The organism is Gemmiger formicilis, from assembly GCF_016900095.1.
Taxonomy (GTDB): Bacteria; Bacillota; Clostridia; order Oscillospirales; family Ruminococcaceae; genus Gemmiger; species Gemmiger formicilis_A.
In genome coordinates this window covers 1-42457 of the sequence record NZ_JACJJP010000029.1, presented here as the reverse complement: position 1 = coordinate 42457, position 42457 = coordinate 1, and the positions used below count along the sequence as shown (strand labels likewise).

Sequence of the window (42457 nt, the reverse complement as noted above, 5' to 3'; positions counted from 1 at the left end):
GGGGGAACCGCTGGGGGGCCCGGTCGTTGGTCAGGGAGAGGGTCATTCGCTCTCCGTCGGAGAATTCCACCGTGGCACAGGTCCAGTAGTTGTCGTGGGGATAATCCCCCCGCAGGGTCAGGCGCAGCTCATCCAGCACCACCGGACGGCCGAAATCCAGGTGCAGCTCGGCGTTGGGGTCCCGGTTGATGCCCCAGCTCTGGTAGGGATATTCCCCGTGGGAGCTGTTCTCAAAGATGCCGTCAATGGCGTTGCGGGCGGCAAAGACCGCCTCGCCCCGGGTCTCCACGTTGGCGCTGGCATGGGGGAAGAAGCCGGTGTCCCCGTGCTCGTCGTAGGGGTTGAAGGCCAGGTTGCGGCGGGTGGCAATCTCCCAGGGTTCGGCCAGCCGGGCCCGGATCACATGGCGGTCCCCGGTAAAGCTCTTGGGGCTGTAGGTGATGGCCTGCTCCGCAAAGGGAATGTGGAAATTGATCTCCCGCTTCTGGATGTAGACCAGGGCTTCGGGCATGCTGTCCTCAAACTGCACCCAGCAGTACCGGCCGGGGGTGTTGATCTCCAGGGCAATGCGGTCGCCGGGGCAGTAGGCGGCGGTGTATACCAGGCTCACCCGGGGGGCGGCGTCACAGGTCATCAGGGTATGGCCGGCGGCGTTCAGAACCTTGAATTTGATGGTCTCGATTTGGTTGGACATCACAATCAACTCCTTGTTTATGTATGGCGGAAAATACAGAACTCCGGCGTCCGGTCACTGCAGGAACAGTTCCAGGCGTCCGGTGAAGTAGAGGCGGGTGCGGTAGACGGCGTCCGGCCAGGCCCCCCGCAGACGGGGGTCGGTCACCGGCACCTTTTCGATCACGGCCCGAACATCGGCGGGCAGGGGAGTGTACCCCAAGGTACCGAAGCAGAGATTGCCTTCCTGCAAGGCGGGTTCCTCCACGCTCATCAGGGTCATGGCCACCGTGCCGGCATAGTCGGTCTCGTCGGTCAGGTGCAGCCCCTCCCCGGTCAGGGCCAGGCTGCGGCGGTAGTATCCCAGCCCCGGTACCGGGCCGTAGGCGGGGGCCAGGTCCATGCACAGCCCGCCCTCGGGGGCGTGCACCTCCCGGGCGGCGTATTCCGCCCCGGGCAGCTGCTGGCAGGCGGCACCGTCGGGGTCAAACTCCGGCAGGTTGTGCCAGCTGGACTGCATGGTCCAGATCTCGTACCGCTGGGGGCTGAAGGTCTTTTGGGTGTAGCTCTCCACCCCCAGGTCAATGAGGTAGGGACGACCGTCCTTGTACAGGGTCACACTGCCGGTGTCGTTGTGGTTGTGGCTGTCGGCGTTGTTGCCCGCTTTCATCCCCGCCACAAAGGCCCCACGGCGGCAGATGCGCAGCCCCACGCTGGGGTACCAGGCGTCCCCGGGCTGGGGGGCGCCCTCGTGGGCCGCGGCCCGGGCAAAGGTGCGGATGTCCGCCTCCGCAAAGGCGGCCTGCACCAGGTAGAACAGGTTGATGCCCGCGGCGGAATCGGTGGTGGGTTCCCCGTCCGGCCAGCGCACAAAGTCGGCGGCGGCCAGGGCCATCAGGGGACGGCTGTCCACCCGGCGGCCGAAGAGGAATTCCCGGGCGCCCCGGGCTCCGGCCAGGGGGCTGCAGTCCGCAAAGTTCAGGTAGTAGGGCCCGGCCACATGGACGTTGGCAATGTACTCGCCCATGGCCCGCAGTTTGGGGTCGGACCAGGCGGCGTCAAAGACGCCGGGGGCCATGGCGCACAGGATGTCCAGGGCGTTGTACAGACACAGGGCCGCGTGGGAGTAATACTGGGCGCCCTCGCTGCAGGCGCCGTCCTCGCCGTAGTCCTTGAGGAAGCAGTCCAGGCTGTAAGCTGCCCGGCGCACCGCTGCCCGGTTGGCAGCGGCGCTGTGGGGATGCAGCAGCGCCTGGGCAATCAGGCAGTTCTGGGTGCACCAGGGGGTCCAGTTGCACATGGGTTCGTCGCCGTTGCCCATCCACCAGAAATGCTCGGCGCGCCAGGGGCGCAGCACCCGGGCTTCCACCTCCCGGGCTATGCGGGCGGCAAGGCCGGGGGCGTAGTCGTCCAGGGCGGGGCCCAGCAGATAGTGCACCATGGCCAGCAGGGCACCGGTCTCGGCGGCAAACAGGTCCACCACCGGGCGGGACGTGTCGGGCAGGGGCAGCTGGGGGGTGTCCCGGATGTAGCTGTTGTGGGCGGGCAGCTGCCAGGCGCTCTCCTCGCAGATGGCCCACACATAATCGGCGATCTGGGGCAGAAACTGTCCCGCATCGCTCAGCGCTTCGGCCAGGGCCAGCCGGGCCAGGGTGCGGCGGCGGGCAAAGTAGGCGGCCTCGTATTTCACCCGCTCGCCCTTGCGGATAAACCGCAGCCACAGGGACAGGGGCAGGGCGGGAATCCGGCGGCCCTCGCGGGCGGCGGCGTTGCCCGCCGCCAGCAGCCGGTCAAAGCCGGGCAGGGTGTCCCAGGCATCCCGGTCGGTGGTGGGCGGACAGGGCACCCACCGTCCCGGGGCAAAATCGGGATTCTGGTCCAGCAGTTCAGTCAACATCGGCGGAATCTCCCTTCTCCGGCGGGGTGCCCCGCAGCTTTTGCAGATAAGCGCGGGGGCTGACCCCTTCCAGTTTCTTGAATACTTTGGAAAAATAGAAGGCACTTTCAAAACCCAGCCGCTCGCTGATCTCGTAGATCTTCAGATCGGTGGAGGCCATCAGGTCCTTGGCGGCGGCAATGCGGGTCTCGGTGACAAACTCGGTAAAGCTGGTCTCCCCGTTCTGGGTGAACAGCTGGCTCAGGTACCCGGGACTGAAATTGAAGACGGCGGCCACATCATTCAGCGAAAGCTTGCTGTCCAGATGGTGGCGGATGTACTCCTGCACTTCGGCCACAATGCGGGCCCGGTGGTCCAGGCTGCTCTTGGCCTCGGTGCGGCAGAACAGCACGGTCTGCTTTTCGTTGAGCAGGGGCAGGGCCGAAAAGGCGGTGCGCCGGCTGGCACAGACCTCATGCAGGGTCTGCACCGGGCGCCCGATGGCCCACCACAGGCCCACACTGAAATACTTGTACAGAATGTTGGTGACTTTTTTAAGCACCTCGCCGAATTCCTCTTCCAGCTTGTCGGGGTCCTGCAGGGGAATCAGCACCGAAAAATGCCGCAGGTCCATGGTGGACACATAGCAGGGCTGGTATTTGGGCAGCACGTCGGCGGCCATGCGGGTGACGCCGGCGCTCAGGGTGGCCTGCTGTTCCGGGTCCAGTTCCCGGTTGCGGATGTCCGCAATGGCCACCGCATACCAGGGGGCGTTCAGGTCCAGGCCCAGCTCCCGGGCAGCCTTGGCAATCTCGGCGTCGGTGTGGAACGCCCCGCTGTACAGCTGGATGAAAAACCGGTCCCGGTACACTTCCAGGCCGGCGGCGGACGGGGTGGCGGGGGCCCGCAGGGCCTTCTCCTTCTGCACGGCGTCCCGGGCGCGGTCCAGGGCGGCGCACAGGTTTTCCGGGGTCAGGTCCAGCTTGACCAGGTAATCCACCGCCCCCATGCCGATGCTCCGGCGCACGTAGTCGAATTCCTCGTAGCTGGTGAGCATGATGAAGGCGGGCAGGGCCGCATCCTTTTCCCGGCAGCGGGCGGCCAGGGTCAGCCCGTCCATCACCGGCATACGGATGTCGGAAATGACGATGTCCGGGTGCAGCTCCTCGATCTTTTCCAGGGCTTCGCCGCCGTTGCGGGCGGTGCCGGCCAGCTCGAATCCTTTGGCGGCCCAGTCAATCATGCTCTGCATGCCGATGAGCACCAGGGGTTCGTCATCCACCAGTAAAACGCGGGTCATGAGTTGCCTCCTTTTTGGGATTCGGTGGGGGGCAGGCGCACGGTCACCACCGTGCCCTTGCCCGGCTCGGAGCGGATGGACAGGCCGTATCCCTCTCCGAAACTGTACTGCAGGCGGCGGTGGACGTTCCACATGCCCACATGGCGGAATTTGGCGGAGGCCTCCTCCGGCCCGGGTTCGGACAGGGCCTTGGCGGCCTGCTCGGGGCTCATGCCCACCCCGTCGTCCTTCAGGTCGATGAGCACGTCGCCGGTGGCGTCCCGCAGCACCAGAATTTCAATGTTGCCCGCACAGCCCTTGGGCTCAATGCCGTGGAAGATGGCATTTTCCACCAGGGGCTGCAGGGTGAAACGGGGAATCATGCAGTCCCGGCACAGGCGTTCGTCCTCGATGTAGGTCACATCCATGGTGATGGTGCCGCCGTAGCGGTACTGCTGGATGGTGAAATAGTCGTTGAGCAGCGCAAATTCTTCCTGCAGGGGCACCAGTCGTTCGTTGCCCTTGGAAACGCTCTTCAACAGGCGGGACAAGGCCATGGTCATCTCGGCAATGCCGGGGGCGTGCTGGATGGTGGCCATCCACTTGATGCTGTTCAGGGTGTTGTAGATGAAATGGGGGTTGATCTGGTTTTGCAGCATGCGGTATTCCAGGTCTTTTTTCTGGCGTTCGTCCTCCAGCCGGTGTTCCATCAGGCCGGTGACCGACCGGGAAAGCCCGTTGATGCCCCGGCCGATGTCGCCCATCTCGTTGTCCCACTCGATGGCGGGGTTGGGGGTGAAATCCCCCTGGCCGATGCGCCGGAGCTGGTCCTGCAGGGCCTGTACCGGCACCGAGATCATCTGCCGCAGCAGCAGCCCCAGCAAAAGCCCCAGCAGTAGGATCATGCAGAAGGCGGCGGTCAGGGGCAGCATCATGGCGGGCAGCTGGCTGGTGACCATGGCTTTGGGCAGGGTCTGGGCCACATACAGCCCGCTGCTGCCCAGGGGGTAAGCCAGGGCGTTCTCCCCGTTCACCTGGAACGCCACGGTGCGGTTGTCCAGCAGGTCATACTGCTTTTCCAGCGCTGCGTCGGGAAAATCCGTCAGCTCCACGTCGGCGGAGATCATGGCGCCCCCGTCGATGCGGTAGGGCCGGCCGTCCATGATGAAGTACAGGGCGGCATCTTCGGGCAGGGTGTAATCCTGTACGGCGTCGGTGATCAGAGCCGAGGACACCGCAATGTAGACCCGGGCCGTCTGGTTGGTGGTAAAGTTTTTGGTGTTGCGGATCACCGGAATGACCGAGGCGGACCCCACGGTGATCAGGGGGTCTTCGGCCAGGATGGTCCAGGAATCGCTGTCCTGGGCGTCCTCAAAGCCGGGCAGTTCGTTCAGATTTTCCACCGACAAGGCCATGGACTGGGACACGGCGGTGCCCTGCTGCATCAGGCCGGTTTCGCAGTTGGTGATGATGAACCGGCGGATGTAGCGGGCGGTGTGCTGGGAGGAATATTTGCTCAGGATGGTGTTGTAGATATCCAGGATCTGGGTGCGCTGGTAGCTGGAAAACAGATAATTGCGCACCGTGCTGTTTACGGTGGCCCAGTCGGCCAGGCTGTCGATCTCCTCCACATCCTGGCGCAGACGTCCGGCGGCGATCTGCAGGTTATATTCGGCGCTCTGAGCGGTGGAACGCACGGTGCTCTTGTACAGGGCAGCCACGCTGGCGCCGCAGACGGCCAGGGCGATGAGGGCGGTAAAGGCCATGACCAGCAGAATGACCCGCGCCTGGATGGAATGGCGCAATTTGTGCATGCGAAACTCCTTATTAATAAGGTATGGCGAAGAACGGCAGCGGCCGAAAGGGCAGACAACCGCATTCGTAGTTTTATTATACAAAATCATGCACGGCAAAGCAAAGGAATTGTTCAAGAGAATGAAAAAATACATGTTTTTTAAGAAAATGCATCTTTTTTGTGTCCAAAAGATGAAAGACTCTGGCTTTTTTGCAGGAGTTGCCGCAAAAATTCCATCTGTTTTTCAAAAAATATCCGCTATAATATAGACACTGAAAGGCGAGGGACCCCACCCCGCCACTACATAAGGAGGAGAAAACACTATGAAGAAGCTCTTGGCTTTGACCATGGCCGGCGCCATGGCGCTGTCTCTGGCCGCTTGCGGCGCCAGCAGCGAATCTACCGCTACCAGCGATAGCACCGCCACCGACGCCACTTCCACCACCACCGAAAGCGCTGAGGGTGAACAGGTTACCCTGAACTGGGCTGTTTGGGACCTGGAATCCACCGCTTACTGGCAGGCAATGGCCGACGGCTACATGGCCGCCAACCCCAACGTCACCATCGAGATGACCGACCTGGGCTCCACCGACTACATGACCCAGCTGGCCACCCAGCTGGCCGGCGGCAACGGTGAGCTGGACGTCCTGACCATCAAGGACATCCCCGGCTACTCCAACCTGATCAACCTGGAAATGCTCGTTCCCATGAACGACATCCTGGAGCGCGACACCGCTGACTTCGGCGGCGTTATCGAGCAGCTGACCGCCTCCGACGGCAACTTCTACGCTGTTCCGTTCCGTTCCGACTTCTGGGTTCTGTTCTACAACAAGGACATGTTCGATCAGGCCGGTATCGAGTATCCGTCCAACGACATGACCTTCAGCGAATTCGACACCCTGATCCGTGAAGTGGCCGAAAAGACCGGCGCTTACGGCAACATCTACCACACCTGGCGTTCCGACGTCACCCTGTTCGGCATCCTGGATGGCCAGAACACCATCATCGACGGCAGCTACGACTTCCTGAAGCCGTATTACGAGACCGTCCTGGCCGAGCAGACCGACGGTGTCGTGCCTGACTACGGCGAACTGAAGACTAGCGGCCTGCATTACTCCGCTGCCTTCGAAAACGGCCAGGCCGCCATGTGCAACATGGGCAGCTGGTTCATCGCCACCCTGCAGACCTACAACAGCGAAGCGGAAGCCAACGGTGTCACCCCCGTCAACTTCGGCATCGTCAAGTATCCTCATCCGGACGGAGTCGAGGCCGGCACCACTCTGGGCACTGTGACCAGCCTGGGCATCAACCCCTACTCCGAGAACCAGGAAGCCGCTGCTGACTTCATCAACTGGTGTGTCTCCGACGAGGGCGCTGCCGCCATCGCCGCCACCGGCACCTTCCCGGCCGTCTCCAACAGCGAGATCAACGACATCATCGCCGCCACCGAAGGCTTCCCCTCTGACGAAGCTTCCAAGGAGGCTCTGACCACCACCGCCGTCTACCTCGAAATGCCTCTGTCCGACAAGGCTTCCGAGATCGAGACCGTCCTGAACGAGGAGCATGACGCCATCATGACCTACTCCGAGAGCGTGGACGAAGGCATCGCCAACATGAACTCCCGCGTGCAGGAAATCCTGAACGGCTGAGTTTGACCGCAAACCAATAAACCGCAACCGTACGAGGGCGGGCGATAAGCGCCCGCCCCTTTCTTGTGCGGTGTCACCCCGAAAATCCTGAGATTAGGAGGGATCTGTTATGCCCGGAACCGCCCAAGCGGCCCCCGCTGCCCAGAAAAAGGGCATGGGCAAAAACATGCGCGACAGCCTGATCGCCTACAGCTTCATCGCACCCAACTTCATTGGTTTCTGCGTCTTTACCCTGGTACCGATGATCTTCGCCATTGCCCTGGCTTTCTGTGACTGGGACGGCGTGCACGCTGTGGAATTCGTCGGCCTGAAAAACTTCATCGACCTGATGGACGATGAAACCTTCAAGGCATCCTTTGTCAACACCATCGTCTACACCGTGGGTACTGTGCCCCTGACCCTGGTGTGCAGCCTGGGCCTGGCCGTTCTGCTCAACCAGAAGGTCAAGTGCCGCAACTTCTTCCGCACCGTCTCCTTCTTCCCTTACGTTGCCTCTCTGGTGGCCGTGGCCGCTGTGTGGAACATGATCTTCAGCCCCTCCATGGGCCCCGTGAACCAGCTGCTGGCCTCTCTGGGCGTGGAAAACCTGCCCCGCTGGGCCGCCGGCAAGGAAACGGCCATGATCACCGTCATCCTGTTCAGCGTCTGGAAGAACATGGGCTACTACATGGTCATCTACCTGGCCGGCCTGCAGGGCACCAACCTGGAACTGAACGAAGCCGCCGAGCTGGACGGCGCCAACAAGTGGCAGATCTTCTGGCATGTGGTTCTGCCTCAGCTGCGCCCCACCACCTTCTTCGTCATCATCATGCTGACCATCTCCTCCTTCAAGGTGTATGACCAGATGTACATGATCACCCAGGGCGGCCCCGGCAATGCCACCATGACTCTGGTGTACGATATCTACAACGTCGCCTTCGTCAACACCCCGCGTTACGGCTACGCCAGTGCCATCTCCATGGTCCTGTTCGTGCTGGTTCTCATCGTCACCATCGTCCAGTTCCGCGGCTCGTCCGCCAACGACTAAAAAAGGAGGCAGTTGAATCATGGCACAAACTCTCGCGGTCAAATCCCGCTCTGCCAAACGTCAGCACCAGATCACCATGGTTGCGGTGTACGTGCTGCTGATCGTCATCGCCTTCTTGATGCTGATCCCCTTCGTTTGGATGCTCTCCGCGTCCTTCAAGATGAACAAGGACGTCTTCGCCTTCCCCATTGAGTGGATCCCCTCCAACCCCCGTCCCCGCAACTACGTGGACATCTGGACCAAGATCCCCCTGCTCACCTTCATCGCCAACACGGCCAAGCTGACCATCATCGTCACCCTGCTGCAGCTGTTCACCTCCAGCTTCGCGGCCTATGCCTTCGCAAAGCTGAACTTCAAGGGCAAGAAGGTCCTGTTCCTGGGCTACATCGCCACCATCGCGGTGCCCTGGCAGGCCTACATGGTGCCCCAGTTCATGATGATGCGCTCCTGGGGTCTGAACAACACCCATCTGGCCATCATCTGCCTGCAGGCATTCAGTGCCTTTGGCGTCTTCCTGATGAAGCAGTTCTATGAAGGTGTTCCCACCGAACTGTGCGAGGCCGCCCGTATCGACGGTCTGTCCGAATACGGTATCTGGTGGCGGATCATGCTGCCGCTGTCCAAGCCGGCTCTGTCCACTCTGACCATCTTCACCTTCGTTTCCACCTGGAACGACTTCCTCGGACCCTTGATCTACCTGACCAAGACCGAACTGAAGACCATCCAGATCGGCCTGCGTATGTTCATCAGCCAGTACTCCGCTGAGTACGGCCTGATCATGGCCGCTTCGGTCATCGCGCTGATCCCCGTTCTGATCGTCTTCCTGGCTCTGCAGAAATACTTCGTGCAGGGCGTTGCATCTGCCGGCCTGAAGGGCTAAAATCGAATTAAGGCAAATGAACCCCGCGGGGCGCCGAGCGACTTTGCCCGGCGCCCCTTTTGCGTGGGTTTCCCCAAAAACCAACCATAAGGAGATTTGTATATGAAGACCTTTGACCTCCCGGTTTTGGACAACACCGCCGCCGCGGCCGCCCTGGACGAAGCCTGTGACCAGGTGCGCATCAACCTGCCCCTGTACACCGACCGGTGCCAGAATCACTCCAGCGTGAACAACCTCTATCCCGCCTGCGACAACAACCAGTGGACCTGCGGCTTCTGGCCCGGGGAAGTCTGGCTGGCCTACGAGCGCACCGGGGAGGAATCCTTCAAACAGTCCGCCCTGACCCTGGTGGACAGCTTTGCCTACCGCATCGACCACAAGATCGAGGTGGACCACCACGACATGGGCTTTCTGTACAGCCCCTCCTGTGTGGCGGCCTACAAGCTGGTGGGCAGCGAGAAAGCCCGGGACGCCGCCATCAAGGCCGCGGACCAGCTGATCTCCCGCTTCCAGGAAAAGGGCCAGTTCATCCAGGCCTGGGGCGAGATGGGCGCGCCGGAAAACTACCGCTACATCATCGACTGCCTGCTGAACCTGCCCCTGCTGTACTGGGCCACCGAGACCACCGGCGACAACAAGTACGCCGACATCGCCCACCGGCATATCACCACCTGCCTGGCCAACTCCTTCCGGCCGGACGGTTCCACCTACCACACCTTCTTCATGAACCCGGATGGCACCCCCAGCCACGGCGCCACCTGCCAGGGCTACAAGGATGACAGCTTCTGGGCCCGGGGCCAGGCCTGGGGCGTGTACGGCAGCGTGCTGAGCTACCGCTACACCAAGAACCCCGAATACCTGGACACCTTCCGCAAGGCGCTGAACTTCTACCTCACCCGTCTGCCCGACGACCTGGTGCCCTACTGGGATATGATCTTCACCACCGGCACCGAGGAACCCCGGGATTCCTCCAGCGCGGCCATCGTGGCCTGCGGCCTGCTGGAAGCGGCCAAGTACCTGCCCGCCGATGAAGCCGCCGCCTGCGACAAGCTGGCCCGCCAGATGATGGGCAGCCTGGTCAAGAACTACGCTGTGCACGACCACAAGCCCGGCGCGGGGCAGATCCTCCACGGCACCTACAGCAAGAAGAGCCCCTACAACACCTGCACCCCCGAAGGCGTGGATGAATGCACCAGCTGGGGCGACTATTTCTACATGGAAGCGCTGACCCGCCTGACCAAGGACTGGCAGCTGTACTGGTAAGCAACGCCTTGCCGGAAAGGAAGAGTAACCTATGTTGTATCCGCAACAGAACGCCGCGCGGCTGTGCGTGGCCCAGAACGGGCTGTGGAATTTCTGCCTCAGCCATGACCTGAACGCCGGGGATATCAATCCCGCCGCCCCCCTGCCCAATCCCCGGCCCATGGCGGTGCCCGCCAGCTACAACGACCAGGGGGAGGACAAGGAACTGCGGGACCACTACGGCTGGGCCTTCTACCAGCGGCAGATCACCCTGCCCGCCCTGTGCGCCGGCCAGCGGGCGGTGCTGCGCTTCGGCGCCGTGACCCACAAGGCCAAAGTCTGGCTCAACGGCACCCTCATCGCCGAGCACAAAGGCGGTTTTCTGCCCTTTGAGGCGGATGTCACCGCCCTGCTCACCCCCGGCACCCCCGCCCTGCTCACCGTGGCCTGCGACAACCGGGTGGACCATTCCACCCTGCCCATCGGCAACGAGCCGGGGCAGATCGCTTTCTTCGGGTCGGACAACGCGGGCATCCCCTCGGTGGAGCACGCCAAGGCCAGCGCCGCGCCCCAGAACCGCCCCAACTTCGACTTCTTCAACTTTGCGGGCATCCATCGCCCGGTGTGGCTGTACACCACCCCCGCCGCCTACATCCGGGACATCACCCTGGTGCCCCACAACGACGGCAAGGTGGAATACACCATCGACACGGTGGGGGAGGGGGAACCCAGCCTGACCGTGCTGGCCCCCGACGGCACCCCCGTGACCACGGCCAAAGGAGCCAAGGGCACCCTGACGGTGGAGAACCCGCAGCTGTGGGAACCCTGGCCCGGCACCCCCAACCTGTACACGGTGCAGGTCAGCTTCGGCGCCGACCGGTACGACCAGACCTTCGGCTTCCGGGAAATCCGGGTGGACGGGGTGCAGGTGCTGCTCAACGACAAGCCGGTCTACTTCAAGGGCTTTGGCAAGCATGAGGACTCCGCCTTCCATGGCCGCGGCCTGGACGAGTGCCTGAACGTGAAGGACGTGAACCTGCTGCACTGGCTGGGTGCCAACGCGGTGCGCACCAGCCATTATCCCTACAGCGAGGAATTCTACGCCCTGTGCGACCGGGAAGGCATCCTGGTCATCGACGAGACCCCCGCCGTGGGCATCGGCGCCGGGGCGGCCCAGGACCCCTACAAGACCTTCCCCATCGCCGAACATCACCGGGATGTGCTGCGGGACATGATCGACCGGGACAAGAACCATCCCTGCGTCATTATGTGGAGCCTGGGCAACGAGCCCGACCTGGAACACTTCCCCCAGTCCGCCTACGACTACTGGAAGCCGCTGTACGACCTGGCCTATGAACTGGACCCCCAGAACCGCCCGGTCACCCTGGTGTGCTGCCAGAACGACTACACCAAGGACATCACCACCCGCACCATGGACGTGGTCTGCCTGAACCGGTACTACGGCTGGTACAACCTGTCCGGTGACCTGGACGCCGCCTGCGCCGCCTGGAACGAGGAACTGGACTTCTGGGCCCAGCAGGGCAAGCCGGTCATGTTCACCGAGTACGGCGCCGACACGGTGGAAGGGCTGCACGACACCCGGGCCGGCATGTTCAGCGAGGAATACCAGGCCGAGTATTTCGAGCGCATCAACGCTGAAATCGACAAGCGCCCCTTCTTTGTGGGCGAACTGCTGTGGAACTTTGCGGACTTTGCCACCATCCAGGGTCCCATGCGGGTGGGCGGCAACCGCAAAGGGGTGCTCACCCGGGACCGCCGTCCCAAGCTGGCCGCGCACCTGCTGCGCCGCCGCTGGAACGCCATTCCCAACTTTGGCTACAAGGGCTGAATGAGCCGGGAAGGAAGAAACCACCATGAAACTGAACACCAAACAGGATTTTACCGACCTGATGCACCGCATCCTGGACCCGCTGCTGCCCTGCTACTCGGCGGGGGGCGCACGGCTGCACCTGGGCGAGACCGGCGCCAGCTATGACCGGAACGCCATCGAGCTGGAAGCCTTCTCCCGCCCGCTGTGGGCTCTGGCTCCCTTCTGGCTGGGGGGCGGCAGCGCACCGGAATTTGAGCGCATCTACCAGGCGGGCCTGGACCACGGCACCGACCCTGCCCATCCCGAATACTGGGGCGACACCAAGGACTACGACCAGTGCTTTGTGGAGATGGCGGCCATCGCCTGCGCCATTCTGGAAGTGCCCGAAAAGGCCTGGAAACCCCTGAGCCCCGAAGCCCGCACCCACCTGGCCGCCTGGCTGGGCACCATCAACCACCACGAACTGCCCAACTGCAACTGGCTGTTCTTCCGAGTGCTGGTCAACCTGGCCCTGCGCTCGGTGGACATGCCCTGGGACCCGGCCCTGCTGGAACAGGACCTGCAGAACGCCGAAAGCTGGTACATCGGCGACGGCTGGTACAGCGACGGCAGCCCGGAGGTGAAGCCCCAGCGGGACTACTACATCCCCTGGGCCCTGCAGTATTACGGGGTGCTGTACAGCGTGTTTGCCGCCAAGGAGGACCCCGAGCGGGCCGCCCGGTTCCGGCAGCGGGCCATGGAGTTCGGCAGCCAGTTCATGACCTGGTTCGACGCCGACGGCGCCGCTTTGCCCTACGGCCGCAGCCTGACCTACCGGTTCGGCCAGTGCGCCTTCTACTCCGCCTGCATCTGGGCCGGGCTGGAACCCCTGCCCCTGCCGGTGATGAAGGGCATCATTGTGCGCAACCTGCAGTGGTGGATGTCCAAGCCCATCTTTGACCGCAGCGGGGTGCTCACGGTGGGGTACTGCTATCCCCAGTTCTTCATGAGCGAGCGCTACAACGCCCCCGGCAGCCCCTACTGGGGCCTGAAGACCTTCATCGTGCTGGGCCTGCCCGACAACCATCCCTTCTGGACCGCCGAGGCCGCGCCCCTGCCGGTGCAGCCCGGCGTGACCGAACTGCCCGCCGCCCACCTGCTGATGCAGCGCACCCCCGACGGCCAGGTCAATGCCTACGCCCCCGCGGAGGTGGAGCAGAACGAGCACGGCCAGTTTGCCGAAAAATACGGCAAGTTTGTCTACAGCACCCGGTTCGGCTTCTCGGCCAGCCGCAGCTATGCGGAACTGGCCCAGGCCGCCCCGGACAGCATGCTGGCCTTCCTCATCGGCGGGCAGATCTTTGTGCGCCGCCACAGCCAGAGCTTTGCTGTGCAGGACGGCAAGATGGTCTCCACCTGGTCCCCCTTTGAGGGCATCACCGTCACCACCGAGGTGGAACCCACCGAACAGGGCCACATCCGCCGCCACACCGTGGTCAGCGACCGGGCCTGCACCGCCTGGGACTGCGGCTTTGCGGTGGCCAAGTTCGCCCCCGGCTTTGCCGCCCGGGCCGAGGACCGCACCGCCCTGGTGGCCAACGACCGCCAGCGCTGCGAAGTGCGGGGCGAAGCCGGCGCCGCCGAGATCGTGGACGCCTGGCCCAACACCAGCCTGTATGTGACCAACACCGCCATTCCTGCGGTGAAGTATGACATCCCCGTGGGCACCACCACCCTGGTGACCGAGGTCACCGCCTTTGCCCGGCCGGATGCCAGCACCGAACAGTAAGCAAACCCCAACCGCTACGCCCCCGGGTTGACAAAAACCCAGGGGCGTGGTATGCTTTTGCCAACGAATTAGCCAAAACTAACCGATAAAAAGAGCGGTATGCGGCAAAAAAGGCCCCGCGGGGCAGGGAGGCGAAGAGCAAGATGCAGGGAATTCTGTGGGCGGCCGGGGGAACCGGCTTCACCTTTTTGATGACCGCCCTGGGGGCGGCAACGGTGTTTTTCTTCCGCGGGTCGGTACAGGCCGGGCTGCAGCGGGTGTTTCTGGGCTTTGCGGCGGGGGTCATGGTGGCGGCGTCGGTGTTCAGCCTGCTGCTGCCCGCCATGGAGGAGGCCGAGGCCGCCGGCGTGCCCGGCTGGCAGCCCGCCGCCGGGGGCTTTGTGCTGGGCATCGCCTTCATGCTGGCCCTGGACCGGCTGCTGCCCCACCTGCACCTGAACGCCGACGAGCCGGAAGGCATGCCCTCCGGCTGGCGGCGCACCACCCTGCTGGTGCTGGCGGTGACCCTGCACAACATCCCCGAAGGCATGGCCGTGGGCCTGGCCTTCGCCCTGGCCGCCCAGCACGGGGATCCGGGGGTCTTGTCCGCCGCCTGGGCCCTGGCCCTGGGCATGGGCATCCAGAACTTCCCCGAAGGCGCCGCAATCTCCCTGCCCCTGCGCCAGGCCGGATTCGGCCGGTGGCGGGCTTTCCGCAGCGGGGCGGTCTCCGGGGTGGTGGAACCCGTCTTCGGCATCCTGGTGGCGGCGTCGGCGGGGAGCATCCAGCCCCTCATGCCCTGGCTGCTGGCCTTTGCCGCCGGCGCCATGCTGTATGTGGTGGTGGAGGAACTCATCCCCGAAGCGAACCTGGGCCAGCATTCCCACAGCGGCACCCTGGGGGTCATGGCGGGGTTCCTGGTCATGATGGTGCTGGACACCGCCCTGGGCTGACCCCCTTGCCAAGGAATGCTCCAGCCTGGTATACTGAAGAAAAACCAGGAAAGAAGGAACTGTTATGGAACGCATCGCCATCCACACCCCCAACGCTCCCGCCGCCATCGGCCCCTATTCCCAGGCCATCAAGGCGGGGGATACCGTCTACGTCTCCGGCCAGATTCCCATCGACCCTGCCACCGGTGCCTTTGCCGGGGAGGACATCCGCACCCAGACCCGCCAGTGCCTGAAAAACCTGGGCAACATCCTGAAGGAGGCGGGCACCGACCTGTCCCATGTGGTCAAGACCACCGTCATGCTGCAGGACATCGGGGACTTCGCCGCCATGAATGAAGTCTACGCCGAGGCCTTCACCGAACCCTTCCCGGCCCGGGCGGCCTTCCAGGTGGGGGCCCTGCCCAAGGGCGCCCTGGTGGAGATCGAGTGCGTGGCCGTGCTCTGATTCCCCGGGAAAACACAACAGAAAGAGCCGCCCGCCGGTGCCTGTACAGGCTTGCCGGCGGGCGGCTTGTTTGTGTGGGTTACTTGTTTTTGGGGGCGGGGAAGGTCACCCGGATGGTGGTGCCGGTGCCCACGGTGGACCGCAGGTCGATGCGGGCGCCGTGGAGCACGGCGATGTGCTTGACGATGGCCAGGCCCAGACCGGTGCCGCCGGTGGCCTTGGACCGGCTCTTGTCCACCCGGTAGAATCGCTCGAACACCCGGCTCTGGGCGTCCTGGGGGATGCCGATGCCGTTGTCCTCCACGCTCACATAGGGGGCGCCGGTGCCGTCGGTGCCGCTGCGCAGGGTCACATGGCCGCCGGGGCGGTTGTAGCGGATGGCGTTGTCGCACAGGTTGGTGACAAGCTCGGTGAGCAGATCCCGGCTGCCCAGCACGGTGGCGGGGCCGGGGTCACACTGCAGGGTCACGTAAGCCTTGCGGGCGTTCATGGTCATGTTGCCGTTGACCTCTTTCAGCAGCGAAGCCAGGTCCACCGGCAGCGGCTCGGACAGGGTAGAGCCCTCGCTGTGCATGCCGTCCAGCTCGCTGAGCTGCAGAATGTCCGACACCAGCCGGATCATCCGCCCGGCCTCCTTGTGAATGCGCTGGCCGAACACCGGCACATCCTCCGGCTTGGCCATGCCGGTCTCGATTAGCTCCGCATAGCCGGAAATGCTGGTCAGGGGGGTCTTGAGCTCGTGGCTCACGTTGGCGGTGAACTCCCGGCGCATGGTCTCGTTGTTCTCCCGCAGGCGGCGGTCGGACTGGATGGTGTGGGCCAGGGGAATGAGCTCCTCATAGGGCACATTGGCCTCGATGGTGTCCAGATGGTCGGCCATGCGGGTGATGGGCCGCACCAGACAGCGGGTCATGGCGGCGGCCAGCAGGGCCGACACCAGCACCACCAGCACGCAGCCCGCCCCCAGCAGGGGCAGAACCTGGTTGTACAGGCTCCACATGGTGCTGGTCTCCTCGGCCAGGCGCAGCACCTGGCCGCTTTGCAGCAGCAGGGCGTAGTAGTGCACCTCCCGTCCCAGGGTGGTACTCTGGCGCACGCTGGACCCCTCCCCGGACTGCCGGGCAGCGGCGATCTCCGGTCGGCTGGCGTGGTTCTCCATCCGGTCGGCGGGCTCCACCGTGTCATACAGCACGGTGCCGTCGGTGTCCACCAGGGTCAGGCGCAGGGTGCTGCCGGATACCGCCTCTTCCAGCACGCTGTACCCGGGGTCCGCCTCATACCCGGCGGCCAGGGCCCGGGCAGTGCGGGCCAGGTCCCGGTCCACCTGGGCGGCAAAAGCCCGGTGGAACAAAAAGGCCGCCCCCACCGAGGTGAGCACCACCGCCACCAGCCCCACCAGGATCAGGGCCAGGCGCAGCAGGTGGGACATGCTGCGGGGGGCCGTGCGGGATTCCTCAGGTTTCATCGCTGTTCTCCGTGCCCCGGGCGCTGAGCTTGTAGCCGACCTTGCGCACCGTGCGGATGGCTTCGCCCGCATCGCCCAGTTTCTGGCGCAGGGTCCGCACATGCATGTCGATGGTGCGGGATTCCAGCAGGTCGTCGGTGTCCCACACCGCCTTCATGATCCGTTCCCGGGCCAGCACCTCCTCCGGATGTTCCAGGAAGAAGTGCAGCAGGGCGTACTCCTTGAAGGTCAGTTCCACCGGCTCGCCCTCCACCGTCACCGTGCGGGTCAGGTCGTCCAGGGCGATGGTGCCGAACCGCAGGGAGGACGGCGGGGTGACCGCGGTGCTCTGGGCCCGGCGCAGCACCGCCTTCACCCGGCTGATGAACTCCATGATGCCAAAGGGCTTGCACAGATAGTCGTCGGCGCCCTTGTCCAGCCCCTTCACCACGTCGATCTCGCTGGTCTTGGCGGTGACCATGATCACCGGCACGTTTCGGGTGGCGGCGTTCTCCCGCAGCTTGCCCAGGATCTGGTAGCCGTCCTCGTCGGGCAGCATCACGTCCAGAATCACCAGGTCGGGCACTGCCTCGTACACGGCAGCCCAGAAACTGGCCCCGTCCGCAAAGCCCTTGGCGGTGTAGGAATTGGTCTGCAGGGCGTACTGCTCCAGTTCCCGGATGCTGGCGTCATCCTCCACAATGTAAATCATGCATAACACTCCTTGCGTCAAGAAGCCCGCCGAAACCGGCGGGCTTCTGGTTTATCCGTTGGATGCGGCTTCGGACGGGAAGGTGTAGCGGTCGCGGTACTTTTCGTACCGCTCCTCAAACTTCACGCTGGAGCCGTTTTTGATGTTGTTCAGGTACTCGTGGGTGTCGAACTTGTCCTCCGCCACCTCGATCATGGCCACCGCAATGTTGGAGCAGTGGTCGGCAATGCGCTCGTAGTCGGTGAGCAGGTCATCCAGCACAAAACCGTACTCGATGGTGCAGGTGCCGGCCTGCAGGCGGGCGATGTGGCGGGTCTTGACCTCCCGCACCAGCCCGTCCACCACCTCTTCCAGGGGTTCGATCTTGCCGGCGGCGTACAGGTCATTCTGCTGGTAGGCGTCCACCGTGCGGTTCACGATGTCCTGCAAAGCGGATTCCAGCACCGAAAGGTCGCTCAGGGCTTCCTTGCTGAACCGGATGTCCTTCTCCTTGATCTCCTTGGCGGCTTCCAGCAGGTTCACCGCATGGTCGGAGATACGCTCAAAGTCGCCGATGGTCTGCAAAAGCTTGTTGACGGTGCGGTTATCCTCCCGGGACAGATGCTTGTTGCCCAGCTTGACCAGGTAGGTGCCCAGCACATCCTCGTAGTGGTCCACGGCGTCTTCCTTGTGCAGGATCTCTTCCGCCAGGGCGTCGTCCCACTTGTGGGTGATGGACATGGCCTGCAGAAGGGAAACCCGGCAGATTTCGGCCATATCGCCGCCGGTGAGCATGGCGCGGTTCACCGCCACCGAGGGGGTGGACAGCAGGCGCTCGTCCAGCAGGGAATGCTGTTCGGGGGTGTCGGACTTGCTGTCCGGCACGGTCATGATGGCCAGGCGTTCCAGCACCCGGTTGAAGGGCAGCAGGATGGCGGTGGTCACCACGTTGAAGACGGTGTGCACGATGGCAATGCCGAAGGTGTTGATCTGGTCATTGAAGAAGGGGAACTGCAGCAGCGCGTGCAGGCCGTAGAACCCGCACAGGAAGATGACGGCGCCGATGACGTTGAAATACAGGTGCACAAAGGCGGTGCGCTTGGCGTTCTTGTTGGCACCGGCGGAGGAGATCAGGGCGGTGACGGTGGTGCCGATGTTCTGGCCCATGATGATGGGCACGGCGGCGCTGTAGGTTACCGCGCCGGTGGAGGACAGTGCCTGCAGGATGCCCACCGCGGCGGAGGAGGACTGCAGGATGGCGGTGAGCACCGCGCCGGCCACCACGCCGAACAGCGGGTTGGAGAAGGCCAGGAACATGTCCATGAACCATTCCTCCCCGGCCAGGGGGCTCATGGAGGTGGACATGGTGTTCATGCCGGCCATCAGGATGGCAAAGCCCATCATGATCTTGCCCACGCCGCGCTTGCGGTCCTTGCCCAGCATGTACATCCAGATGCCGATGAAGCCCAGGATGGGGCTCCAGGCATTGGGGTTGAGCATCTGGGTGACGAAGTTGTCCCCTTCCAGACCGGACAGGGACAGAAGCCATCCGGTGACGGTGGTGCCGATGTTGGCGCCCATGATGACGCCGATGGCCTGGTGCAGCTGCATCAGGCCGGAGTTGACAAAGCCCACGGCCATGACGGTGGTGGCGCCGCTGGACTGGATCACCGCGGTGACCACCAGGCCCAGCAGCAGGCCTTTGATGGGGGAGGAGGTCATCTTGCTCAGGATGCCCTGCAGTTTGTTGCCGGCGGTCTGTTCAAGGGCCTTGCCCATCATGTCCATGCCGTACAGGAACATGGCAATGCCGCCCATCAGACTGAACACATTGAAAATGCTCATACTGGGAAAACCTTCCGTTCTCTTATTTTTCTTTTCTGCGGAGCCTTTGGGCTCCGTGCTGCCCTAAGCAGCGCTATACCATTTCTTATTATAACGGTGCTGCGTACAGATGCGGTAGCAAGAGACGGTAAAGTGTTTGTAAAATTTGTGTAAAACCGGCCTGCAAAGGCACTTTTTGGGCATTTTTGGTGAAAATCTTGCCCGTTTTTTTACGAATTTTACAATTCCTTTTCATTTCGCCGCCCCATTTGACCGAAATTTTACGCCGATTGTACGGCGTCATGGTCGAAACCCGGGCCCCGGTTTTGCTACAATACCCTTGCGCCCGGAAGGACGGGCACGCCGCAGCGGGACGGTTGGAAAGAAACCCGCAGCGGATACTTTGCTACATGAAAATTGAGCAAAAAGGGAGAAGAAAGACAGTTATGAAACGTAAGATTGCTTTGGTTTGCGCCGCCGCCATGGCCCTGAGCCTGGCCGCCTGCGGCAACACCGCTTCCACCACTTCCGAGAGCACCGCCTCCGAGAGCACCGCTTCCGAGAGCACCGCTTCCGAGAGCAGCTCCGCTACCTCCGAAGCCGCCGGTGAAGAAGCCGCTGCCAGCGATTTCGACAATACCCAGGCCATCACCGTTATCACCCGTGAGGAAGGTTCCGGCACCCGCGGCGCCTTCATCGAGCTGACCGGCGTGGAAGAGAAGAACGATGCCGGCGAAAAGGTGGACAACACCACCCCCGGCGCCGCCACTCAGAACTCCACCAACGGTGTCATGACCACCGTGGCCAACGATGAAACCGCCATCGGCTACATCAGCCTGGGCAGCCTGAACGACACCGTCAAGGCTGTCACCGTGGGCGGCGTGGCCGCTTCCGCCGACACCGTCAAGGACGGCACCTACACCCTGGCCCGTCCCTTCAACATCGTCACCAACGGCGATGCCACCGACCCCGTGGCCGTTGACTTCATCAACTTCTGCATGAGCGCCGACGGTCAGGCCATTGCCACCGAGGATGGCTATATCGGCGCCGACGGCGCCGCCGCTTTCGAAGGCACCCAGCCTTCCGGCAGCATCACCGTGGGCGGTTCTTCCTCCGTCAGCCCCCTGATGGAAAAGCTCATCGAAGCCTATGAGGGCGTGAACCCCAACGCCAGCCTGGAACTGCTGACCACCGACTCCACCGTCGGCGTCTCCGGCGCTCTGGACGGCACCTACACCATCGGCATGGCTTCCCGTGAACTGAAGGATTCCGAAGTGGAATCCGGCGCCAAGGCCACCGTGTTGGCCCTGGACGGCATCGCGGTGGTTGTCAACCCCGCCAACCCCATCGAGGACCTGACCACCGACCAGATCAAGAGCATCTACACCGGTGAGACCACCACCTGGGACGCCATCCAGTAACCAAAACCTTGTAAAAGCGAATGGCCGTTGCCGCCCATCAAGCAGCGGCCATTCTTTTGGTAGAAACGTGAACCCTTTGACGGGCCCTTGAGGGTCCGCCCCCAAACAGGATTGGAGTATAGGAAAATGAGTACGAGAGTAGCCAACACAAAAGAAGTGGTGATGAAGTGGGTGTTCACCGCCTGCGCCTGCATTTCGATTTTGGCGGTGGGACTCATCTGCGTCTTTCTGTTTGCCAACGGCCTGCCCACCCTCTTCAAGATCGGACCCTTGAAGTTCCTTCTGGGCACCACCTGGAAGCCGGGCAACGACATCTACGGCATCCTGCCCATGATCCTGGGCAGCATCTACGTCACCGCCGGGGCCATCATCGTGGGCGTGCCCATCGGCCTGCTCACCGCCATCTACATGAGCCGGTTCGCCTCCAAGCGCATCAACAAGGTGCTGCTGCCCGCCGTTCAGCTGCTGGCCGGCATCCCCTCGGTGGTGTACGGCTTCTTCGGCATGGTGGTGCTGGTACCGGGCATTCAGGCAGTGCTGAAAACCGACTTCGTCCGCAAGACCCTGCACATCACCAACGGCAAGGGCATGAGCCTGTTCACCGCCAGCCTGCTGCTGGGCATCATGATCCTGCCCACCATCATCACGGTGAGCAAGACCAGCCTGGATGCCGTGCCCCAGAGCTACTACGAAGGAAGCCTGGCCCTGGGCGCCACCCATGAACGCAGCGTCTTCTTCACCGTGCTGCCCGCCGCCAAGAGCGGCGTGCTGTCGGCGGTGATCCTGGGCATCGGCCGCGCCATCGGCGAAACCATGGCCGTGGTCATGGTGGCCGGCAACCAGACCTGGATGCCCCAGGGGCTGTTCCAGGGCCTGCGCACCATGACGAGTAACATCGTCATCGAGATGGGCTATGCCGCCGACCTGCACCGGGAAGCCCTGATTGCCACCGGCGTTGTGTTGTTCGTATTCATTCTGCTCATCAACGTGAGCTTCAGTCTTGTGAAGGAGAGGGAGAAAAATGCCTGAGTCCACCATTACGACCGGCGCCAATCCCGGCGAATACAGCGCGTCCCGCGCCCAGCTGGTACCCCCGGCCAAAAACTGTGAAAACCGCACCGCCGCCCGCGTCTGGGCCCTGGTCATGCGGTGGCTGGTCCGCCTGGCCGCCCTGGTCACCGTGGCCGTTCTGATTTTCCTCATCGGCTATATTCTGGTCATGGGCATTCCCAACCTCAAGCCCAGCCTCTTTGCCTGGGAGTACAACTCCGAAAACGTCTCTCTCACCCCGGCGCTCATCAACACCATCCTGATGACTGCCTTCTCCCTGCTCATCGCCACCCCCCTGGGCATCTTCGCCGCTGTCTGGCTGGTGGAGTACGCCAAGCGCGGCAATAAACTGGTCAAGCTCGTCCGCCTGACCACCGAGACTTTGCAGGGCATTCCCTCCATCGTCTACGGCCTGTTCGGCATGCTGTTCTTTGTCACCCAGCTCAAATGGGGCTACTCCCTCATCGCCGGCGCCTTCACCCTGTCCATCATGGTGCTGCCGGTCATCATGCGCACCACCGAGGAAGCCCTGCTGGCCGTGCCCGATTCCTACCGGGAAGGCAGCTTCGGCCTGGGCGCCGGCAAGCTGCGCACCGTCTTCAGCATCGTGCTGCCCTCCGCCATGCCCGGCATCCTGTCCGGCGTCATCCTGGCCGTGGGCCGTATCGTGGGCGAAACCGCAGCCCTGATCTACACCGCCAGCACCGTGGCAGCCATCCCCACCAGCGTGTTCAGCTCCACCCGTACCCTGGCCGTGCATATGTATATGCTGTCCAACGAAGGCCTGCATGTGGGCGAAACCTACGGCACCGCCGTGGTGCTGCTGGTGCTGGTGCTGGTCATCAACGCCCTGTCCAGCTTTGTGGCAAGCAAACTTGCGAAAGGAAACTGAGTGACGATGAATAAATTTGAAGTCTCCAACATGGATTTGTACTACGGAAACTTCCATGCGCTGAAAAACATCAATATTTCCATCCCCGAAAAAGAGATCACCGCCTTCATCGGCCCTTCCGGCTGCGGCAAGTCCACCTTCCTGAAAAGCCTGAACCGGATGAACGACCTGGTGGAAGGCTGCCGCATCTCCGGTGACATCAAACTGGACGGCGTGGACATCTACAAGGACAAGATGGACGTGAACGTGCTGCGCAAGCGGGTGGGCATGGTCTTCCAGAAGCCCAACCCCTTCCCCATGAGCATCTACGACAACATCGCCTACGGCCCCCGCACCCACGGTGTGCGCAGCAAGGCCCAGCTGGACGAGATCGTGGAAAAGAGCCTGCGGGGCGCTGCCATCTGGGATGAAGTCAAGGACCGCCTGAACAAGAGCGCTCTGGGCATGTCCGGCGGCCAGCAGCAGCGTCTGTGCATCGCCCGCGCCCTGGCCGTGGAGCCCGAAGTGCTGCTGATGGACGAACCCACCAGCGCCCTGGACCCCATCTCCACTTCCAAGGTGGAGGAGCTGGCCATGGACCTGAAAAAGGACTACACCATCATCATCGTCACCCACAACATGCAGCAGGCGGCCCGTATCTCGGACAAGACGGCCTTCTTCCTGCTGGGTGAACTGGTGGAGATGGGCCCCACCGAGCAGGTCTTTGCCACGCCCGTGGACAAGCGCACCGAAGATTACATTTCCGGCCGTTTCGGCTGATACAAGGGGGAAAGATTGCATGCCTACCAGCAGCCGTAAGATTTATGATGAAGAGCTGTTGCAGCTCGATACCATGCTGGCCCGGATGGGCCATGCGGCGGGCGGCGCCATCGAAAGCGCCCTCACCGCCCTCAAAACCGGCGACATTGAACTGGCCCGCAGCGTCATTGCCCGGGACAGCGAGATCGACGCCGCGGAACACGAAGTGGAACACCGCTGCCTGACCCTGTTTTTGCGTCAGCAGCCGGTGGCCAGCGACCTGCGCAAGGTGTCCACCGCCCTGAAAATGGTCACCGACATCGAGCGCATCGCCGACCAGGCCTCGGACATTGCCGAGATCATCCTGCATCTGCATGTGGACACCGCCACCACCGTGGGCGTCATGGAGGACATCTACCGCATGGGCGACCTGGTGCTCCGGATGGTCAAGCAGGCCATCGGCGCCTATGTGCAGGTAGACCTGGCCAGCGCTGCCGAGGTCATTGCCAAGGACGATGTGGCCGACGCTTCCTTCAACCGCATCAGCGGCGAGATCGCCCACTACATTGCCGACCACCCCAACGAGGCACAGACCGCCCTGGACCTGTTCATGATCACCAAGTATCTGGAACGTCTGGGCGACCACGCCGTCAACGTGGCCGAATGGGTCGAGTTCCTCAAGACCGGCGTGCACAAATCCCGCAAGATTGTGTAATACGCCCCTGCCATACCATTCTCTTATTTTTCCTATACCAACCGGAACGGGACTTTGCGCATGCAGGGTCCCGTTTCGGCTTTTGGGGCAAAATGCTTGTGATTTTGGCCGGAGTTGAGTATACTGGAACCAGACAGAACGAAAGGGGGAATCCGGATGGAAGAAAGCAGCCGGCCCAAAACCACCGATCACCGCACCCTGCTCATTGTGGACGACGACGAGTTCAACCGCGCCATTCTGGACAACCTGTTTGCGCCCTATTACACCATACGGGAAGCGGCAAACGGCCGCCTGGGCCTGGAGGCCATCCTGGCCGACCCCGACGCCATCAGCGCCGTGCTGCTGGACGTGGTCATGCCCGAGATGGACGGCCTGCAGGTGCTGCAGCGGCTGAAGGAGGAGGACCTGTTGCAGAAACTGCCGGTGTTCCTCATCACCGCCGAAGCCCGGGACGAAGTCATGCGGGAAGCCTACCGCCTGGGGGTCATGGACGTGATCAGCAAGCCGGTGGTGCCCTATGTGGTGCTGCGGCGGGTGCAGTCGGTGGTGGAACTGTTTGAGGCCCGCCGCCGCCTGAGCAACACGGTGGAGATCCAGCAGTCGGAACTCATGCGCCGGGCCCGGCAGATCGCCGAGCTGAACATGGGCATGCTGGAAGCCCTGTCCACCGCCATCGAATTCCGGGACGGGGAATCCGGCGAGCATGTCCGGCGCATCCACCACATCACCAAGATGCTGCTCAGCGACACCCGCCTGGGCCGGGGCATCAGCGATGCCGAGATTGAGCTCATCGCCACCGCCTCCATCATGCACGATGTGGGCAAGATCGCCATTCCGGACGCCATCCTCAACAAGCCCGGCAAGCTCACCCCCGAAGAATACGAGATCATGAAGACCCACACCATCCGCGGCGCCGAGATGCTGGAGCGCATCCCCCAGCTGCGGGACAACGAAGCCTACCCTTACGCCTACGACATCGCCCGCCACCACCACGAACGGTGGGACGGCCGGGGCTATCCCGACGGGCTCAAGGGGGAGGAAATCTCCGTCTGGGCCCAGGTGGTCTCCCTGGCCGACGTGTATGACGCCCTGAGCTGCAAGCGGGTGTACAAGAAGGCCTTTGACCGGGAAACCGTGCTGGAAATGATCCGCACCGGCCAGTGCGGGGTGTTCAACCCCGACCTGCTGGAAGCGTTTTTTGCGGTGGAGCCCCGGCTGCACCGCCTGTACGAAACCAACAAGGAGGAATGACCATGGACCTTATGCGCAAACAGCGCCTGCAGGACGCGGGCATTGATGTGGACAGCGCCCTGGAACGCTTTATGAACAACGAGGCCCTGCTGGAACGGTTTCTGGGCAAGTTCCCGGCGGACCCCAACCATGACCGGCTGGCCCAGGCCATTGCCGCCGGCGACCGGGAAGGGGCCCTGACCGCCGCCCACACCATGAAGGGGGTGTGCGGCAACCTTTCCATGACCGCCCTGTTTGAGCTGCTCACCCGCCAGGTGGCCGCCTTCCGGGCCGACGACTGGGACGGCGCCGTGGCCATGATGCCGGAGCTGGACCGGATGTACGACGGTCTGTGCGCGGCCATCGCCTCATGAGCGCCCGGCTGATGGCCGCCCCCGGCGAGGTTCCGGCGGAGCTGGCCCGGATGGTGCAGGCGCTGGTGCAGCCGGGCCGCACCGCCCTGGTGGCGGTGGACGGGCGCTGCGGCAGCGGCAAGACCGCCCTTGGCACCGCCCTGGGCCGGATGTTCGGCTGCCCGGTGGTACATACCGACGACTACTACCTGCCCTTTGCCCGCCGTGCCCGGAACTGGAGGGAGGTCCCCGCGGCCAATATGGACTTTGACCGGCTGCGCGCCGAGGTGCTGGACCCCCTGCGGGCCGGCAAAGACGGGGTATACCGGGCCTACGACTGCCACGCCGACTGCTTTGCGGACGAGGAGCCCCTGCCCGCCGGACCGCTGCTGGTGCTGGAAGGCAGCTACAGCCACCACCCCGACCTGGGCGGGTATGACCTGACCGTCTTTGTCACCTGCCCGGCTGCCTGCCGGGAACAGCGGCTGCGCACCCGGGAGGGGGAACACTACGAAATGTTCCGCAGCTGCTGGATTCCCCTGGAAGAGGGCTACTTTGCCCGGTACGGGGTAGAGAACAAGGCCGACTGCGTGGTGGATACCGGCGCCGACGGCCGCTGAACAACCGAAGAAACACCAACACAGGACCCGCCTTCCCCGGCGGGCCTTTTTTATGCCCCGAAAAACCGAAAAACAGAAAAAATATATTGAAAAACAATAAAAAACACTTGCAAAACGATATGACCTGTGGTATGGTAGTGCTAAGCTGAAAACAGAAAGGGGAAGGTTTCATGCCAAAGAAGACCCCCGCCGCAACGCGGGACAAAAGCATTGCCTTAAGCCAGTTCAGCACCCTGTGCATGGGGGTGATCTGCCTGATCATGGTGGGCTGCGGCCCCCAGCTGGTGGGCTGGGCCCTGCGGGACTACACCGGCAGCGCCGCGCTGACCATGCTGCGGGGCGGGCTGCTGGGCCTGGGGTATGTGTGTGCGGTGCTGGCCTTTGCCATGCTGTACAATCTCTACCGGTTCCTGGGCCGTATCCAGAAAGGCACCGTCTTTGTGCGGGCCAATGTGACGGCTTTGTGGCGCATCAGCTGGTGCTGTGCCGGGGCGGCCTTCCTGTGCACTCCCACGGGGCTTTTGCTGCGTCTGCCCTTCGTCTTTTCCCTGGGGCTGTGCGCCGGGTTCATGGCGCTGATCGTCCGGGTCATCATGAATGCCTTCCGCCAGGCGGTGGAGATGCAGGAAGAACTGGACCTGACGGTGTAAAGGAGAACGGGAATGTCCATATATGTGAATCTGGATGTGATGATGGCCCGGCGTCATGTGGGGGCAGGGGAGCTGGCCGAAAAAATCGGCATCACCCCCGCCAACCTCTCCATTCTGAAGAACAACAAGGCCAAGGCGGTGCGGTTCTCCACCTTGGAAGCCCTGTGCCGGGAACTGGACTGCCAGCCCGGCGACCTGCTGGAATACCGGCCCGACGACGGCGCCGACTGATACCGAGATAATACAGAAGGTAATATTATGCAAAAATATAACAAAGAGGGCGCGGCGCGTCCCCTTTATTCAAGTGCGCCAAAAAATCTGCCCGCGGAGCTTCCCGCATCCCCCAGACCCCTGCCCGGCAGCCCCCTTCTGTGGGGCGGGGCGGCGATAATCAGCTATCCCCTGGCCTGGTACTACACCAAGTATGTGCTTATGGGAGCTATGCGGGGACCGGCCTACACCGTCTTCACCTGTCTGTTTCTGCTGGCGGTGGAGCTGTTCAGCCGGGCTCTGGGGCGCAAGGGCAGCCGGGAAACCTGGTTCTGGGGGGCCTGCTGGCTGGCCCAGAGTCTGGCCCTGAGCGTCTACGGCCTCCACGAAGATGTGCTCCAGCTCTGGCAGATGCTGGCCTGGCACCTGTCGGCGGTGTATTTTGTGCTCTGCCGCACCGGCATGCAGGCTGCGGGCAAGGCCAACGCCATGGTGGTCATCGATGTGCTGGCCGGGGTGTTCGTGCTGCCCTGGACCGGATTCTTCCTGCGGCTGCGGGCCCTGTGGACCGGGGCACGCACCTGCCTGAAAGGCCGGGTGCGCTCCCGCCGCCGGATATGGGAAGCCCTGGCCGGGGTGGTGCTGGCCCTGGTGCTGGCGTGGTACGCGGCGGCCCAGCTGGCCGTGGCGGACGAGACCTTCGGCAAGATGGTGGAAGGGCTGCTGCACCCCCTGTGCTGGCAGTGGGACGGGGTGGAACTGCTGTACCTGATCTGTTCCATCCCGGTGGGCATGTGGCTGTTCGGCCTGGTGGGCAGCGGCCTGCGCCGCAGCGCCCCGCCCCTGACCGAAGCCGAATTTTACCGCGGCCTTTCCCGCGTGCCCCGGCTGCCCGCTGTCACCGCCAACCTGGCGGTGGGGGCCCTGTGCGGGGTGTATGCCCTCTTCTTCGGGGTGCAGTGCGGCGAGTTCGCCGCCGCCCTGGGAGCACCTCTGCCCCTGGCCGCGGTGGAAGCCTCCCGCTTTGCGGTGGACGGCTTCTGGGAACTGTGCCGGGTGCTGGTGCTGGACTTCGGGGTGCTGGGCGCCCTGCACTTCCTCAGCCCCGCCCCGGTGGACCGCCCCGGCCGCCGTCGGGGACTCCTCACCCTGTTCTGCGCCTTCGGTCTGGGCTTTGTGGGCCTGGCCGCCGCCAAGCTGGGGGTGTACATCCGGCTGTGGGGGCTTACGCCCCGGCGGGTGATCTCCGCCTGGTGCCTGGCGGTGCTGGGGCTGGCCGCCGTGCTGGCCCTGGTGCGGCTGTGGCGCCGGCTGCCCGCGGTGCGCATCTGGGTGCTGGCGGCGGCGGTGAGTTTCTGCGTGCTCTGCGCCGTTGATGTGGAAAAAATCTGTGTGATGGACCATCTGGCCCGGGTGCAGGCCGGCACCGCGGCGGAGCTGGACTGGAACCTGCTGGATGAATGTCTCAGCGGCCGCCCGGATCTGGTCCACTCGGTGCAGGATATCGCCATGGATCTGACTGCCGAACAGCGGCAGGATCTGGAATCCTATTTCGGAATCTGGTATTGATTGCAACAAAACATCCCCGCCCTCTGTTTGGCAGAGAGCGGGGATGTTCCTGTTTGACAGGGTCAGGCGATGCGGTCAATCTGCACCTGATAGAAACGCAAGGTGGACCCTTCCTCCTGGTAGATGCGGTAGTCCACATCCTCCAGGGGAACGGTCACGTTCAGAGACAGGCTCAATGTTCCCGCGGCGGGATCCAGAGGCGCGGAAGCTAGAATTTCCATCTCATCCTGATACCCCCGGGTGATCTGGAACTGGGCCTGGCAGCCGGGATCGGCGGTGTAGGTGAGGGTCACGGTATACTGCCCGGCCCCCAGATCGTCCCCCGGTCCGGTCATGGCGTACCCCGGGTCGGGGGCTGTCTGCACAAAGGCCCCGGCGGAATCATAGCGGCCGTCCACGCTGAGCTCGTTGCAGCCGGCCACCAGGATGCGGGTGCGGATGTACAGGTTGCGGCCGGCAGGAATATCGATGTAGCGCGGCTTCTCGCCAAGAGATTGCAGCTGCTCTTCCAGCCAGGTCAGGTCGGCGGGATCCTGGGCCGCCATCGACTGCAGGATCAGGTCCCGGTCGGCGGCGCTGGCCATCAGTTTGCGCAGATGCAGGTTGTCGTCCCGGTAATACTCGAAGGCAGACCCCGGGGAGGTGTTGGCCCGGGCCGCAAAGGTGGACTGCAGGGGATGGTACAGAGCGGGCCAGCGGGCTACCACTGCCTCGGTGATGGGGGTGGCATACAGGTAGCTGACGCACTCGGTGGTTTTCAGGCCGCCGTACCAAAGAATCACAGAGCCGGTGTACAGACAGCAGACCACCCCGGCGGCTGCCCCGGCCAGCCGCAGTCCGCGGCGTTGAACCAGCCGGGGCAGGTAAAAGCCCACGGCGGTGCTCATGGCAGCGGCGCCCCAGGCGTTGTACCGGGCAATCCCGGCCATGCCGCAGTTGATGTTGGCCATGAAGGAACAGCCGAACAGCATGCCGGCCATGGCCAGCAGCATCAGCGGATACCGCCAGACATGCCGGCACAACGCCGGAACCAGCAGCAGGACAGCCACAAGCAGCAGAGGCCCGAAGTAGGGCAGAAGACCGAAATTCAGGTCCAGGAAATAGGCGACCAGCTGCCGCAGCACGGTGCCGTCCCAAAAGTCGGCAATCTCGTTGCTGTGAGAGGCCGTCAGGTTGATGCTGCCGCAGATGGAATAGTTGTAGGCAAAAGGCACCAGTCCCGGCAGATAACAGCAGGCATAGAGCAGAATCTCCTTCCAACGGCCCAGGACGGAGCGCAGACGGGCGCCGCCCGGAGCCTGCCGGAACAGACCCGCCAGATATTCGGCAATCATGACCAGACCCAGGGCCAGGGCACAGGGGTTCATGGTCCCGGCCAGGGAGATCATCAGCGCGGCGCGGTGGCGCCGGTTGGTCACCCAGCACCAGCAGGCCAGGGCCACAAAGGCAAACAGAAAGGTTTCGGCGCTGGCCCATTCAAAATAAAACAAAATGGGGTTGATGCCCAGCAGAAGGGTCATCAGCACCCGCTGGGCCAGGTGCAGCCGGGCACGGTCGGTAAAGACCAGGATCAGCACCAGGGCAAACAGCACAAAGTTGGTGTAGCAGAATGTACCGTACAGAGGCAGCTTCAGCAGCTGCAGAATCCACAGGGCGGGCACGCAGCAGGCAGAGTAGGTGGGAAAATACCAGGGCACCACGTCTCCGTTCGCCAGCACATACCCGGACCCGGCAAAGCTCTGGTAGTTGGAGGCCCAATCGGGAAACCATTCCCGGGCCAGGGCCAGTTCCTCGCCGCTGACAAAACCGTTGCCGTCATGGGCCAGGGACACGGTGGTCAGGGAATAGCTGGCCGCCTCGCCGATGAAAAAGGTGCCGGTCTGCACACAGTTCACGAACAGGAACACAAGATAGACCGCCAGCACAACGGCACACAACACCTCTGCCGCCCGCTTTCTTGCGGGGGAAGAACCAATGAAACGTGACATAAGCTCAGTCATCCATCAGCGGTCGAAGGTGGTGTACAGGGTGGTGGACCAGGTCTCGCCCTTGGCCAGGCTGGCGGCACAGGGGCGCTGCTCCCAGTCGATGGGGCCGTTTTCCTCCCCGGGCAGGCTCTGCCAGGGCTCAATGCAGACAAACCGCACCGGCTTGGCCTTGGCGGACCAGATCAATACGTAGGGGTAGCCCTCAATGTTGCAGGAAACCTTGCGCCCGGTGTCCTTCTCCACAATGGCCAGGTTGGCGCTGCGCAGATTCACCATGCAGAAGCTGTCGTTGGCAAACAGGTCGTCGGTCAGGGGAATGGTCTTGGTGTTGCGGGCCAGATAGTAGAAGTCCCGCCCGTTCAGTAGACCGTTGGGCAGGCAGCTGAGACACAGGGGGCTTTCCAGCTCGTCAAAGCGGAACTCGTAATCGGTGGTGGTGTGCTGGTCGTCAAAGGGGATGGCAAAGGCCGGGTGGTACCCGATGCCGAACCGCAGCTGCTCCTCCACGGGATTCTCCACCGTCAGGGTGTGGCAGACCGTCTTGCCGGAAAGGGTGAAGGTGGACCGCAGCACAAAGGCGTAGGGCCATTTCTGCAGGGTCTGGGCGTCGGACACCAGCTCAAAGACCAGAGAATCTGCCGTCTGGTTCACCAGCGTGTGCTCCACATCCCGGGCAAAGCCGTGCTGTCCACCGGCATATTCCACACCCTTGGCCAGCATCTTGCCGTCGGTGAGCTTGCCGGTGTAGGGGAACAGGATGGGCGCATGCCGGTTCCAGACTTCGGGGTCCGCCTGCCACAGCATTTCCGCCCCGGTGTGTTTGTTGATGACGCTGACCGCCTCGGCGCCGTGGGTGTCCACGGTCAGGCGGAGATCGGCGTTTTCAATGGTATACCGCATAATGATTTTACCCCCAAGCATTTTTTTTCAGTATACCCCAAATCCCCGCAAATGGAAAGAGGACCCGGCCGGGATTTTTCCGGCCTTCGCACACCACGGCGGAAAAGGTCATATTCTGTTGGCAGGGAGGTGTTACCTATGCCGACTGGCAGTATATGGATTGCGGCGGCCCTGGCCGAACAGGCCGCGCCGCTGGCGGGAGTGCGGGTGACCGTGCTGGACGAGACGGGCGTGCCTGTTGCCCGCCTGGAAACCGGGGAAGACGGCACCGCCGTGCAGGATAACCTGCCGGCGCCGGATCGTTCCTACAGCCTGGAGGAGAACAATACCACGGTGCGGCCCTATGCGGTGTACGATCTGGTGGCCGAAAAGGACGGCTGGCAGACGGTGCGGCTGACCGGGGTGCAGGTGTTCGACGGCCAGGAGACGGTGGCCCGGATGAACTTTCTGCCTGCGGATGCCGCCGTGGCCACCGCGGGCATCGTGGCGGAAAGCAATGTGGACATTCCGCCCCACCCGCTGTTTTCGGGGCGGGGCGGCAGCGGACCTGCCCCGGCGGGCAACTGTCCGGGGGCACGGGTGCTCACCGAGGTGGTCATCCCCAAAACCATCACGGTGCATCTGGGCCGCCCCACCGAATCCGCCCGCAATGTCACCGTGCCGTTTCAGGCGTATATCGCCAATGTGGCCTCCGGCGAAGTCTATCCCACCTGGGCGGGACAGGCGCAGCCACGCCTAAAAGGTCCAGTGGATTTCCACCGTGCGGGGCGCGTCCTTTCCGGCGGGGGGAAACACCCGCACCTGCGCCACCAGCAGACTGACCAGGGCCCGGTCCAGCTCGGGCAGGGCGGTGGCCTCGGTCAGCCGCTTTCGCACCGCGGCCCGGCGGGTTTCGGCGTCGGGCTGGGCCTCCAGGGCCTGCAGCCGCTGCTCCAGCTGGGCAATCTGCCGGTGGAACCGCCGGTTCATGGACAAGAACTCCTCTTCCGCCAGCAGCCCGCCGCACTTGTCCAGATACAGGTTTTCCAGGGCGGTGCGCCGGTGGTCCAGCTCGCTTTGCAGACGGGTCTTCTCGGCCCGGCGGGCTTTTTCTTCGGGCAAAGGCGGATACAGGGCCGGGTTCTCCGGGTGCAGAAAAGGCCCCAGGTGCTGTCGGATGCGCTCCAGCACCGCTTTTTCCAGTGCCGACGCGGGCAGATAAGGCTGCCCGGGGCAGAGTGTTTTGTCCAGCAGGGCGGTGCGGCACCGGAAATACCGCACCCGTTGCCCGTCCTTCCCCACATGGCCGGAAGCGGTCTGCTCCATGACACGGCCGCAGAGGCCGCACACCACCTTGCCCGCCAACGGATGCACGGTTCCGCCGGTGCCGCTGCGGGCCCGGCTGTGCAGCATGGCCTGGACCCGGTCGTACTCGGCAGGGGAGATGAGAGCCTCGTGGGTGCCGGGGACCACGATCCAGTCCGACCGGGGCAGCCAGACGGTTTTGTCCGACTTGTAGCTCACCCGCCGGTGCCGCCCCTGTTCCAGCTCCCCCGCATAGGTGCGGGTGGTCAGCAGCCGATGGATGGTGGCCTTGGTCCAGCGTTCGTTTCCGGTATCTTCTTTATAATAAGGTAAACGGCCTGCTTCCCGCCGGTAACGGCCCGGCGAGGGCAGGCCCTCTTCGTTCAAAAGGCGGGCGATGCGGGCACAGCCGTACCCCGAAAGATACAGCCCGAATATCCGCCGGACCACCCGGGCGGCAGGTTCGTCCACGATCAGCCGGTTGTGGTCGGCGGGGTCCTTGGCATAGCCGTACAGGGCAAAGGCGGCGATGTACTGCCCGGTCTTGCGTTTGTGGGTCAGCACCGAGCGCACATTGGCGGACAGATCTTCCAGATACCACTCGTTGATCAGCCCGTTGATCTGGCGGCTTTTCTTGCCCGCGGTGTCGGCGGTGTCGGCGTGGTCCACCACCGCAATGAGCCGGATGCCCCACAGGGGAAACAGCCCGTGCAGGTATTTTTCCACCAGTTCCATATCCCGGGTGAACCGGGACAGCGTCTTGACCAGAATCACATCAAACGCGTGCCCCCGGGCGGCCTCAAGCATCCGGTTGAACCCCGGCCGGGTGCGGTCCATGCCGGAATAATCCTCGTCGGTGTAGACTTCCGCCACCTCATACCCGTGCAGCCGGGCGTATTCCAGCAGCATGGCCCGCTGGTTCTGGATGCTTTCGGATTCCTGCGCGCCGCCGGACAGGTTCTCGTCCTCCTTGCTCAGCCGGCAGTAGATGGCGGCTTTCATGCCGAAGCCTGCCTGGCTGCCATGCGCAGCCAGGTATCGGCCAGCTGCTGCAGGGTTTGTGCACGATGGGACAAATCAGCGGAAAAAACTTCCTCAATATGCAGCTCTCGGTTTGCCATAACGCCCTCCTTTGCCGAAAAAAGATGCAATCCCCTGTAATGGGTATGTGCGGCGCGGCGATAACATGCCAAAAGTTGCAAAAAGATTACAATTGTAGAAAAATACTAAAAATTTCAATAAAATAAAGATTTTTTATGCGTTGCGATCAAAATGTGATGATTTTGTGACCGAGTTGTGACCAAGCGAGTATATAATGAGGACATAAAGTCATGGATTGCACCGTTAGGGGCAATAAATGAAGGGTGCATACACCCGGAAAGGAGTATTCCATGGACAAGTTATGGTACAAAGCACGCCGCGTGATCAGCATGGTGCTGGTCTTCGCGATGCTGGCTTCCATTACGCCCATCCAGGTCTTCGCGGAAGGCGAAGATACAGGCGTCCCTGCCACCACAGGGGAAGTCAGTGATGTGACAACGGAAAGTGTGCCGGAGGCTGATCCGGTACCGGAACCCGATCCGGAGCCGGTGGTTGAATCCGAACCCGCTCCGGAGCCCGAACCTGAACCGGAGCCGGATCCGCAGCCGGAGACTATCCCGGAACCCGAGCCGGAACCGGATCCGCAGCCGGAGACTATCCCGGAACCCGAGCCGGAACCGGATCCGCAGCCGGAGACTGCGCCGGCCACCCAGCCGGAGACTGCGCCGGCCACCCAGCCGGATGCCGCTCCGGCTACCCAGCCGGAGACCGCTCCGGCCACCCAGCCGGAGACTGCCCCGGCGACCCAGCCGACAACTGATTCGGTTCCTGCGGCTGATCCGAACAATACACCTGACGCCAACCAGCCCGTTGTGCTGGATGAACCTGTGGTGTATACCGTTACCTTCGAGTACGGCTACGATTATGACAATAATCCGGAGACGGCGGATATTATTGTCGAACAGGAAATTCAGGCAGGAAAAGACGCCATTGCTCCCGAAATTCCCGACCGTCAAGGATATACATTTAAGGGATGGGACCAGGCGTTTACCAATGTGCAGTCCGATCTGACCGTGAAAGCGCAGTGGGAAGAAATTTCCACAGCCACGGTCACGGTACATTACCGGTATGCCAACGGAACGGAAGCTGCCCCCGATTACAAGGAAACCGTTATCATCGGTCAGCCTTATAACAAAGCAATTCCGATCCCTGCAATCACGGGGTATACTCCGAATCCGGCAGAACTGGTCTTCAATGAGACTGCCGTTACAGGCAATCTGGAGCGAACTGTCACCTATCAGGGTGATCAAGTCTCTTACACGGTCAACTGGTATCAGCAGAACGTGGACAATGATGGGTACACGCTGTCCAAAACCCAAAATTGTACGGGCACTGCAGGCGAAACGGCGACGGAACCTGAAAATGTGCAGTACGAAGGTTTTACCAAGGGTGCAGTTCCGCAGCTGACCATTGCGGCGGACGGCAGCACCGTGGTTGAAATCTACTTCACCCGCAACAGCTATACGCTGACTTGGAACACGGACGGCGGCAGCTACGTTGCGCCGGTCAACTACAAGTATGGCGCAACGGTTGTGCGGCCTGAAAATGATCCCACCAAACTTGGCTATTCCTTTGTACAGTGGAATGGTATGCCTGCCACGATGCCCGCCGAAGACACAGTTGTGACGGCAGAGTGGAAGCCCAATGAGCAGGCTTCGTATACTGTTGTGTACTGGCAAGAAAAAGTTGCTTTGCCGGATGATGATGTTAGTGCAATCCCCGACAAAGAAACAGGATATGACTATGTTGAGTCTCAAACGGTTCAGAATGCACGTGTCGGAAGTGTGGTAAGTGCACAGACTGCCGATCGCAAAAATTATGATGGATTCCAGTTAAGCAGTGCAAATAACACGGAACAAGTGGAAGTGACTGCGGACGGAAACGCTGTGCTGAATGTGTACTATGACCGCGTAATAAAAACCGTCAAACTATATGTTTATGAATCGTCTGGGTGGGGAGGTGGAAGTTGGAATTTAACGCACACGTTTACCGTTAAATATGGAACCAACATTTCTTCCTTGTGGCCTGAGGGCTACTCTGGATACCAATGGTGCGAAAGCCGGTATAACTGGAATGAGGGCCCTTGGTTGAATGTTTTGGAAGGTGTTACTCGGGATATAACGCTTTATGGCAAACAAATGTCTGGGTGGACCACACAAACCATTAAGCATTATGTTGAGGAACTAGATGGGAGTTGGAAACTCCATACAACGGTACCCTTACGGTCGGACGGTGGGCTTTACTTGACTGATCCGGAAGATATTTTGGAAATCGAGGGCTTTGATTCAGATAACTACACATTTACACCTCGGAATGCGTTTGATAACAGCAATTGGCGCACAGCAGAAATAAGATACCCCCGCAAGAGCTATCAAATTACATTCCAAAATTGCAAAAATGTTGATTCTGTAAGCCTTAAATATGAGGCTACGCTTTCTTCTGCCAATCCCCCGACCAATCCTGAACGTCCTGATACGGTAGAATCCGACTACAGATTTGTTGGATGGGCCTATGATCCTGCGGGAGTAACAATGGTAGATTGGGCTGGTAAGATGCCTGCCCACAACCTGCAGGTCTTTGCTGTCTGGAAAAAGCCAACCTATACAGTAACGTTTGAACCTGATTGCCAGGGCGTTACCATACCGCCGATGACGGTTGAAAAGGGCAGCACGATCACGTTGCCTGTACCTGATGAATCGTGGAACAAAGGGGAAGGATATACCTTTGTTGGTTGGTATACGGATTCCTCGTTCCAGAATCTGTTTGTGGAAAAACAACAGATTGTAAGCAATATGACCCTGTACGCAAAATGGGATTACAGCGGAACCTGCACCTATATTATCGAGGCTAGGGACCCTGAAGGTAATCCCATCAAAGATGCAGATGGCAATCCGATTACCGTGACAAGAACCGCGGAAGCCGGTTCGTATGTGACAGTTGTGGCGCCCGAAATCCCCGGATATACACCCGAGGTTCCTAGTCAGTCTGTGAAGATTGAGACGCCGGACCAGGTGGTTACCTTTACTTACACCAAGAAAGAGGCCTGGACCGCCACGGCGCGGTACATTGATACAGCGGGCAACCAGATCACGATTGACGGAGCACCTGTAGAAAATACGACTGTTTCCGTCACCGACGCCGATTCTTATGTGTTCTTTGCCAAGGCAATCCCCGGCTACCGTGCGCAGAACGCTGCTTTGACGGCAATCCGGGATGAAGCCACGGTTACCTTCGTGTATGAGGCAATTGCCAATCCTGCCTACACCATCAAATATGTAGATATGGATACAGACAAGGAGGTACATCCCCAGGATACGAGGAACGATGTGCCTCGCGGACAGCTGGTTACCGTACCCAAATCCGCTTGGCCTGATGTTGACGGATACGAAGCCGTCAGCGCCACCAGCGGCTACGCCAGCGAAAACCTGGTGGTGTATGTCTACTATAAGGCAACCGTACGCAGTTACACCGTTCACTACTATCTGCAGCCCACAACAACAAAAGTCGCGCCGGATGAATCCGGACAGGCACAGGTCGGAACAAACCTGAAAACTGTTGTGGATCCGTTGGTCAAGACCATCCCCGGTTACACAGTTGTCGATGCTGATTATGACAACTTCGTGATCACCGCAGATGGATCCAACGAATTCATCGTGTACTACACCCAGAATCAGTATACGCTGACCATCAACTATGTGTACGCGGATGACATCCCGGATACGACTCTGGCCGGCAAAAAGGCGCATGAGTCTCATGTGGAAACGCTTACCTACAATGCGACGTATAGCGTGGAAAGCCCCTCTATTTCTGGTTACACGCCGGACGTGACTACGGTTTCCGGTACCATGCTCGAGGACAATGTCACGGTAACCGTAACCTACAGCGCCAACGCAAATACTCCCTATGTCATCCAGCACTTCAAGCAGAACCCGGACGGCAGCTATCCTGCCGATCCCAGTGATACAGATCCCATGACCGGTACCACCGGACAGACCGTTACCACCGAAGGACAGGTAAGGATGTATGAAGGCTTTACCTATGCTCCCGATGCGGTTGGCACTGTTACCAGCGGAACGATCACGGGTGATGGAACTCTGACTCTGAAGCTGTACTACACCCGGAATGAGCATACCGTCACCTACGAGTATGAAGGCACTGTTCCGGCTGGAGCTGGATTGCTTCCGGAAGCAACACATTACAAATACGGTAAACTGGTTTCCATCGCTCCGGCCCCCACCACACCGGCTGGCTATACCTTCAGCGGGTGGTCCATTGAAGAAGCGTTCAACATGCCCGACGAAGACGTAGTCATCAAGGGCAGCTTCAAAGCCAATGGTGATACGCCATACACCGTCGAGTATTACGTGCAGGACATCGAAGATGACGACTATACGCAGGAATCGACCACGACCGAAAAAGGCGAGACCGGGTCCGAAGCGATCATTGTGCCGAAACAGCGAGACGGCTTTGAGATCAACGAAGAAAAATCTTTGCTGAAGGACAAGATCGCCGGCAATGGTTCCACCGTTCTCAAAGTCTACTATGACCGCATCAAGTATAAGGTCGAGTATAACTATAGCGGATTTGTCCCTGCGGATGCGAGCCAGAAACCCCTTACCGTGTCCTATAAGTTCGGTAAGAGTGTGGAAGTGGCACCTCCCGCTACGGCGGCCGGTTATACCTTCTCCGGATGGACGACCGAAGACGTGACGGTTACGAATGGAACTTTTGATGTTCCCGCCAATGATGTCACTTTCACCGGTTCCTTCACAGCCCAGAGCGGTATTGCCTACAAGGTAGAGCATTACAAGCAGACTTTGAACGGCACCTATCCCACCACACCCAGCGAAACGGAAAATCTGACCGGTACCACCGGCGAGACCGTCAACGCTGAGCCGAAGAGCTACCCCGGCTTCACCTATGATCCCAGTGCGAAAGGCACCGTGACCGAAGGCACCATCAAAGGCGACGGCAGCCTGACTCTGAAGCTGTACTACACCCGTGACGAGTTCAAGGTTACCTATGCTTACAGCAAAACTGCACCCGAGGGCGCAGCAGCTGCTCCGGCAGAAGCAACCTACAAGTATGAGGAACCTGTGAATGTGGCCGCGCAGCCTGAACTGGACGGCTATACCTTCAACGGCTGGACCACAGCGGATGTGCCTGTTGTTGAAGGCGCGTTCACCATGCCCGCCAAGAATGTGGCCTTCACCGGTTACTTCACTGCCAACACGAACACCCCGTACACGGTGATTCATTATCTGGAAACCTTGGATGATGGCGTGTTTGCGCAGGAAGACATGGATACCAAATACGGAACCACTGGTGAAGAGGCTACTGCCACGCCGAATTCTTACATCGGCTTCACCTATGATCCCGATGTGGAAGGTACCGTTACCGAAGGTATCATCAAGGGCGACGGCAGCCTGGTTCTGAAGCTGTACTATACTCGCAATACCTATGATGTATCTTACAGCTACACGGGTACCGTTCCCGCCGGTGCAGGCGACGTGCCCGCAACGAAACCGTACAAGTTTGGCGAAACCGTAAATGTGGAACCTGCCCCCGCCACGCCGGATGGCTATACCTTCAATGGCTGGAGCCAGCAGAACGCCACCTTTACCATGCCGGCAAACGATGTGGTGATCACCGGTTCCTTTACGGCAAACGGCGATACCAAGTATACGGTGGAGTATTATTATCAGAATATCGAGAATGATGATTACACCAAGAACGACGACGAAACCGAAGAGCTGACTGGTCAGACGGATACCGAGGCGACCGCGCCGACCCCTGATAAAACCGGCTTCATCGTGAACAGCACCAAGTCCAAGCTGACCGGCAACATCGCCGGCGACGGATCGCTGGTTCTGTCGGTCTATTATGACCGCGTCGTAAGTACCGTTTATTACAATTACGATAATCCTCCTGCAGGCGCACCCATTCTGCCCGCAGCCGTGGAGTACAAGTACGGTGCAACGGTGACGCTGGCTCCGGATGCCACCCTGACAGGGTACACCTTCACCGGTTGGGAAACCAACGATGCGGCTGTCCAGCCGAACCGGACCTTCATCATGCCGGAAACGGATGTGCAGATCACCGGCGGATTTACCATCAACAGCTACACCTACAAGGTCGTATACTACTACGACATGCAGGAAGGCAATACCGAAACCGGTCCGGCAACCCCGTACAATGAAACGGTGACCGTGACGCCCAATAAGTCCACCGCCTGGAATAACACCAATTATGTCCTGGATTACATGGAGCCTGCGGACGGCAGCCTGAAGATTACGGCTGACGAAGCCAGCAATGTGATCAAGGTCTATTATGCCAAGGATACCAAGGGTGGCGGCGATAACGGCCAGTCTCCTGACGAAATCCCGGATTATGCACAGATTGTTCTGACCTACATCAGTGCCAATCCGACGACCGGTAAGGTTTATCCCAACCACGAAACCTTCTCCTTTGAACACGCCAACGGTGTTGTTCTGGAAACCATGGAAGCGGTTCCGGGTACTGTGAACAAGGTACTGCCGATTCCCACTGCGGAAGACGGATTTGCGTTCGATTACTGGACCGATGGCACCAACAAGGAATTTGTGAAATCTCCCCAGATGTTCACAATCGGTTACAACGCCGACACCACCTTCACCGCGTACTTTGACGCGGATGAAAAGGGCGGCGGCGAGGATGGCAAGGATCCGGACGGCACCCCCGATAAGTACCAGACCTTCTTCTATTACGCCAGCGCCGGCAACGGCACGGTGGAAGGCAAACTGTTCGAAAAGTACGAAAACGTTGGCGGCGCCAAGCCGGAAGCTTCCCCGAAGGCGGAAGTCACCGTGAAGGCTGACACCGGTTATGCGTTCGACTACTGGACCGACGACAATGGCACCAAGTACTGGTCGCTGGAAGAAGTCCGTACGGTCAAGACCAGCGCCGATACCACCTTCACCGCCTACTTTGACGCGGATGAAAAGGGTGGCGGTGAGGACGGCAAGGATCCGGACGGCACCCCCGATAAGTACCAGACCTTCTTCTATTACACCAGCGCCGGCAACGGCACAGTGGAAGGCAAACTGTTCGAAAAGTACGAAAACGTTGGCGGCGGCAAGCCGGAAGCTTCCCCGAAGGCGGAAGTCACCGTGAAGGCTGACACCGGTTACGCGTTCGACTACTGGACCGACAACGACGGCACCAAGTACTGGTCGCTGGAAGAGCTCCGTGAGGTCAAGACCAGCACCGACACCACCTTCACCGCGTACTTTGACGTGGATGAAAAGGGCGGCGGCGATGACGGCGAAGATCCGGACGGCACCCCCGATAAGTACCAGACCGTCTTCAACTACACCAGCGCCGGCAACGGCACGGTGGAAGGCAAACTGGTCGAGAAGTACGAAAACATTGGCGGCGGCAAGCCGGAAGCTTCCCCGAAGGCGGAAGTCACCGTGAAGGCTGACACCGGTTACGCGTTCGACTACTGGACCGACAACGACGGCACCAAGTACTGGTCGCTGGAAGAGCTCCGTGAGGTCAAGACCAGCACCGACACCACCTTCACCGCGTACTTTGACGTGGACGAAAAGGGCGGCGGCGATGACGGCGAAGATCCGGACGGCACCCCCGATAAGTACCAGACCGTCTTCAACTACACCAGCGCCGGCAACGGCACGGTGGAAGGCAAACTGGTCGAGAAGTACGAAAACATTGGCGGCGGCAAGCCGGAAGCTTCCCCGAAGGCGAAAGTCACCGTGAAGGCTGACACCGGTTATGCGTTCGACTACTGGACCGACAACGACGGCACCAAGTACTGGACTCTGGATGAAATCCGTGCAGTCAAGACCAGCACTGACACCACCTTTACCGCTCACTTTGATGTGGACGAAACGGGCGGTGGCGATGACGGCGAAGACCCGGATGATATCCCCGACAAGTACCAGGTCAAGGTAACCTACGACGTCGTCAACGGTACCTGGACTGAAGGCGGCAACGCGCAGAAGAGCGAACGACTGACTCTGCTGGATGAAAACGGCAAATGGTCCGAGACCGGTTCCGCCAAGGCCAATCTGCCCGGAACTACCCCGTTTGAAGGCTTTGTAAACGGTACCTGGAATCCGGCGGATACAACGGTCACCAAGGAAAGCAACCACAGCTTTATCTGCACCTTCGTCATCCGCACCGACCTGACCTACACGGTCCGCTATCTGGAGAACTACACCGCACGTGAAGTGGCCGGCACCAAGACGGTGGAAGGCCAGACCTTCGGCACCACGGTGACCGAGACGGCTCCTGCAATCGGCGGTTACTCTCTGCTGAGCCCCTCTACCCAGTCCATCGAGATCACCACCGGTGAGAATGTGATCACCTTCTACTATCAG

General features: G+C 61.4%; 33 protein-coding genes and 1 pseudogene. 21 read left to right on the top strand and 13 right to left on the bottom strand.

All coding sequences use genetic code 11. The annotated features are described in order from the left end of the window. From H6B15_RS12390 to H6B15_RS12375, 4 genes are all read right to left on the bottom strand, one after another. Positions 1–694, bottom strand: a 694-nt coding sequence (locus H6B15_RS12390) for a carbohydrate-binding protein (RefSeq protein WP_207751535.1), incomplete at its 3' end; no start/stop codon positions are given. Positions 695–748: 54 nt separating this feature from the next. Next, the gene (locus H6B15_RS12385; RefSeq protein ID WP_204648314.1) at positions 749–2569 is read right to left on the bottom strand and encodes a heparinase II/III domain-containing protein; all 1821 of its coding nucleotides are present in this window, start codon (positions 2567–2569) and stop codon (positions 749–751) included. Next, positions 2559–3848 (bottom strand): response regulator, encoded by a 1290-nt coding sequence (locus H6B15_RS12380; protein ID WP_204648313.1) that lies wholly within the window; start codon positions 3846–3848, stop codon positions 2559–2561. The genes H6B15_RS12385 and H6B15_RS12380 overlap by 11 nt, the downstream gene beginning before the upstream one ends. Beyond that, complete coding sequence (locus tag H6B15_RS12375; protein ID WP_204648312.1) at positions 3845–5641, bottom strand: sensor histidine kinase; 1797 nt, start codon at positions 5639–5641, stop codon at positions 3845–3847. Before H6B15_RS12375 ends, H6B15_RS12380 begins: the two co-directional genes overlap by 4 nt. A gap of 304 nt (positions 5642–5945) precedes the next feature. Here H6B15_RS12375 and H6B15_RS12370 point away from each other — a divergent pair, with 304 nt between their 5' ends. The 8 genes from H6B15_RS12370 (at position 5946) to H6B15_RS12335 (ending at position 15396) form a co-directional block, all read left to right on the top strand. Beyond that, entirely contained in the window at positions 5946–7271 is a 1326-nt protein-coding gene (locus H6B15_RS12370) for an ABC transporter substrate-binding protein (protein ID WP_204648311.1), read from the top strand. 109 nt (positions 7272–7380) lie between these two features. Further along, the gene (locus H6B15_RS12365) at positions 7381–8298 is read left to right on the top strand and encodes a carbohydrate ABC transporter permease (RefSeq protein WP_204648310.1); all 918 of its coding nucleotides are present in this window, start codon (positions 7381–7383) and stop codon (positions 8296–8298) included. A 19-nt stretch (positions 8299–8317) separates the two neighbouring features. Next, positions 8318–9178: a carbohydrate ABC transporter permease gene (locus tag H6B15_RS12360; RefSeq protein WP_204648309.1), complete on the top strand. Its 861-nt coding sequence runs from the start codon at positions 8318–8320 to the stop codon at positions 9176–9178. A gap of 102 nt (positions 9179–9280) precedes the next feature. Continuing rightward, positions 9281–10441, top strand: coding sequence for a glycoside hydrolase family 88 protein (locus H6B15_RS12355; RefSeq protein WP_204648308.1), 1161 nt, complete (start codon positions 9281–9283; stop codon positions 10439–10441). Between the two features lie 31 nt (positions 10442–10472). After that, positions 10473–12269 carry a beta-glucuronidase gene (uidA, locus tag H6B15_RS12350; protein WP_204648307.1) on the top strand — a complete coding sequence of 599 codons (1797 nt, stop codon included), beginning with the start codon at positions 10473–10475 and terminating at the stop codon, positions 12267–12269. Between the two features lie 25 nt (positions 12270–12294). Continuing rightward, entirely contained in the window at positions 12295–14019 is a 1725-nt protein-coding gene (locus H6B15_RS12345) for a DUF2264 domain-containing protein (protein WP_204648306.1), read from the top strand. A 143-nt stretch (positions 14020–14162) separates the two neighbouring features. Continuing rightward, positions 14163–14951, top strand: coding sequence for a ZIP family metal transporter (locus tag H6B15_RS12340; RefSeq protein WP_204648305.1), 789 nt, complete (start codon positions 14163–14165; stop codon positions 14949–14951). Positions 14952–15015: 64 nt separating this feature from the next. Further along, complete coding sequence (locus H6B15_RS12335; protein WP_204648304.1) at positions 15016–15396, top strand: RidA family protein; 381 nt, start codon at positions 15016–15018, stop codon at positions 15394–15396. A gap of 79 nt (positions 15397–15475) precedes the next feature. Here the strand turns inward: H6B15_RS12335 and H6B15_RS12330 are convergent, their stop codons facing one another. The 4 genes from H6B15_RS12330 to H6B15_RS12315 all read right to left on the bottom strand — a co-directional run bounded on the left by H6B15_RS12330 (position 15476) and on the right by H6B15_RS12315 (position 19659). Further along, positions 15476–16861: a sensor histidine kinase gene (locus H6B15_RS12330; RefSeq protein WP_243424408.1), complete on the bottom strand. Its 1386-nt coding sequence runs from the start codon at positions 16859–16861 to the stop codon at positions 15476–15478. Beyond that, complete coding sequence (locus H6B15_RS12325) at positions 16851–17552, bottom strand: response regulator transcription factor (RefSeq protein ID WP_204648303.1); 702 nt, start codon at positions 17550–17552, stop codon at positions 16851–16853. The genes H6B15_RS12330 and H6B15_RS12325 overlap by 11 nt, the downstream gene beginning before the upstream one ends. A 51-nt stretch (positions 17553–17603) precedes the next feature. Then, entirely contained in the window at positions 17604–19376 is a 1773-nt protein-coding gene (locus H6B15_RS12320) for a Na/Pi cotransporter family protein (protein WP_204648302.1), read from the bottom strand. Positions 19377–19464: 88 nt separating this feature from the next. Continuing rightward, positions 19465–19659 carry a hypothetical protein gene (locus H6B15_RS12315; RefSeq protein WP_204648301.1) on the bottom strand — a complete coding sequence of 65 codons (195 nt, stop codon included), beginning with the start codon at positions 19657–19659 and terminating at the stop codon, positions 19465–19467. Positions 19660–19801: 142 nt separating this feature from the next. Between H6B15_RS12315 and H6B15_RS12310 the strand changes: the two genes are divergently transcribed. The 11 genes from H6B15_RS12310 (at position 19802) to H6B15_RS12260 (ending at position 28803) form a co-directional block, all read left to right on the top strand. Beyond that, positions 19802–20776: a substrate-binding domain-containing protein gene (locus H6B15_RS12310; protein WP_204648300.1), complete on the top strand. Its 975-nt coding sequence runs from the start codon at positions 19802–19804 to the stop codon at positions 20774–20776. A gap of 126 nt (positions 20777–20902) precedes the next feature. Continuing rightward, positions 20903–21805, top strand: a complete 903-nt coding sequence (pstC, locus tag H6B15_RS12305; RefSeq protein ID WP_204648299.1) for a phosphate ABC transporter permease subunit PstC — start codon at positions 20903–20905, stop codon at positions 21803–21805. A 115-nt stretch (positions 21806–21920) separates the two neighbouring features. After that, positions 21921–22718: a phosphate ABC transporter permease PstA gene (pstA, locus tag H6B15_RS12300; protein ID WP_243424411.1), complete on the top strand. Its 798-nt coding sequence runs from the start codon at positions 21921–21923 to the stop codon at positions 22716–22718. Between the two features lie 6 nt (positions 22719–22724). After that, positions 22725–23477 carry a phosphate ABC transporter ATP-binding protein PstB gene (gene pstB, locus H6B15_RS12295; RefSeq protein WP_204648297.1) on the top strand — a complete coding sequence of 251 codons (753 nt, stop codon included), beginning with the start codon at positions 22725–22727 and terminating at the stop codon, positions 23475–23477. Positions 23478–23496: 19 nt separating this feature from the next. Beyond that, positions 23497–24171 (top strand): phosphate signaling complex protein PhoU, encoded by a 675-nt coding sequence (gene phoU, locus H6B15_RS12290; RefSeq protein ID WP_204648296.1) that lies wholly within the window; start codon positions 23497–23499, stop codon positions 24169–24171. A 156-nt stretch (positions 24172–24327) separates the two neighbouring features. Continuing rightward, complete coding sequence (locus H6B15_RS12285; RefSeq protein WP_204648295.1) at positions 24328–25422, top strand: HD-GYP domain-containing protein; 1095 nt, start codon at positions 24328–24330, stop codon at positions 25420–25422. Further along, positions 25419–25775, top strand: a complete 357-nt coding sequence (locus tag H6B15_RS12280; RefSeq protein ID WP_204648294.1) for an Hpt domain-containing protein — start codon at positions 25419–25421, stop codon at positions 25773–25775. Before H6B15_RS12285 ends, H6B15_RS12280 begins: the two co-directional genes overlap by 4 nt. After that, positions 25754–26374: a uridine kinase family protein gene (locus H6B15_RS12275; protein WP_345941989.1), complete on the top strand. Its 621-nt coding sequence runs from the start codon at positions 25754–25756 to the stop codon at positions 26372–26374. The genes H6B15_RS12280 and H6B15_RS12275 overlap by 22 nt, the downstream gene beginning before the upstream one ends. 170 nt (positions 26375–26544) lie before the next feature. Next, complete coding sequence (locus H6B15_RS12270; protein WP_204648293.1) at positions 26545–27024, top strand: DUF2975 domain-containing protein; 480 nt, start codon at positions 26545–26547, stop codon at positions 27022–27024. Between the two features lie 12 nt (positions 27025–27036). Further along, positions 27037–27255 (top strand): helix-turn-helix domain-containing protein, encoded by a 219-nt coding sequence (locus H6B15_RS12265; RefSeq protein ID WP_204648292.1) that lies wholly within the window; start codon positions 27037–27039, stop codon positions 27253–27255. A 27-nt stretch (positions 27256–27282) separates the two neighbouring features. Next, positions 27283–28803, top strand: coding sequence for a DUF4153 domain-containing protein (locus H6B15_RS12260; RefSeq protein ID WP_204648291.1), 1521 nt, complete (start codon positions 27283–27285; stop codon positions 28801–28803). A gap of 62 nt (positions 28804–28865) precedes the next feature. Here H6B15_RS12260 and H6B15_RS12255 read toward each other — a convergent pair whose 3' ends face one another. The 5 genes from H6B15_RS12255 to H6B15_RS15715 all read right to left on the bottom strand — a co-directional run bounded on the left by H6B15_RS12255 (position 28866) and on the right by H6B15_RS15715 (position 34096). Next, positions 28866–30791 carry a hypothetical protein gene (locus H6B15_RS12255; protein ID WP_204648290.1) on the bottom strand — a complete coding sequence of 642 codons (1926 nt, stop codon included), beginning with the start codon at positions 30789–30791 and terminating at the stop codon, positions 28866–28868. 15 nt (positions 30792–30806) lie between these two features. Further along, the gene (locus H6B15_RS12250) at positions 30807–31691 is read right to left on the bottom strand and encodes an aldose 1-epimerase family protein (protein WP_204648289.1); all 885 of its coding nucleotides are present in this window, start codon (positions 31689–31691) and stop codon (positions 30807–30809) included. A 341-nt stretch (positions 31692–32032) separates the two neighbouring features. Continuing rightward, entirely contained in the window at positions 32033–32326 is a 294-nt protein-coding gene (locus tag H6B15_RS12245; protein ID WP_204648288.1) for a hypothetical protein, read from the bottom strand. A 100-nt stretch (positions 32327–32426) separates the two neighbouring features. Beyond that, a complete protein-coding gene (locus H6B15_RS12240) occupies positions 32427–33977 on the bottom strand; it encodes a recombinase family protein (RefSeq protein ID WP_204648287.1) in 1551 nt (516 codons plus the stop codon). After that, the gene (locus H6B15_RS15715; RefSeq protein ID WP_275951003.1) at positions 33974–34096 is read right to left on the bottom strand and encodes a hypothetical protein; all 123 of its coding nucleotides are present in this window, start codon (positions 34094–34096) and stop codon (positions 33974–33976) included. The genes H6B15_RS12240 and H6B15_RS15715 overlap by 4 nt, the downstream gene beginning before the upstream one ends. A 270-nt stretch (positions 34097–34366) precedes the next feature. Between H6B15_RS15715 and H6B15_RS15870 the strand changes: the two are divergent. Next, a pseudogene (locus tag H6B15_RS15870) lies at positions 34367–36877 on the top strand (InlB B-repeat-containing protein); the annotation flags it as partial. A gap of 186 nt (positions 36878–37063) precedes the next feature. Next, the coding region (locus tag H6B15_RS15580; RefSeq protein ID WP_345941988.1) for an InlB B-repeat-containing protein at positions 37064–42457 on the top strand (5394 nt) is incomplete at its 3' end.

Excerpts from the sequence above, each read along its gene's own strand:
- H6B15_RS12385 (WP_204648314.1), bottom strand. The coding sequence starts at position 2,569 with ATGTTGACTGAACTGCTGGACCAGAATCCCGATTTTGCCCCGGGACGG.
- H6B15_RS12380 (WP_204648313.1), bottom strand. The coding sequence starts at position 3,848 with ATGACCCGCGTTTTACTGGTGGATGACGAACCCCTGGTGCTCATCGGC.
- H6B15_RS12375 (WP_204648312.1), bottom strand. The coding sequence starts at position 5,641 with ATGCACAAATTGCGCCATTCCATCCAGGCGCGGGTCATTCTGCTGGTC.
- H6B15_RS12370 (WP_204648311.1), top strand. The coding sequence starts at position 5,946 with ATGAAGAAGCTCTTGGCTTTGACCATGGCCGGCGCCATGGCGCTGTCT.
- H6B15_RS12365 (WP_204648310.1), top strand. The coding sequence starts at position 7,381 with ATGCCCGGAACCGCCCAAGCGGCCCCCGCTGCCCAGAAAAAGGGCATG.
- H6B15_RS12360 (WP_204648309.1), top strand. The coding sequence starts at position 8,318 with ATGGCACAAACTCTCGCGGTCAAATCCCGCTCTGCCAAACGTCAGCAC.
- H6B15_RS12355 (WP_204648308.1), top strand. The coding sequence starts at position 9,281 with ATGAAGACCTTTGACCTCCCGGTTTTGGACAACACCGCCGCCGCGGCC.
- uidA (WP_204648307.1), top strand. The coding sequence starts at position 10,473 with ATGTTGTATCCGCAACAGAACGCCGCGCGGCTGTGCGTGGCCCAGAAC.
- H6B15_RS12345 (WP_204648306.1), top strand. The coding sequence starts at position 12,295 with ATGAAACTGAACACCAAACAGGATTTTACCGACCTGATGCACCGCATC.
- H6B15_RS12340 (WP_204648305.1), top strand. The coding sequence starts at position 14,163 with ATGCAGGGAATTCTGTGGGCGGCCGGGGGAACCGGCTTCACCTTTTTG.
- H6B15_RS12335 (WP_204648304.1), top strand. The coding sequence starts at position 15,016 with ATGGAACGCATCGCCATCCACACCCCCAACGCTCCCGCCGCCATCGGC.
- H6B15_RS12330 (WP_243424408.1), bottom strand. The coding sequence starts at position 16,861 with ATGAAACCTGAGGAATCCCGCACGGCCCCCCGCAGCATGTCCCACCTG.
- H6B15_RS12325 (WP_204648303.1), bottom strand. The coding sequence starts at position 17,552 with ATGATTTACATTGTGGAGGATGACGCCAGCATCCGGGAACTGGAGCAG.
- H6B15_RS12320 (WP_204648302.1), bottom strand. The coding sequence starts at position 19,376 with ATGAGCATTTTCAATGTGTTCAGTCTGATGGGCGGCATTGCCATGTTC.
- H6B15_RS12315 (WP_204648301.1), bottom strand. The coding sequence starts at position 19,659 with ATGACGCCGTACAATCGGCGTAAAATTTCGGTCAAATGGGGCGGCGAA.
- H6B15_RS12310 (WP_204648300.1), top strand. The coding sequence starts at position 19,802 with ATGAAACGTAAGATTGCTTTGGTTTGCGCCGCCGCCATGGCCCTGAGC.
- pstC (WP_204648299.1), top strand. The coding sequence starts at position 20,903 with ATGAGTACGAGAGTAGCCAACACAAAAGAAGTGGTGATGAAGTGGGTG.
- pstA (WP_243424411.1), top strand. The coding sequence starts at position 21,921 with ATGCGGTGGCTGGTCCGCCTGGCCGCCCTGGTCACCGTGGCCGTTCTG.
- pstB (WP_204648297.1), top strand. The coding sequence starts at position 22,725 with ATGAATAAATTTGAAGTCTCCAACATGGATTTGTACTACGGAAACTTC.
- phoU (WP_204648296.1), top strand. The coding sequence starts at position 23,497 with ATGCCTACCAGCAGCCGTAAGATTTATGATGAAGAGCTGTTGCAGCTC.
- H6B15_RS12285 (WP_204648295.1), top strand. The coding sequence starts at position 24,328 with ATGGAAGAAAGCAGCCGGCCCAAAACCACCGATCACCGCACCCTGCTC.
- H6B15_RS12280 (WP_204648294.1), top strand. The coding sequence starts at position 25,419 with ATGACCATGGACCTTATGCGCAAACAGCGCCTGCAGGACGCGGGCATT.
- H6B15_RS12270 (WP_204648293.1), top strand. The coding sequence starts at position 26,545 with ATGCCAAAGAAGACCCCCGCCGCAACGCGGGACAAAAGCATTGCCTTA.
- H6B15_RS12265 (WP_204648292.1), top strand. The coding sequence starts at position 27,037 with ATGTCCATATATGTGAATCTGGATGTGATGATGGCCCGGCGTCATGTG.
- H6B15_RS12260 (WP_204648291.1), top strand. The coding sequence starts at position 27,283 with ATGCAAAAATATAACAAAGAGGGCGCGGCGCGTCCCCTTTATTCAAGT.
- H6B15_RS12255 (WP_204648290.1), bottom strand. The coding sequence starts at position 30,791 with ATGTCACGTTTCATTGGTTCTTCCCCCGCAAGAAAGCGGGCGGCAGAG.
- H6B15_RS12250 (WP_204648289.1), bottom strand. The coding sequence starts at position 31,691 with ATGCGGTATACCATTGAAAACGCCGATCTCCGCCTGACCGTGGACACC.
- H6B15_RS12240 (WP_204648287.1), bottom strand. The coding sequence starts at position 33,977 with ATGAAAGCCGCCATCTACTGCCGGCTGAGCAAGGAGGACGAGAACCTG.
- H6B15_RS15715 (WP_275951003.1), bottom strand. The coding sequence starts at position 34,096 with ATGGCAAACCGAGAGCTGCATATTGAGGAAGTTTTTTCCGCTGATTTG.